Source organism: Streptomyces sp. NPDC005004 (assembly GCF_053600675.1).
Genome location: NZ_JBSGAH010000024.1, coordinates 1 through 53,345, shown reverse-complemented (window position 1 = coordinate 53,345; position 53,345 = coordinate 1). Strand labels below are relative to the sequence as shown.

Genomic DNA, 53,345 nt, shown 5'->3' with positions numbered 1-53,345 from the left:
GTCGGCGGAGGCCGTCGAGAAGTCGGCGGTGGAGGCGGAGGTCGCGGCGGAGGAGTCGGCGGAGACCGTCGAGGAGCCCGTGGCGGAGACGTCGGCGGAGGCCGTCGAGAAGTCGGCGGTGGAGGCGGAGGTCGCGGCGGAGGAGTCGGCGGAGACCGTCGAGGAGCCCGTGGCGGAGACGTCGGCCAAGACCGTCGAGAAGTCGGCGGTGGAGGCGGAGGCGTCGGCGGAGGCCGTCGAGGAGCCTGCGGCCACGGCGGAGTCCGAGGCGAAGTCCGTGCCCGAGAGCCCCGAGCAGACCGGGAAGTGATCCGCACCGACCGGTGACACCGAACGGCCGCCGCACTCGCGGCGGCCGTTCGCGTTTCCGGCCCTGGCCTGGCTTTGCAAGGCGCGCGCCCCGCGCCAGGTGAGAATGGCAGGGTGCAGATCCAGCAACTCTTCAGTCCCTCCGTACAGCACACCCTGGATGTCATCGGCATCTTCGTGTTCGCGATCTCCGGCGCCCTGCTGGCCGTACGGAAGAACTTCGACGTCTTCGGCATCGCCGTCCTCGCCGAGGTGACCGCGCTGGGCGGAGGGCTGATCCGTGATCTGATCATCGGTGCCGTGCCGCCCGCGGCCTTCACGGACCTCGGCTACTTCGTGACCCCGCTGCTCGCCGCCGTGGTGGTCTTCTTCCTGCATCCGCACGTCGAGCGCATCCAGTCGGCCGTGCTCGTCTTCGACGCGGCCGGACTCGGCCTCTTCTGCGTCACCGGCACGACCAAGGCGTACAGCTACGGCCTCGGTCTCACCGCCTCCGCGACCCTGGGCCTGGCCACCGCCGTCGGCGGCGGTGTGCTGCGCGACGTGCTCGCCAACGAGGTGCCCTCGCTGCTGCGCTGGGACCGTGACCTGTACGCGGTGCCGGCGATGGTGGGCGCCGCCCTGGTGGTGCTCTGTATTCGTTACGACGCGCTCACCCCGCTCACCAGCGGTGTCGCCGTCATCACCGCCTTCGTGCTGCGGCTGCTGGCGATGAAGTACCACTGGCGGGCGCCGCGCGCCTGGAACCGGCGCTCGACGGTCACGGAGGAGTAGCCGGGGCGTCAGGACCGCGGGGCCGGGGATCTCGTCATCTGCCCGCAACACCCAAAGCTACTGCTTAGTAATTTGTTGTTGTACGGTTCACCCATGCCAGACGCAGCTTCCGTACCCGCCGCAGCGGCCCTGATCGGCGACAGCGAGTTCGACCGCGACACCGCGGTCGTCCGGCGCGAGCCCGGTGTCTACGACATCGACCTCTCGGCGGGCTGGACCATCATCAACGCCGTCAACGGCGGCTATCTGCTGGCCGTCCTCGGCCGGGCCCTCGCGGACACCCTGCCGCACCCCGACCCGTTCACGATCTCCGCGCACTATCTGACGGCCTCCCAGCCGGGGCCCGCCGTGGTACGCACCGAGACCGTGCGCACGGGCCGCACGCTCTCCACCGGCCAGGCGTCGCTCTTCCAGTACGACGCCGCCGGCAACGAGGTGGAGCGCATCCGCGTCCTCGCCTCCTACGGCGACCTCGGCGCCCTCCCGGACGACGTGCGCACCACCGCCGTCCCGCCCCTGATCCCGCCGCTGGAGCGGTGCCTCGGCCCCGAGGACGGTCCGGCGCCGGTCGAGGGCGGCTCGGCGATCACCGACCGGCTCATGCTCAAGCTGGACCCCGCGACGCTCGGCTGGGCGCTCGGCGCGCCCTCCGGCAAGGGCGAGATGCGGGCCTGGTTCGGGCTCGCCGACGGCCGCGACGCCGACCCGCTCTCGCTGCTGCTCACGGTGGACGCCCTGCCGCCCACCGCGTTCGAGATCGGGCTGACCGGCTGGGTGCCCACCGTGGAGCTGACGGTCCACGTCCGCAGGCGCCCCGCCCCCGGCCCGTTGCGGGTGTCGATCACCACCCGCAACCTGGCCGGAGGCTTCCTGGAGGAGGACGCCGAGGTCTGGGACAGCGAGGACCGCCTCGTCGCCCAGTCCCGCCAGCTCGCCCGCGTCAGGCTCGGCTGACCGGCGTACGGCCCAGCCAGGCCGCGAGCCGACCGTAGGCGTCGGCGCCCTCGGGGGCGCTGCGCCGCTCACCGAACGGCAGTACCTCGCGCGGGCGCGAGTCCGGGAGCTGCCGTTCGGCCACGGCGAGCGCGAACGCGCCGACCTCCGGGTCGAGCACGAAGGGGTGGCCGAGCGCGTCGGACAGGTCCCAGGTGTGGGCCACGATCTCCATCACATAGCCCGCGAGGGCCGCGTGGCCGGAGACCTCGCCCCACGGCACCCGGACCGCCCGCGTCATGACGTCGTCGTCGTCCCACGCCTTCAGCAGGAGGGTGCGGACCTCGTCGTAGGCGGCGCCCCAGTCGTCGTCGGAGACCTCGCCGGCGGAGCGTCCGCCGGGTGCGGGGGCCGCGCCGCCGGGGATCGCCGCGATGCCCCGGGTGCCGTTGACGACGTGCTCCAGCAGTCCGCGCACGTCGAACTCGGTACACGCCGTGGGCAGTCCGAGCTGATCGGGCCGTACACCCGAGATCAGGCGGGCCGCCTGCTCGCTCGCGCGGTGGTAGACGGGGCGCGGGTCGGTGAAGTCGGTGGTGGTCATGGTGGTGCCTCTCCCTGAATCGGCCCCTGAATCGGCGGGGCTCGTGAGCCGGTGGAGCGAGCATCGGCAAAAAACCTGACAGATTCCGTCAACATTTGTGCGCGTCCCCCGGTCGGCGCAATCCTGAGCACGTGAAGTCCGACCGGCTGCTGTCGATCCTGCTGCTCCTCCAGACCCGGGGCCGGGTGCCCGCGCGGGAACTCGCCGCCCGTCTGGAGGTGTCGGTGCGCACGGTCTACCGGGACGTGGAGGCGCTGTCGGCCGCCGGGGTACCGGTGTACGCCGAGCGCGGGCGGCACGGCGGCATCGCGCTGCTCGCGGGTTTCCGCACCGACGTCACCGGGCTCACCGCCGACGAGTCCCGCGCGCTGTTCATCCTCGCCGCCGAGGGCGCGCACGCGGCGCTCGGTCTGGACGCCGCCCTCGGCTCGGCCCTGCGCAAGGTGATGGCCGCGCTGCCCGAACCGCACCGCCCCGCCGCCGAACTGGCCAGCCGGCGCGTCCTGGTCGACGCCACGCGCTGGCGCGGCGGTCCGCGGGCGGCCGTCGACCTGGAGGTGCTGCGGGAGGCGGTGTTCCGCGACCGGCGGCTGCGGCTGCGCTACCGGCACAGCGGACAGCCGGAGCCGCGCACCTACACGGTCGACCCCTACGGCCTGGTCGCCAAGGCGGGGGTCTGGTACCTGGTCGCGGACCGGCGGTCCACCCCGCGGCTCTTCCGCGCCGACCGGGTGGCCGCCGCCCGCCTCCTCGACGACCCCGTGCGGCGCCGGAGCGGCGTCGAACTGGCCGATGTCTGGGAGGTGTTGCGCCGTCAGGTGGAGGACCGCCCGGACGGCGCGATCGACGTGACCGTGCGGGTGCGCCGCGAACGCCTGGACCTCTTCCGGCGTATCGCGGGCCCCCAGCTCGCCGAACTCCCGCCGGACGCGGGGGAGGAGGAGTGGGTCACCGCCAGGCTGACCTATCCGGTGCTGCGCGCGGTGCGTCAACTCCTGGGCTTCTCCGACCAGGTGGAGATCCTGGACCCGCCCGAGGCGCGGGACGAACTCCTGCGGGGCGCGCGCTCCGTGCTGGAGCTGTACGGCGAACAGGCCTCCTCGTAGAGGGAGTCGAGCGCCCTCAGTCCAGCCAGTGCCTGCTGCCCCGCGAGATGAGCCGCAACTGCTGGGTGGCGAGCCGTGTCACGCGCTCCCGCTCGCCGGGCGGTCCGTCCTGGGACTCCAGGAACAGCGAGGCGGTGATGAGCATCTGGTCCACGTAGAGGTGGGCGAGCATCAGGACGTCGGCGTCGGCCCAGCCCTCGGTCTGCTCGTCGGCGGCCAGTTCGGTGCGCACCTCCTCGGCGAACCGGGCCAGTTCGGCCTGGATCGCCTCGCGCACCGCCTTCACCCCACCGTGCCGCTCGCGCGCGATGAAGCGGACGTGCGCGGGATGGGTGTCCACGTGGTGGGCGATCAACTCGACGGCGCGGCGGATGCGTTCCTCGCTGTCGTCCCCGGCGGCGACCGTCGGGCGCACCATGGGGTGCAGGCTGCCGAGCGCCTCGCCGACCAGTGCGACACCGAGGTCGGCGGTGGAGCGGAAGTGCCGGTAGAAGGCGGTCGGGGCCACGCCGACGGCGCGGGTCACCTCGCGCAGCCCCAGACTGCTCAGGCTCTGCTCCTCCAGCAGGGTGAGCGCAGCGTCCAGGAACGCCTGACGGGTCCTCTGCTTCTGGGCCTGCCGGGCGCCGAGCGTGTGACTCATGTCATCCAGTTAACAACTGTTCTCTCTATTTGAAAAGTCGCGCGGCGCGCTAGACTCGGCGTCAGTGAACAACTGTTACTACAACTGTTCACCCAGACTCGGAGGGGGGATCTGATCCCATGCTGTTCCTCGTCGCCGCGCTGATGCTGCTCGGTGTCGTCCTCGGCACCGTGGCCCACGCGCCGCTGCCCGTCACCGCGGCCGTCGCCGTCCTCATCGCCGCCTGGCTCGGCGTCTTCGCGCTCCGCGAGTACCACGGCCGCAGGCGCCATCACTCCGCCGACTGACCGTCCGTCACGACCTGTAGGAGCTGAGCACCATGCGACTCACCGCACCGGCCGTCCGCCCCGCCGAGGCCGCCCCGCGCACCCGGGACGCCGACGGCATGGCGGTGGCCTCCTTCGTCCTCGGCCTTCTCGGCCTGCTCGCCCTCAACCTCGTCCTCGGCCCGGTCTCCGTCGTGCTGGCCGCCGTGGCCCTGTGGCGCGGCACCTCCCGCCCGGGCCGCGCCTGGCTCGGCATGGCGCTGGGCGTGGCCGACCTGGTGGTCCTGGTCGTCGCCATGCAGATGTCCCACACGGTCTCCTGGAGCCTTTGACACTCGGTGTGAGCCTGTGACGCCCGGCATCAGGGAGCCGGTGGCACCGGTCCGGGAACCCCGGCCGGTGCCCCCGAGCCCACCGCTCGAAGGCCGGGGCGCCGACCGCCGTAGAATCGGCGTCACCATGGCTTACCTCGACCACGCCGCCACGACCCCGATGCTCCCCGAGGCCGCGGAGGCGCTGACCGCCCGGCTGGGCGTCACCGGCAACGCGTCCTCGCTGCACGCCTCCGGCCGCCGGGCCCGCCGCACGGTCGAGGAGTCCCGCGAAACCCTCGCCGAGGCGCTGGGCGCCCGCCCGAGCGAGATCGTCCTCACCTCCGGCGGCACCGAGGCCGACAACCTCGCGGTCAAGGGCCTGTACTGGTCCCGCCGCGCCGCCGACCCCGCCCGGGTCCGCGTCCTGTCCAGCCCCGTCGAGCACCACGCCGTCCTCGACGCCGTGCACTGGCTGGGCGAGCACGAGGGCGCCGTCGTGGAGTACCTCCCCGTGGACCGCTACGGCCGGGTGAGCCCCGAGGTGCTGCGCGAGGCCATCGCCCGCAACCCCGACGACGTGGCCCTGGCCACCGTGATGTGGGCCAACAACGAGATCGGCACGATCATGCCGGTCCGTGAACTGGCCGACGTGGCCGCCGAGTTCGGCGTCCCGCTGCACGCCGACGCGGTCCAGGCGTTCGGACAGGTCCCCGTCGACTTCGCCGCCTCCGGGCTCGCCGCGATGACCGTCTCCGGGCACAAGATCGGCGGCCCCTACGGCATCGGCGCGCTCGTCCTCGGCCGCGAGCACAGCCCCGTTCCCGTGCTGCACGGCGGCGGACAGGAGCGCCATGTCCGCTCCGGCACGCTCGACGTGCCCGCCGTCGCCTCCTTCGCGGTCGCCGGACGCGTCGCCGCCGAGCAGCGGGAGCGGTTCGCCCGCGAGATCGGCGCCCTGCGCGACCGGCTCGTGGACGCCGTCCTCGCCGCCGTCCCCGACGCGATCCTCGGCGGCGACCCCGCACCCGGCGGCCGGCTGCCCGCCAACGCCCACTTCACCTTCCCCGGCTGCGAGGGCGACTCCCTGCTCCTGCTGCTCGACGCGCAGGGCATCGAGTGCTCCACCGGCTCCGCCTGCACGGCGGGCGTCGCCCAGCCCAGCCACGTCCTCCTCGCCACCGGCACCGACCCCGACCTGGCGCGCGGCACCCTGCGCTTCTCGCTGGGCCACACCTCCACCGACGAGGACGTCGAAGCCGTCGCCAAGGCGATCGGACCGGCGGTGGAGCGGGCACGGGCGGCGGGGCTGACCTAGGGGCGCCTCCCGCTAGACCCGCGCCTGCCGCACCAGCTTCATGTACCGGTCCCAGTCCCAGTGCGGACCCGGGTCCGTGTGGTCCGTGCCCGGCACCTCCACGTGCCCGATCACGTGCTCCCGGTCGGGCTTCATGCCGTACCGTGCGCATATCCGGGCCGTCAGCCGGGCCGAGGACGCGTACATCGCGTCGGTGAAGGACGAGGGGTCGTTCACGAAGCCGACGTGCTCGATGCCCACACTGCGCTCGTTGTACGACCGGTTGCCCGCGTGGAAGGCCACGTCCAGCTCGCGGATCAGCTGGGTGATCCCGCCGTCCCCGCGCACGATGTAGTGCGCGGCCGCGCCGTGCGCCGGGTCCTGGAAGACCTTCACCGCCGACGCGTAGCCGCCCTGGGTGACATGGATGACGACCCGGTCCACCGTGTAGTCGTCGGGGCGGTCCGCGCGGCGGTAGTTCCCCGGCGAGGCCGCCACCCAGCGGGCGCCCCTGAAGTCCACCGCCCCGGCCACCCGGGGCCGCTCCACCCCCGGCAGCCGCCACCACAGATGCGCCAGCTCCTCGCGCGCCAGCGCCGCCGTGCCCACGGCCGCCGCCGCGCCGCCGATCAGCAGTGCCCGCCGGCCCAGCCGTCGGTCCCCGTCACCCATGCCGCCCCCGTCTCCCCGCCGTCCCGGTACCGCTGTGATCTTCAACGGACTCCCGGCGTCCGCGGTTCCCGCGCCCCGTACCCTGGAACCGTTATGACTGAGACCTCGCAGCGCCCCCTCCGCGTCCTCGCCGCCATGTCCGGCGGTGTCGACTCCGCCGTCGCCGCCGCGCGCGCCGCGGAAGCCGGGCACGACGTGACCGGCGTCCACCTCGCGCTCTCCGCGAACCCGCAATCCTTCCGCACCGGAGCGCGGGGCTGCTGCACCATCGAGGACTCCCGCGACGCCCGCCGCGCCGCCGACGTCATCGGCATCCCGTTCTACGTCTGGGACCTCGCCGACCGCTTCCGCGAGGACGTCGTCGAGGACTTCGTCGCGGAGTACGAGGCCGGACGCACCCCCAACCCCTGCCTGCGCTGCAACGAGAAGATCAAGTTCGCCGCGCTCCTCGACAAGGCGCTCGCGCTCGGCTTCGACGCGGTCTGCACCGGCCACTACGCCCAGGTGATCGTGCGCGAGGACGGCACCCGCGAGCTGCACCGCGCCTCCGACATGGCCAAGGACCAGTCGTACGTCCTCGGCGTCCTGGACGACCGCCAGCTCGCGCACGCCCTGTTCCCGCTCGGCGACACCGTCACCACCAAGGACGAGATCCGCGCCGAGGCCGAGCGGCGGGGCCTGGCCGTCGCCAAGAAGCCCGACTCGCACGACATCTGCTTCATCGCCGACGGCGACACCCAGGGCTTCCTCGCCCAGCGGCTCGGCAAGGCCGAGGGCGACATCGTGGACGAGGACGGCAACCGCCTGGGCACCCACGAGGGCGCCTACGGCTACACCATCGGCCAGCGCAAGGGCCTGCGCCTGGGCACCCCGGCCCCCGACGGCAAGCCGCGCTACGTCCTCGACATCTCCCCGGTGAACAACACGGTGACCGTGGGCCCGGCCGCCGCCCTGGACGTCACCGCGCTCACCGCGATCAAGCCCCGCTGGTGCGGCGCCGCCCCCGAGGGCCCCGGCACCTACACCGCCCAGCTGCGCGCCCACGGCGGCGAGACCGAGGTCGCCGCCGAGCTGGTGGACGGCGAGCTGCGCGTCACCTTCACCGAGCCCGTGCGCGGCGTCGCTCCCGGCCAGGCGATCGTGCTGTACGACGGCACGCGCGTGGTGGGCTCGGCGACCATCGCCGCCACGACGCGGGCGGCGGCGACGGTCTGACCCCTCACGGAGCGGGCCGCGGCGTTCCGTGCCGCGCCGTTCCGTGCCACGTCACCCGGCGAAGTCCGTGAAGAAGGCCGTCAGCGCCGGTGCCAGGGCAGCCGGTTCGATCATGTGGGTCTGGCCCGCCAGCTCCAGATACGTGCCGTCCGGCACCGCCTCCGCGACGGCCAGGGCCGCCTCCCGCATCCAGGCCGGGCTCATCCCACCCCCCACCGACAGCACCGGCACCGGGATCCCGGCCAGCCGGGCGAGGGGCAGCAGCCCGTCGCCCAGCACGGCGGCGTCATGGGCGAGGCTCGGCGCGACCGCCTCCATGCCGGGCCACATCGGGGACTGCCGGGCCCGCTGGATCATCTCCTCCGCGAGCCCGGTCAGCCGCAGGAACAGCTCCACCGCGTCCCCCAGGCGCCCCGCCTCCAGCAGGCGGGAGAGGTTGGCCGCGTAGACCGCCTGCTGCTCGGCGCCGCCCGCCAGGAAGTCCGCGAACGGCACCTCGTACACCGCCGCCCGGGACACCGGCAGCCCGCTCGCCGCCGCCTCCAGGACCAGCGCGCCGCCCGAGGACACCCCGAACAGCGCCGCCTCGCCGCCCACCGCCGCCAGCAGCGCCGCCAGGTCCTCCACCTCGCGCTCCACCGCGTACGGCGGGGTGTCACCGCTCGCGCCGCGTCCCCGGCGGTCGTACACGACGGTCCTGCACCGGTCCGAGAGGGACAGCGCCAAGGGCGCCAGCGTGCCCCCGGTGGACATCGCGCCGCTCACCAGGATCACCGTGGGCCCCTCGCCCGTCACCTGGAAGGCGAGCGAGGTGCCGTCGGCGGAAGTCGTCTTCTTGTCCATGCCCGTGGAGACTGCCGTACCGCGCCGTACTCATCCGTCACGACACGGCGGCGACACCCGAGGTCACGACACTTCGGGCGCGTAGAAGCAGTAGTGGTCCCGGATCTCCGCCACCTCCGGCTTCGGATCGGGATACGCCCACACCAGGTCGGGCGCGTCCGGCAGCGACCAGTAGGAGGCGGTGCCCTTGAACGGACAGACGGTGTGGGTCCCCGAGGGCCTCAGCAGGTCCAGGCGGACGTCCTCGGCGGGGAGGTAGTAGCGCGGCGGACAGCCCGTCTCGCGCAACACCAGCGGTCGGTCGGTCTCCGCGAGCACCTGGCCGTCGTGTACGACGCGCACATGCTGCTCGCCCTTTTCGATCGTGATCGTGTGTCCATCGGCCATACCGGAAGAGCACCGGCGGCGCCGCCTATGTTCCCGCGTACCGTTGGCGGCATGAATATCTGTGTCTTCCTCTCCGCCGCCGACCTCGACGAGCGCTACACCCGCCCCGCCCGGGAGTTCGGGAAGCTGATCGGAAAGGGCGGCCACACCCTCGTCTGGGGCGGCTCCGACTCCGGTCTGATGAAGGTCGTCGCGGACGGTGTGCAGGAGGCCGGAGGCAGGCTCGTGGGCGTCTCCGTGGAGTTCCTCTCGGCGGTGGCCCGGCCCGGTGCCGACGAGATGGTGGTCGCGAGCACCCTGGCCGAGCGCAAGAAGCTGCTCCTGGACAAGGCCGACGCCGTGGTCATCATGGTCGGCGGCACCGGCACCCTGGACGAGGCCACCGAGATCCTGGAGCTGAAGAAGCACGGCCACACCGACAAGCCGGTCGTCCTGCTCAACACGGCGGGCTTCTACGACGGCCTCCAGCAGCAGTTCCAGCGCATGGAGGAGGAGGGCTTCCTGCCCCGCCCGCTCTCCGAGCTGGTCCACTTCGCCGCCGAGCCCGCCGCCGCGCTGACCCACCTGGAGGAGTCCCTCACGGCCCGCTGATGCGAGCATGGCGGACATGGCTACTCATGTGATCACCGGCGCCGGTTCCGGCATCGGCGCCGCCGTCGCCCGCCGTCTGCACGCGCGCGGGGACGAGCTCGTCCTGCACGCGCGCGACGCGGGCCGCGCCAAGGAGCTCGCCGCCGAGTTCCCCGGCGCCCGCACCCTGGTCGGCGACCTCGCCGACCCCGACAAGCTGTCCTGGGCCTTCTCCCACCAGAGCCTGCCGGAGCGCGTCGACTCGCTGCTGCACATCGCCGGCGTAGTGGACCTCGGTGAGGTCGGGGACCTCACACCCAAGTCCTGGCGCCACCAGCTCAACGTCAACCTGATCGCCCCCGCCGAGCTGACCCGGCACTTCCTGCCCCAGCTGCGCGCCGCCCGCGGCCAGGTCCTCTTCGTCAACTCCGGCGCGGGCCTGAACGCCCACGCCAACTGGTCGGCGTACGCCGCCTCCAAGCACGGTCTGAAGGCCCTCGCGGACTCCCTGCGCCAGGAGGAGCACGGCAACGGCGTGCGGGTCACCTCCGTCTACCCCGGCCGCACCGCCAGCCCCATGCAGGCCAAGGTGCACCAGCAGGAGGGCAAGGAGTACGACCCGGGGAAGTTCATCGACCCCGAGTCGGTCGCCGACACCGTCCTGCTCGCCCTGGATCTGCCCAGGGACGCCGAGATCAACGACCTGACGGTCCGTCCCGGCCGCTGACCTGCGACGCCGGCGCCGTACGGCATACCCTGCCGGGGTGAGTGAGAGAGCTGAGTTCACCTTCCCGGCCGCCACCGGCGTCGGTTCGATGCCCGGCGGGGACGCGCGCGAGGCCGCCAAGACGGTCACCGGCAGCCTGGAGGACTTCCCGTACCTGGCCGAACTGCCCGCGCGCGGCCCCGGCGCCGACATGATCGGCCGCACCGCCGGGATGCTCGTCGAGCTGTACGCGCGCGTGGAGCCCAGCGGCTGGCGCCTGTCGGACCACCCCGGGCGCGACACCCGGCGCGCGCATGCCTGGCTGCGCGAGGACCTCGACGCCCTGGAGGAGTTCACCCAGGGCTACGAGGGCGACGTCAAGGTGCAGGCGGTCGGCCCCTGGACGCTGGCCGCCGCCCTGGAACTGCGCAACGGCGAGGCCGTGCTCTCCGACCCCGGCGCCTGCCGCGACCTCACCGCCTCCCTCACCGAGGGACTGCGCCTCCACCTCGCCGACGTGCGCCGCCGCATCCCGGGCGCCCGCGTCGTCCTCCAGCTCGACGAGCCCTCCCTGACGGCCGTGCTGCGCGGGCAGATCCGTACCGCCAGCGGCTACCGCACCCACCGCGCCGCCGACCGGCAGGTCGTGGAGTCCGCCCTGCGCGACGTGCTCGGCGCGAACGCGGGCGCCCCCACCCTCGTCCACTCCTGCGCCCCCGACGTGCCCTTCGCGCTGCTGCGCCGCGCGGGCGTGGACGCCGTCTCCTTCGACTTCGCCCTTCTCACCGAGCGTGACGACGACGCGATCGGCGAGGCCGTCGAGGCGGGCACCCGGCTGTTCGCCGGTGTCGTGCCCGGCACGGACGCCGCGTTGTCAGACCCTGCCGGTAGCGTCATGGGTGTCAGGACGCTGTGGCGCAGGCTGGGGCTGCGTCCGGGGCTGCTCGCGGAGGCGGTCACGGTCACGCCCACGTGCGGTCTGGCGGGTGCTTCCCCCGCCTATGCCCGCACCGCGCTCGCCCACTGCGTCCGGGCGGCGAGATCCCTCGCGGACAACCCTGAGTAACGGGAGGACAACACGGTGGCCGGCGACAAGCAAGCGGTGACGACAACGGTGCCCGCCGAGGCGCGCGAGCGGCACGGGCGGCTCGCGGAGCAGGTCGAGGAGCACCGCTTCCGGTACTACGTGAAGGACGCTCCCGTCGTCAGCGACGCGGAGTTCGACAAGCTCCTGAAGACCCTGGAGGCCCTGGAGGAGGAGTACCCGGAGCTGCGCACCCCGGACTCGCCCACCCAGAAGGTCGCCGGGTCCTACGAGACCGAGTTCACCGCGGTCGCCCACCGCGAGCGGATGCTCTCCCTCGACAACGCCTTCGACGACGAGGAGCTGGCCACCTGGGCCGACCGCGTCCGGCGCGAACTGGGCGACCAGGACTACCACTTCCTGTGCGAGCTGAAGGTCGACGGACTCGCCGTCAACCTCACCTACGAGCACGGCCGCCTCACCCGCGCCGCCACCCGGGGCGACGGCCGCACCGGCGAGGACATCACGCCCAACGTCCGCACCATCGCCGACATCCCCGACCGCCTGCACGGCGACAAGGTGCCCGACCTCGTGGAGATCCGCGGCGAGGTCTACTTCCCGATGAACCGCTTCCTGGAACTCAACGAACGTCTGGTCGCCGCCGGGGACAAGCCCTTCGCCAACCCGCGCAACGCGGCGGCCGGTTCGCTGCGCCAGAAGGACCCGCGCGTCACCGCCACCCGCCCGCTGCACATGGTCGTCCACGGCATCGGCGCCCTGGAGGGGTTCAGCGGACTGACCCGGCTGTCCGAGGCGTACGACCTGCTCAAGACCTGGGGCCTGCCCACCTCCTCGCACAACCGCGTGGTCGACGACCTCGACGGCGTACGGGAGTTCATCGCGTACTACGGCGAGAACCGCCACTCGGTGGAGCACGAGATCGACGGCGTCGTCGTCAAGCTCGACGAGATCCGCCTCCAGGGCCGCCTCGGCTCCACCGCGCGCGCCCCACGCTGGGCCATCGCGTACAAGTACGCGCCGGAGGAGGTCAACACCAAGCTGGTCGACATCAAGGTCGGCGTGGGCCGCACCGGACGCGTCACCCCCTACGCCCAGGTCGAGCCGGTCAAGGTCGCGGGCAGCGAGGTCGAGTTCGCCACCCTGCACAACCAGGAGGTCGTCAAGGCCAAGGGCGTGCTCATCGGCGACACCGTGGTGCTGCGCAAGGCCGGTGACGTCATCCCCGAGATCCTCGGCCCGGTGGTCGACCTGCGCGACGGCAGCGAACGGGAGTTCGTGATGCCGGCGAACTGCCCCGAGTGCGGCACCCCGCTGCGCGCCATGAAGGAGGGCGACATCGACCTCCGCTGCCCCAACGCGCGCACCTGCCCGGCCCAGTTGAGAGAGCGCGTGGCCTATCTCGCGGGGCGCGAGTGCCTGGACATCGAGCACTTCGGGGGCGTCGCCGCCGCAGCCCTCACCCGGCCTCTCGAGCCCGCCGAGCCGCCGCTGGTGGACGAGGGCGACCTGTTCGACCTGACGGTGGAGAAGCTGCTCCCCATCAAGGCGTACGTCCTCGACCCCGACAGCGGGCTGCCCAAGCGCGACCCGAAGACCGGCGAGGAGAAGGTCGTCACCGTCTTCGCCAACCAGAAGGGCGAGCCGAAGAAGAACACCCTCTCGCTCCTGGAGCACATCGAGGCGGCCAAGCAGCGTCCGCTCGCCCGCTTCATCAACGGCCTGTCGATCCGTCACGTCGGCCCCGTCGCCGCACAGGCGCTCGCCCGCGAGTTCCGTTCCATCGACCGCATCGAGGCGGCCACGGAGGAGGAGCTGGCCGCCACCGACGGCGTCGGCCCCATCATCGCCGCCGCGCTCAAGGAGTGGTTCGCCGAGGACTGGCACCGCGAGATCGTGCGCAAGTGGAAGGCGGCCGGAGTCCCGCTCGAAGAGGAGGCCGGCGGAGAGGAGGAGGGCCCGCGCCCGCTCGAAGGACTCACCGTCGTCGTCACCGGCACCCTGGAGAACTTCACCCGCGACGGCGCCAAGGAGGCCCTCCAGACCCGGGGCGCGAAGGTGACCGGATCGGTGTCCAAGAAGACCTCGTTCGTGGTCGTCGGCGACAACCCCGGCTCCAAGTACGACAAGGCGATGCAGCTCAAGGTGCCCGTCCTGGACGAGGACGGCTTCACCGTCCTGCTGGACAGCGGCCCCGACGCGGCGGCCGAAGTCGCCCTGGCGACCGAGGAGTAGCGGTTGAAGGCCACCCGATCGACGCATATCAGATGCATACGGGTGGCCCGGCCGCATTCGGGCAACCGTCCACGACCGCTGCCCGAGGAAGCCCTTGGCGGCCTACTGTTGAGGTGTGCGCCCGCCGTGCCCAGCCGCGGCCGGGGCATCTCCGAGGCCGTCGGCCGGCCCGGGGGAGGGCTGTACACCGCCGGGCCGCCGATGGCCGACGGCCATCGAGCCGCGTGGCGTGGGCACCGCCGGCTGTGAGAGGGACGGGAATGGAACCGACCGAGAGCGTTGCCCCGGACTCACGGCGGCCGCGCCGCCGTCCGGGCGCGTGGCGGGGGAACCGGTGGACGGGACAGAGCGGCGACCGCACCGGTCCCCGCACCCCGGCACCCCTCGCCGTCCAGACCCGAACTCCCGCACTCCCGGCGCCCCTCGGCACACCGGCCCCCTCCTGGCTGAGGCGACTGCGGTCGCTGCCCGCACTCGTGGTCGCCGCCGCCGCGCTGACGCTCACCGGCGGTCTCGCCGCCGCCTTCGCCGAGGGCCACGCCCTCTTCCCGAGCGGCACGGCAGGCTGGGCGCTCGCCCTGCTCACCGGCGTCATCGTCGGACACCTCGTCATGCTGGGCCGCGCCCGCTGGTGGGGCGGCACCGGCTCCGGCGCCGCCCTCACCCTCGCCGTCCTGCTGCTCTACGGCTGGATACCCGCGGCCCTGGTCAGCCTCACCGTCGTCGTCCTGGTCGGCGTCGCCCGGCGACAGCGACCGCGCCAGGGCCTGCTGCACGGCGCGGTGGACATCCTCGGCATCGGGGCGGGCGCCCTGGTGCTCGGCGCGTTCGGCCGGGTGCCCACCGTCGAACGCCCCTGGGGGATGGGCGGCTGGGGCATCGGCACCGTCCCCGAGACCGTCCTCGCGGCCGCCGCCTATCTCGTCGTCGGTCGCGGTCTGCTCTGGTACCTGCGCGCCCCGCGCGGGCGTGGGCTCCCGACCATCGCCCGCAGCGCCCTGGTCAGACAGGGGCTGGTCGCGGTGGCCCTGCTCGGCATCGCCCCGCTGGTGTGCGTGGTCGCGGACGCCCAGCCGGTGCTGCTGCCGCTGTTCGCCGTCCCGCTGATCGCGCTGGACTCCGCGCTGTGGATGGCCCGTGCGCGCGCCGAGGAGCAGTTGCGCGACCCGCTGACCGGACTGCCCAACCGGCAGTGGCTGCTGGAGCGCATCTGGACCGCGCTGGACGACGCCGAACGCATCGGGGCGCGCTCCGCGCTCCTCCTGATCGACCTCGACCGGTTCCGGTCCGTCAACGACACCCTCGGTCATCTCGCCGGGGACCGGTTACTGCTGCAGATCGCCGAACGGCTGCGGCACGCCCTGCCGCGCGGGGCGGAGGCCGCGCGGCTCGGCGGGGACGAGTTCGCCGTCCTGCTGCCCGTGGCCGACTCCACCACCTCGGCCACCCGGATCGCCCGCGGCCTGGTCACCACGCTCAGCTCCCCGCTCGACCTCGACGGCCTCACTCTCGTCCTGGAGGCCAGCGCGGGTGTCGCCCTCTTCCCCGACCACGCCCTGGACGCCGAGGGGATGCTGCGCCGCGCCGACGTGGCGATGTACCAGGCGAAGCGGGACCGCTCCGGCGTCGAGGCGTACGAGTCCAAGCGGGACTCCAACACCCCCGACCGGCTCGCCCTCCTCGGCGATCTGCGCCGCGCCCTGGACGCCCACGAAGTGCAGTTGCACTACCAGCCCAAGGTCCGCTTCGACGGACAGGTCGCCGGTCTGGAGGCACTGGTGCGCTGGGTGCACCCGGAGCGCGGAAAGGTTCCGCCGGACGAGTTCATCGCCATCGCCGAGACCTCCGGGCTGATGCCGCTGCTCACCGAGTACGTCCTGGAGACCGCGCTCGGCCAGGTCGCCCGCTGGCGCGAGCAGGGGCTGCGAGTGCCGGTCGCCGTCAACGTCTCGCCGCGCGACGTCCACTCGCCCGGGTTCGCCGGGTCGGTCGCCGCCCGGCTCGCCCGGCACGGCGTCCCCGCGGGAGCGCTCCAACTGGAGATCACCGAGCACGTGCTGCTGGAGGACCCGACCCGGGCCGCCGACACGCTCGCCGCGCTCACGGGCCACGGGGTGAAGATGTCGCTCGACGACTTCGGCACCGGGTACTCGTCGCTCGTCCATCTGCGACGGCTGCCCGTCAGCGAACTCAAGATCGACCGGTCCTTCGTGGCGCGGCTCGCGGTGGACGCCGAGGACGCGGAGATCGTGCGGTGCACGGTGGACCTGGCGCACTCGCTCGGGCTCGTGGTCGTCGCCGAGGGCGTGGAGGACGACGAGACCTGGGAGCGGTTGCGGGATCTGGGGTGCGACGCGGTGCAGGGGTGGCTGGTCGCGGCCGCCATGCCTCCGGAGGAAACCACCGCCTGGCTGCGGGCTCGGGGGTCTCGGGGGTGGCGGTCGCCTGCGGCGCTTCCGGCCGGGGAGTAGGGGGCGTTCTCGCCGTTGGCGGGTGCCGGTCCGTCGGGGCTGGTCGCGCTCACGCGACGGCAGCCGCATGTCGGCGCAGCCCCGCGCCCCTTGGGGAGTTGCCCTGCTCCCTGTTCAGTTCTTCGTGAAGTGGTTGATCAACAGGTTCAGCCGCGTTGCCTGTGCCTCCTCGGGCAGGCGGCCGCTGCGCATCAGCGTGACCAGGCCGTGCAGGGCTGCCCAGTAGGTCTCCGTGAGGAGGCCCCGGTCCTCGTTCTTCCCCGCCGTCGGTTCCACCGCCTGGAACAGTTCACCGAACGCCTCCTGGAGCGGCGCCGGGGCTTCCGGAGTGGCGAACGGCAGGTCCACCGGGTGGGTGAAGATCGCGTCGTAGAGGGCGGGCCTGCGGTGGGCGAAGTCGGTGTACGCCTGGCCCACGGCCGCCAGCGCATCCTTCGGGCCCGCCGCCTTCGTGCGGGCGGCTCGCAGCTCCGCCGCCAGTTCCACACAGCCCTCGACCGCGACCGCGGCCATGATCGCGTCCTTGCCCTTGAAGTGGCTGTAGAGGACCGGCTGGCTGTACTCGATCTCGGCGGCCAGGCGGCGGGTGGTGACCGCGTCCCAGCCCTCGGCCTCGGCCAGTTCCCGTGCGGCGGTGACGATCAGCCGCTCGCGCTCCGCTCGTTCGCGCTCCCGGCGCGTCTGGATCGACATGGTTCGGATTCTAGCAGCGCTAGTATTTCTGCTCCCGCTCTGTTAGCTTCGCTATTACTGCTAGCGTTGCTAGAAATCAGGGGGAGAAGACATGCTCGTCACCGCGTACACCCTGGCCGTCGTGCTCGACCTGTTCTGCGTGTTCCTCGGCTACCGCTTCCTGTTCCAGCCCGCCTCCGCCGCCGCCGGCTACGGCGTCCCCGCCCGGCCCGAGGGCGACGCGGGGGCCTATCTCTCGGTCAAAGGGCTGAGGGACGGCACCTTCGGCCTGGTCGGTCTCGCGCTGCTCTTCTTCGCCGGGGCGAGTGCCGAGGCCTGGTTCATGCTCTGCGTCGCCCTCGTCCCGCTCGGCGACACGCTGATCGTCCTGCGCAACGGGGGTACGAGGGCCGTCGCCTTCGGGATCCACTTCGCCACCGCCGTGGTCGTCCTGATCAGTGCCGCCCTGCTCTTCGCCGTCTGATCGTCACCATCGTCACAGGGGGAACCCATGTCGCTGTTCGTGCCGAAGTTCGACGACACCGTGCTCGTCCGGGACGCCGACGCCGAAGTGGTGGGCGGTGATCCCGCAGGGATCAGGCTGCTGGCCGACAGCAGCGCCAGCGGGGGCGCGCTGTCCACCGTGCGCGTCACCCTCGCGGAAGGGGCCGACGGAGCCCGTCCGCACGTTCACCACCGCTCCGCCGAGATGTTCTATCTGCTGGACGGCGTCGCCGAGGTCCTCTCCGGGGACGAGGTCGTGACCGCCGAGCGTGGTGATCTGATCATCGTCCCGCCGGACCGCCCCCATGCCTTCGCCGCCGTCCCCGGCTCCGGGGCCGATCTCCTGATCGTCATCACCCCCGGAGTGGAGCGCTTCGAGTACTTCCGTCACCTCCAGCGCGTCCGCCTCGGCGAGCTGACCCCGGAGAGCCTGCTGGAGGTGCAGGAGCGGTACGACAACCACTTCCTGCGGAGCGAGGTGTGGGAGGACCGGCGCCGCTGAGCGGGGGGTGTGTGGAGCCGTGGGGCGCGGCCCAGGGAAACCGTTTCACGGGTACCCGGGCCCGCCCCATAGGATTGGGCCAAAGCACACACACTCACCCCAGAGGATCGCTGAATGCCTGGCATCACGCGCGAGGAGGTCGCCCACCTCGCCCGGCTGGCGCGTCTGGAGCTGAAGCCCGAAGAGCTCGACCACTTCGCGGGCCAGCTCGACGACATCATCGGCGCGGTCGCCCGCGTCAGCGAGGTCGCCGACCAAGACGTACCGCCGACCTCGCACCCGCTCCCGCTGACGAACGTCATGCGCGCGGACGAGGTCCGTCCCTCGCTCACCCCCGAGCAGGCGCTCTCCGGCGCCCCCGCCCAGGAGCAGCAGCGTTTCAAGGTGCCGCAGATCCTGGGGGAGGACTAAGAAGTCATGACCGACATCATCAAGCTCACGGCCGCCGAGATCGCCGAGAAGATCGCCTCCGGCGAGATCACGGCCGTCGAGGTCACCGAGGCCCACCTGGCCCGCATCGACGCCGTCGACGAGAAGGTGCACGCCTTCCTGCACGTCGACCGCGAGGGCGCGCTCGCCCAGGCCCGCGCCGTGGACGAGAAGCGCGCCCGCGGCGAGAAGCTCGGCCCGCTGGCCGGCGTCCCGCTCGCGCTCAAGGACATCTTCACCACCGAGGGCGTGCCGACCACCGTCGGCTCCAAGATCCTCGAGGGCTGGATCCCGCCGTACGACGCGACGCTGACCAAGCGTCTCAAGGACGCCGACGTCGTCATCCTCGGCAAGACCAACATGGACGAGTTCGCCATGGGGTCCTCCACCGAGAACAGCGCCTACGGCCCGACCGGCAACCCCTGGGACCTCACCAAGATCCCCGGCGGCTCCGGCGGCGGCTCCTCCGCCGCGCTCGCCTCCTTCGAGGCCCCGCTCGCCATCGGCACCGACACCGGCGGCTCCATCCGCCAGCCGGCCGCCGTCACCGGCACCGTCGGCGTCAAGCCGACGTACGGCTCGGTCTCCCGCTACGGCATGGTGGCCTTCTCCTCCTCCCTCGACCAGGGCGGCCCCTGTGCCCGTACGGTCCTGGACGCGGCCCTGCTGCACGAGGTCATCGCCGGTCACGACCCGCTGGACTCCACCTCCGTCGACGCGCCGGTCCCGCCGGTCGTCGAGGCCGCGCGCAACGGCTCGGTCGCAGGGATGCGGGTCGGCGTCGTCAAGCAGTTCCGCGGCGAGGGCTACCAGGCCGGTGTCCTCCAGCGCTTCGACGAGTCCGTCGAGCTGCTCAAGGAGCTGGGCGCCGAGATCGTCGAGCTGGACTGCCCGTCCTTCGACCTCGCGCTGTCGGCGTACTACCTGATCGCGCCGTCCGAGTGCTCCTCCAACCTCGCCCGCTTCGACGGCCTGCGCTACGGCCGCCGCGTCGGCGACGACGGCACCCACTCCGCCGAGGAGGTCACCTCCCTCACCCGTGAGGCGGGCTTCGGCGACGAGGTCAAGCGCCGCATCATGCTCGGCACGTACGCCCTCTCCAGCGGCTACTACGACGCCTACTACGGCTCCGCGCAGAAGGTCCGCACCCTCATCACGCGGGACTTCGAGAAGGCCTTCGAGCAGGTCGACGTGATCGTCTCCCCGACGACCCCGACCACCGCCTTCGCGATCGGCGAGCGCGCCGACGACCCGATGGCGATGTACCTCGCGGACCTGTGCACCATCCCGACGAACCTCGCGGGCAACGCGGCCATGTCGCTGCCCTGCGGTCTCGCCCCGGAGGACAACCTCCCGGTGGGCCTGCAGATCATCGCCCCGGCGATGAAGGACGACAGGCTGTACAAGGTCGGCGCCGCCGTCGAGGCCGCCTTCGTGGAAAGGTGGGGGCACCCGCTCATCGAGGAGGCACCGTCGCTGTGAGTGCACTGAACAAGGCCAAGGGCTTCAAGCAGTCGAGGTCCGGCACGTACCTGTCCATGGCGGGGACCGCGTTCAGCGCGGTCGGTGTCGCCAAGCAGATCAGGAAGGCCCGCGCCGAGCAGGACACGCTGCGCCTGATCGACGCCGCCGTGTCCGCCGTCGCCATCGTCACCGGACTCGCCATCCTCTACCGCGAGCTGAAGCGGCTGGGCGACGACGACGTCCTGCTGGGCTGAGAGGGAAGTTTTCACCGTGACCACCACGACCGACCTGGTGTCGTACGAGGACGCTCTGGCGTCGTACGACCCCGTCATGGGCCTTGAGGTCCATGTCGAACTCGGCACCAACACCAAGATGTTCTGCGGGTGTTCGACCGAGCTGGGGGCCGACCCCAACTCGCAGACGTGCCCCGTGTGCCTCGGCCTGCCCGGCGCGCTCCCGGTCGTCAACGCGACCGGCGTCGAGTCCGCCATCAAGATCGGCCTCGCGCTGAACTGCTCGATCGCCGAGTGGTGCCGCTTCGCCCGGAAGAACTACTTCTATCCGGACATGCCGAAGAACTTCCAGACCTCCCAGTACGACGAGCCGATCGCCTTCGACGGTTACCTCGACGTGCAGTTGGAGGACGGCGAGACCTTCCGCGTGGAGATCGAGCGCGCCCACATGGAGGAGGACACCGGCAAGTCGACGCACGTCGGCGGCGCCACCGGCCGTATCCACGGCGCGTCCCACTCCCTGCTCGACTACAACCGCGCGGGCATCCCGCTCATCGAGATCGTCACCAAGCCCATCGTGGGCGCGGGCGAGCGGGCCCCCGAGGTCGCGCGCGCCTACGTCCGCGAGCTGCGTGAGGTCATCCGTGCCCTCGGCGTGTCCGAGGCCCGCATGGAGATGGGCCAGATGCGCTGCGACGTCAACCTGTCGCTGATGCCCAAGGGCGCCGACAAGTTCGGCACGCGCTCCGAGACGAAGAACGTCAACTCGCTGCGCTCGGTCGAGCGTGCGGCCCGGTTCGAGATCATGCGCCACGCGGCCGTGCTCAACGCCGGTGGCACGATCGTCCAGGAGACCCGCCACTTCCACGAGGACACGGGGTCCACGACCTCGGGCCGCGTGAAGGAGGAGGCCGAGGACTACCGGTACTTCCCGGAGCCCGACCTCGTCCCGGTGGCGCCCTCGCGCGAGTGGGTCGAGGAGATCCGCGCCGCGCTGCCCGAGCTGCCGCTGGCGCGCCGCACCCGCCTGCTTGCGGAGTGGGGCATCTCGGCCACCGACATGCAGTCGATCACCAACGCCGGTGCGCTGGACCTGATCGTCGCCACCATCGACGCCGGTGCCGACGCGGCCTCCGCGCGCAAGTGGTGGATGGGCGAGCTGGCGCGCAGCGCCAACGAGTCGGGCACGTCCCTGGACGAGCTGGCGATCACCCCGGAGCAGGTCGCGCGGGTGACCGCGCTGGTCAACGCCGGTGATCTGAACGACAAGCTGGCCCGCCAGGTCATCGAGGGCGTCCTCGCGGGCGAGGGCACCCCGGACGAGGTCGTCGACAAGCGCGGTCTGAAGGTCGTCTCCGACGACTCCGCGCTCGGTACGGCCGTGGACGAGGCCATCGCCGGGAACCCGGGCATCGCGGACAAGATCCGCGGTGGCAAGGTGGCGGCGGCCGGCGCGCTGGTCGGCGCGGTCATGAAGGCCACCCGTGGCCAGGCCGACGCGGCCCGCGTCAAGGAGCTGATCCTGGAGAGGCTGGGCGTGAGCGAGGGCTGAGCCCCGCACACAACCGGTCGTGGCCCCGCAGGACTTCGTGTCCCGCGGGGCCACGCTCTTGTGTACCCGGGGGGCGCTTCCACATGCGCCGCCCCATGATCCGGCGAAGCCCGGCAGCTCGTCCTCGTCGGCGCTGAGCAGATCCACGCCGTCGCGCGAGGCACCGGTGCGGGTCCAGTTCCGGCGCCACGAAGCGGGGGAGGGGAAGCCCCAGTACCCGGACTCCCCGTGGGCGGCGGCGAGTGACGGGGCGGCTCGGTGTCCTTCAGCTCCGCGCAGGGACGGGACGACGACGCCGATCCGGCGGCCCGGTCTCGACAAGGGCAGCTCGTGCGCCTCGGCGTGCACGGGCGGAACCCGGCTGGGGACGCCCGCCTCCGCGACGGGCGAGTTCGTCGGAGCTCTGTGGATTTCCGGTCACGAACGACCAGCGACAGCACCCTTACGGGCAGCCCCGCACCCGGATTGATCCGGGCGAGGCGCTACGCTCGCGCGGCATGAGTGGACGTACCGATTCCGGCACCGCACCCGTCACCGCCGAACGGGACGACCTCGCGCAGGGCACGGGGGACGGAGACGAGGAGACGGCGGGTGCGGACGCCGCGGGCTTCGAGGGGGACGGCGCGGGTGACGCGGCCGGTGCGGACGACGCCGACGACGCCGACCGGGATGGCGACGGCCCGGACGACGAGTACGACGACGCCCGGCGCGCCCGCTGGGCCTCCGTCCTCACCGGTGCCGTGCTCTGCGCCGCCGGTGTCGGGGCCGCGCTGTTCCGGCTGAGCGGGGGCGAGCCCGCGCTGGTGCCCGCCGCCTACGGCCTCGGTGCCGCCGTGTGCGCCCTCGCGGGCTTCCTCGGCTCCCGGGGCCGTACCCGCCGCGCGCTGTGGCTCCTGGTGGCCGGGACGATGATCATGGCGCTCGGCGACCAGTTCGACTGAGGCGTCCGGTTCGGCAGGGGACGGGCCGGTTCGGCGGGGGTGTGAACGGGCGGTGTGAAAAGCTCGTCGCGGCCCGGGCCGGAGGAACGCCGGGGACTGCGGAAGGAAGCGGAGCAGATGTACGCGACATCCCTCGGTGACGACGGCGCCGAACTGAGGCCCATGGAGGTCTGGCACGCGGAGGCCATGTTCGCCGCCATCGACGGCGCGCGGGACTTCATCGGTCGGTACGTCGGCCTGCCGGACGCGGTTCCCGACCTGGACGGCGCCCGCGCCTATCTGAAGCGGTACGCCGACAAGCGCGCCACCGACAGCGGCAGCCTGCACGGCATATGGCTGGACGGCAAGCTGGTCGGCGGCCTGCTCTTCCGCATCTGGGACACGGAGACGGGCACCTGCGAGGCCGGTTGCTGGCTGGTGCCGCAGGCGGCCGGGCGCGGGCTCGTCACGCGCGGGATGCGGGTGCTCCTCGACTGGGCGTTCGACGAGCGCGGGATGCACCGCGTCGAGTGGCAGGTCGCACCCGCGAACCAGCCGAGCGTCAACGTGGCCCGGCGCCTGGGCATGACCCGCGAGGGCGTGCTGCGCGAGAACTTCCCCCATCGGGGTGTCCGGCAGGACACCGAGATCTGGGCGGTGCTCGCCCCGGAGTGGCGTGCGGCACGCGCGAGCGCGGCGCACAGCGATCGTTAAGACGACTCTCAGACTCCGTCCGTACGGTGCCGGGCATGGCTACGAAGACAGACGTCACCAAGACCGACGACGAGCGGGCACCGCAGGAGGTACCGGTGGCCGAGGCCCCCGAGAAGGAGGCCCCCGAGGCCGGCACCGGGCGGACCGAGCCGTCGGCCGAGGAGCACGAGGAGCGCGAGGAGACCTTCGCCGAGGACGACGACTCCGCGCCCCGTGAGAAGTCCGGCGTCGGGCAGGGCGCCGCCGCCGTGGTCTCCGCCGCCCTCGGCCTGGTCTCGCTCAACGGCGGCTGGATCGGCACGCTGGCCTCGGCCCGCGCGCAGCTCATCGGCCAGCTCAAGACCTCGTCCACCGCGGGCGTCTCCCAGCAGATCAAGGCGGTCTACGGCGACGCCTGGCACGCCACCGCGCTGTGGGCCGGTCTGTTCGCGATCGCCGCGCTGGTCACCGGCGTGGTCGTCCTGGTCCGGCCCGCCTTCGGAGCGCCCGGCCGGCCGCAGGCCCCCTGGATCAAGTCGGTGGCCTGGGCGGGTGTCTCGCTCGGCGTCATCGGCCTGCTGCTCGCGGTGCTGAAGTACTCCGACGCCCTGCTCGGCCTGCCCTCGGCGAGCTGACCCGGCTCATCCTCAGGGGGCCTCAGAGAGTCCCCGGAGTGTCCTCAGGGCCTCCGGCGAGTCTCTGAGGCCCCCTTATGCGTGCCCGGGGCGGGGTCGGCCCCGCCAAGATGCGGAAGTCGCCCGATGCCGGGCCGCCCCCTGGGAGCGGAGGGTGGAGTCCTCGCGAGAAGCGAGCGACCCGAACCGCAATCCCAGGAGGACATGCCATGTTCGCTTACGACGACTACCACCGGCTGCGCTCGGCCGAGCTGCGCCGCACGGCCGAACGGGACCGGCTGGTCCGCGAGGCGGTGCGCACGGCCCGTGAGACGCGGCGAGCCGGGGGGCGCGGCGCGGGCGCCCGCCAGGACGGTACGGAGGCCGAGTCGCATACCGGCGGTCCCGGGCGCTCGGGTGGTCCGGGGTGCTCGGGAGGTCCGGAGCGGCGCCGGTTCACGCGCGCGGCGTGAGGAACGCGTCGGTGAGCTCCGTCTCGGCGTCGAAGACGGGTGGTGGTACGACGATCACACCAGCCCTGTGGAAAACTCCCGCCGTCACCTCCCCGCCCCGTGCGATGCTCGGGCACGTGGAAACCAGGTCCGTCAGTCCCGTGTTCGTCGGCCGCGCCGACGAGTTGGACACCTTGAGAGACGCGCTCGCCCGCGCCGCCCAGGGAGAGCCGCAGGCGCTGCTGCTCGGCGGTGAGGCGGGGGTCGGCAAGACCCGTCTCACCGAGGAGTTCGGCGCCCTCGCGGCCGCCCGGGGGGCGGTCGTCGCGCGGGGCGGCTGCGTGGAGATCGGCGCGGACGGGCTGCCGTTCGCCCCCTTCTCCGGCGCGCTGCGCACCCTGCGCGCGGCGCTGCCCGACCCCTTCGCCGACGCGGCGAACGGGCAGGAGGCGGAACTGGCCCGACTGCTGCCGGAGTTGGGCGAGAGCGCGGCGGCACACCGGCCCGACGAACGGGGCACGGCCCGGCTGTTCGAGCTGACCGCCCGGCTCCTGGAGCGGGTCTCCGCCGAGCGCACCGTGGTGCTGGTCCTGGAGGACCTGCACTGGGCCGACACCGCCACCCGCCATCTCCTCGCCTACCTCTTCCGCACCCTGCGCACCGGCCGTGTCCTGCTCCTGGCCACCTACCGCTCCGACGACATCCACCGCCGCCACCCCATGCGCCCCCTGCTGGCCGAGCTGGACCGGCTGCGCACCGTCCGCCGCCTCGAACTCGCCCGCCTCACCCGCGAGGAGGTCGGCCGCCAGATCGCCGGCATCCTCGCCGCCGAACCCGACCCACGCCAGGTCGACGCCATCTTCGAACGCTCCGACGGCAACGCCTTCTTCGTGGAGGAGCTGGCCGTCGCGGGCTGCGAGGGCTGCGGCACCGGACTCACCGACTCCCTGCGCGATCTCCTCCTGGTCCGCGTCGAGGCGCTGCCCGAGAGCGCGCAGCGGGTCGTCCGGATCGTCGCCGAGGGCGGCTCCACGGTGGAGCACCGGCTCATCGCCGCCGTCGCCCGGCTCGCCGAGGACGATCTCATCGAGGCTCTGCGCGCCGCTGTCGGCGCCCACATCCTCATCCCCGACCCGGACGGCGACGGCTACCGCTTCCGCCACTCCCTGGTCCGCGAGGCCGTCGCCGACGACCTGCTGCCCGGCGAACGCTCCCGGCTCAACCGCCGCTACGCGGAAGCCCTGGAGGCCGATCCCGGACTCGTCCCGGCCGACGCCCGCCTGCTGCGCCTGGCGGGGTACTGGTACCACGCCCACGACCCGGCCAAGGCGCTGCCCGCCGTCCTCGACGCCGCCGTCGTCGCCCGCCGCAGGCACGCCTACACCGAGCAACTGCGCCTCCTGGAACGGGCGACGGCCCTGTGGGACACCGCCCCCGACGAGATCCGCGCCGCCCTGCGCCCCCTCGACTGCGTGGACGTCTACCCGGCCCCCGCGCTCCCGCCCGGGGAACCCGGCCGTCCGGCCGCCCCGCTGCGCTACGTCGACCTGCTCGCGGAGGCCGTGGTGGCGGGGAACTTCGGCGGTGAGCGCGAACGCGCGCTGAAGATCTGCAAACGCGCCCTGCGGCTCCTGGAGGACGAACCCGATCCCCTGCGCGCCGCCTGGTTCTGGGTGCAGCGCTCGCGACTGGTCCAGGCGCTGGCCCGGGGCGACGGCCGGCGCGAACTGGCCACCGCCCAGGACCTGGTGCGCGGTCTGCCGCCCTCCGAGATGCACGCCGAGGTGCTGACTCTCGTCGCCGGCTGGTCCATGCTGCACGACCCGGGCCCGGACGCCTTCGCCGCCGCCAAGCGGGCCGTGGAGTACGCCCGCATGGTCGGCGCCCGCGAGATCGAGCTGCACGCCCGGCTCACCCTGGGCAGCCTCATGATCGACGCGGGCGGCATCGAAGCCGGGCTCGCCGAGCTGCGCCAGGTCAGCGCGGACGCGCTCGCGGAGGGCGTGACCGAGGTGGCCCGCCGCGCCTACATCAACCTGCCCGCCGTCCTGCTGAACCTCGGGCGCCAGCGGGAGGCAGAACCCCTGCTGCGCGAGGGACTCGAGTTCGCCCGCCGCTCCGGACCGCGCGATCCGCAGGCGTGGATGTGGGGCAACCTCGCCGACACGCTGTACGCCCTCGGCCACTGGACCGAGGCGGCCGAAGCGGCAGGGCGTGCCCTGCGCACCGGCACCAGTGCCCGGCCCCAGGGCGGCGGCGCGCTGAGCCTCGCCCGGTTCGCGCTGTCCCGGGGCGACAGCGCGGCGGCGTCCCGGCACCTGGCCGTCGCCCGCGAGCGCTACGGCACGCAGGACCCGATGCCCCAGCAATGGCTGCCCGTCGCCCGGGTCGCCCTCGGGGTCGCCGCCGCGGAGGGCCGGTTCGAGGACGCCCGCGCCGAACTGCGTACGGCACTGGAGCGCGGGGTGCCCACCGGCGCCCACCGGGACGCCTGGCCGCTGCTGCGGGCCGCCGCCACGACCGAGGCCGACCTGCGCACCCTGCCCGCAGCCGAGCCCGGCCGCGCCGCGCACCTGGCCCTGCTCCGTGAGACCGTGCGCACCATGCCGACCGGCATCCCGCTCTGGCGGGCGTACGAGGAGTGGACCCGCGCCGAGCTGCTGCGCGCCGAGGACCGGGCGACGGCCGCCGTCTGGTCGCCGGTGGCCGGCGCCTTCGAGTGCCTGGACCGGCCCTACGACCTCGCCCGGGTCCGGTACCGGCTGGCCGAGGCGCTGCTCGCGGAGGGCGGCGAGGACGAGCGGGACCGGGCGGTGGAGCTGCTGCGGCTGTGCGCGGCGGTCGCCGGCCATCTGGGTGCCCGTCCGCTGGCCGAAGCGGTCGCCCGGCTCGTCCGCCGCGCCCGGCTCACCCTGGCCCGCGTTCCGAAGCAGGCCCTCGCCGTCGCGGACCCGGCCGCCGCCCTCGGCCTCACCGAACGGGAGCGGGACGTGCTCCGCCTGGTCTCGGCCGGGCGCACCAACCGGCAGATAGCCGAGGAGCTGTTCATCTCCCCGAAGACGGCGAGCGTGCACGTCTCCAACATCCTCGCGAAGCTGGGGGTGTCGAGCCGGGGCGAGGCGGCGGCGCTGGCCCACCGGCTGGAGCTGTTCCCGCCGGGCGAGGAGCGGCTGGTGGCGGGGTGAGGGGCGGCTCACGGACAGATCCGCTGTCGCCCTGCCGAGTGGCCGTCAGCTCACACGCAGCTCCAGGAGCCGGTCGTCGCCCTTCTTCGGGTCCCCGCGTCCGTCGGTGTTGCTGGTGAGCAGCCAGAGGCGGTCGCCGCCGGCCGGGACCACCGTGCGCAGGCGGCCGTACGTGCCGTCGAGGAACGCCTGGGGCGGCGCCGAGGCGGCGGTGCCGCGCAGCGGGACACGCCACAGGCGCTCGCCCCTGAGCCCGGCCATCCAGATCACGCCGTTCACATAGGCGATGCCGCTGGGGGACGCCTGGTCGGTGTGCCACTGGGCGAGCGGGCTGGTGAACCGCTTGTCGTCGGACCTGCCCTCGGCGTCGGGCCAGCCGTAGTTCCCGCCCGGGGCGATCGCGTTCAGCTCGTCCCAGGTGTCCTGGCCGAACTCCGAGGCGAAGAGCCGCTGCCGGGAGTCCCACGCGAGACCCTGCACATTGCGGTGGCCGTAGGAGTACACGGGCGAGTGCGGGAAGGGGTTGCCGGGTGCCGGATCGCCCTCCGGGGAGAGACGGAGGATCTTGCCGCCGAGTGAGGCGCGGTCCTGGGCGAGGCCGCCGCTGCCGCTCTCGCCGGTGCCCGCGTACAGCATCCCGTCCGGTCCGAAGGCGATGCGGCCGCCGTTGTGGATGCGGCCCTTGGGGATGCCCTTGAACACCGTGTCCGGGGCGCCCAGTTGCTCGCCGGACGGCTTGTTCTCGTCGTAGCGCACGCGGACGATGCGGTTGTCGGAGGCCGAGGTGAAGTAGGCGTACACCATGTGGTCCGAGGCGAAGTCCGGGGACAGGGCGATGCCCAGCAGACCGCCCTCCCCGTCGGGGGAGACCCCGGAGATCCGGCCCAGTTCGGTCTTCATGCCGGTCTTCGGGTCGATCCGGGTGAGCGTGGCGTCGTCCCGGGAGGACACCAGCAGATCTCCGCCGGGCAGCGGCGCGAGTCCCCACGGGGTGTGCAGCCCGTCGGCCACCGTCCGCAGCACCTTCACCGATCCCTTGGCGGCGGGAGCTGCCGGGGACGCGGTGTCCGTGGCCACCCCGCCGGGCGTGGTGCTCCGCCCGCCGTCGACCGCCCCGCCACCGTCGCCGGAACAGCCCGCCACAAGCAACAGTGTCGTCGTCGCCAGCACCGCCGGCAGGATTCGGCTTCGCACGATCAAGGTCCTCTCGGAGCGCCGGCCGTGGAACAGCTACCCGTCCGAGACGGAAACGTACCGGGTAGCCCCACCCGTTCCCGAAGCCCACCGTCCGGAGTACGGGATTCCCTCCTGGACCTGCCCCAGGCCCCCGCGGGTCAGTCCCACACCCCCCGCACGCCGGGCGCACCCGAAAGCTCCGCCACATCCTCCGCCGTCAGCCGCAGCTCCGCCGCCCCCGCGTTCTCCTCCGCCCAGTGGGCGTGTTTCGTGCCGGGCAGGGCGATCACATGGCGCCCCCGCGACAGGACCCAGGCCAGGGCCACCTGGGCCGGGGTGACGTCGGGGCCGTGGCGGCGGGCCACCCGGCGCAGGTCGGCCACGACGGGCTGGTGGGCGGCCATCATGTCGGCGGTGAAGCGGGGATGGCGGGCGCGGGCGTCGTCCGGTTCGAAGCCCTGGCCCGGGGTCAGGGTGCCGGTCAGGAAGCCGCTGCCCAGCGGCATCGCGGCGAGGAAGGCCACGCCCCGTGCCTCGCACCACGGCAGCAGGGAACGCAGCGCCTGCGGCGACCACACCGACAGCTCCGCCTGCACCGAGGCCACCGGGAACACCTGCTGCACGCGCCGGAGTTGGTCCAGCGTGGAGTCGTAGCGCCCGGCCCCGGAGCGTCGGGTGGCGCGCGGGCCCACCGCGCAGAGACCGAGCGCCCGCACCTTGCCGGCCCGTACCAGCTCGGACATCGCGCCCCAGGTCTCCTCGACGGGGACCTCGGGATCGGCGCGGTGCAACTGGTAGAGGTCGATCACGTCGGTCTGAAGGCGCCGCAGCGAGGCGTCACAGGCGCGTTTCACGTAGCCGGGGCGGCCGTTGGCCACGATGTGCCGGTCGCCGCCCACCAGCAGCCCCGCCTTGGTCGCCACGAAGGCGTCCGCGCGCCGCTCCTTCAGCACCCGCCCGAGCAGCAGCTCGTTGGTGAACGGGCCGTACATGTCCGCGGTGTCCAGGAAGTCCACGCCCAGGTCCAGCGCCCGGTGCACGGTGCGGAGCGACTCCTCGCCCCGCCGCCGCGAAGCGGTGTAGGCCCAGCTCATCGGCATGCATCCGAGCCCGACGGCCCCCGCGGCGAGGATCCCCGCGCCGATCGTCCTGCGCTCCACCTGCCCGCGAACCTCCCTTGCCCTCGCGCCCCAACCTAACCTCTGCCGCCCGCCCCGCAGGAATCGCCCTCCCGCCCACGACCACCCGAAACGCCCCGCGTCACGGCGAGGTGAATTAGCCTCCCGCACATGACCGACGACGTCTGGCTGCCCATTCCGCCCGAGAAGATCCGGGGACTCCCCGAGGGGTTCCGTTATCTCTTCTGGGACGGGGGCGAGAACGGCGAGCAGGAGTTCCCCGGCGATCCGGCCGACTGCGCGGTGTACGTCGTGCCGTATCTGCGCAGCGCGGCCGTCAAGCACCGCCCGCTGAAGGAGATGACCCGGCTGCGCCTGATCCAGACCCTCACCGCCGGGGTGGACGACATGATCCCGGCGCTCTCGGAGACCGGCCCCGGTGTTCACCTCTGCAACGCGCGCGGGGTGCACGAGACCAGCACCGCCGAGCTGACGCTCACCCTCACGCTGGCCGCGCTGCGCGGTGTCCCCGGCTTCGTCCGGGCCCAGGACGAGGAGCGCTGGCGGCCCGAGCCGAGGCCGTCGCTGGCCGACCGGACCGTGCTCGTCGTCGGGTACGGCGCCATCGGGGAAGCGATCGAGGACCGGCTCGTACCGTTCGAACCGGCGCGCGTGCTGCGCGTCGCGCGCTCCCAGCGCACCACCGAGCGCGGCCTCGTGCACCCGCTCACCGAACTGCCCGCGCTGCTCCCCGAGGCCGACGTGGTGATCCTCTCCACGCCGCTGACCGAGGAGACCCGGCACCTGGCCGACGCCGACTTCCTCGCCCGGATGAAGGACGGCGCCCTGCTGGTCAACGTCGCGCGCGGGCCCGTCGTCGACACCGACGCCCTGCTCACCGAGCTGGAGCGCGGACGGCTCACCGCCGCGCTCGACGTGACCGATCCCGAACCGCTGCCGCCGGGGCACCCGTTGTGGCGGGCACCTGGTGTGCTGATCAGTCCGCACGTGGGCGGAATGAGCTCCGCGTTCCCGCCGCGTGCCGAGCGACTGCTCGTGGACCAATTGAGCCGGTTCGTGAACCACGAGCCGCTGCGCAACGTGATCCTCACCACCGGCCCCGGTACCACCGGCGGTTGACCGGTCCGGGCACCCTCCGCGACCCTTCGGGCGCGGTCCGTGCCCGCATCGCCGCTGGTCGTCACGGAGAGTAGAGAAGCTATGTCCCTGAGTGACGATACTGGTGTATCGTCCCGACAGGGGCAGCGCCGCCGACCGTTCGGCGCCGGGGATGGACACTTCGGAATGGTGAGGGGGGCGACGGGCGATGCACGGCCTATGGACGAACGATCCGACGCGGCGAAGCCGCCGACGGCGACCCTGGCGCACGACCGCGCGCGGTCGCGGCCATCACACGAGCCATCACAGGCACCACGGCTCGCACCACGGCGCGAGGCCCGGCCCGCACCACAGGCCGGGCGCCCGCCGGAGGACCGTCCACCGTCCCCCCGCCGACCGGGGACCGGCAGCACGGAGCGGGAGGCCCCGGTGAACGCGCTTCCCTCGCTCACACCGACCGCGCTCGACGGGGCGCTGCGCGCGCCGGAGCCGCCCCAGGCCCCGAAGCCGGGCCCGCGGCCCGCCGCCGAGAGCTCCCGTCTGGCCCAGCAGCTCGTCCTCGCCCTGATCTGCGGCGCGTACGGCATCGGAGCCGCGCTGGACTGGGGCAGCAAGCAAGTCGCGCTGTTCATGGGCGACTTCGGCCTCGCCGCCGCCGCGGGCACCGCCGCGGTCTCCTGCTTCCTCTACGCCCGCAGCCCCGGGGTGCGCTTCCGCCCCGCCTGGCTGCTCTTCGCGCTCTCCTCCGCGATGGCCGCCCTCGGCAACGCGGTCTGGGGATGGTACGAGGTCGTTCTCGGCCGCGACGTGCCCAGTCCCAGCTACGCGGACCTGTTCTTCCTCTGCTTCGCGCCGCCCGCCATCGTGGGCCTGCTCGTCCTCGCCAAGCGCCCGCTCAACCGGGCGGGGTGGATCTGCCTCACCCTGGACGCCTGGCTGATCGGCGGCTCGCTGCTCACCCTGTCGTGGAGCCTCGCCCTCGCCCAGGCCGCCCGCTTCGACGGCCCGAGCGTCGCGCACACCGCGCTCTCGCTGGCGTACCCGCTGCTCGACATCGCGCTGGTCAGCATGGTGCTCGCGCTGCACTTCCGGCGCAGCCCCGGCAACCGCACGGCGGTGAACACGGCGATCGGCGCCCTCGCCCTCACGGTGATGTGCGACGCGCTGTTCACCTCGCCGCTGCTGCACAGCCACTACCGCTCGGGGCAGCTGCTCGACGCGGGCTGGTTCGCCGGCTCGCTGCTGCTCGCGTACGCCCCCTGGGCCGCCCCGAAGCAGCACGCGCACGACGTGCCGCCCCGCGCGGCCCGCGAGCGCGTGCCCGGGCCGCGCACCGGAGGCTCCGGCTGCCCGCCCGCACCGGACACCGAACAGGTCAGGTCTCCGGCGGGCCGCCCGATCGCCGGCTCCCTCGCCGCGCTGACGCCGTACCTCGCCGCCGCCGTGTGCACGCTCGGCATCCTGTACAACGTGCTCAACGGCCGCAGGCCCGACCACGTCGTGCTGATCACGGCCGGTGCCGTGGTCCTCGCCCTCGTCGTCCGCCAGGGCATCATGCTGCTCGACAACATCACCCTGGCCCAGGAACTGGCCCACAAGGAGAACCACTTCCGCTCCCTGGTGCAGGGCTCCAGCGACGTCATCATGATCGCCGCGCCGAGCGGCATCCTGCGGTACGTCTCCCCGGCCGCCGCCGGGGTCTACGGCCGCCCCGCCGAGGAACTCGTCGGCACCGAACTGGCCAAGCTCATCCACCCCGAGGACCTGGGCTGCGTCCTGCACGAGGTGCGCCGCTTCCTCGCCGCCAGCCCCGCGGACGAACCCACCACCCGCATCGAGTGCCGCTTCCGCTCCGGCGCCGGAGGATGGCTCAACGTGGAGTCGACGGTCAACCGGCACCACGGCGGCCTGATCTTCAACAGCCGCGACGTGACCGAACGCGTCCGGCTCCAGGCCCAGTTGCAGCACAACGCCGAGCACGATCCGCTCACCGACCTGCCCAACCGGGCCCTGTTCACCAGGCGCGTCCAGCAGGCCCTGTCCGGGCGCCGGGCCAGCGACCGGGGCGCCGCCCTGCGCGGCACCGCCGTGCTCTTCATCGACCTGGACGGCTTCAAGGCCGTCAACGACACCATCGGGCACCAGGCCGGGGACCAGCTCCTCGTCCAGGCCGCCCGCAGGCTGCACGAGGCGGTGCGCCAGTCGGACACCGCCTCCCGGCTCGGCGGCGACGAGTTCGCCGCCCTGATCACCGGCGACGGCACCCGCGACCGCGCCGCCCGGGAGCGGAACATCCTGGAGCTCGCCGACCGCCTCAGGACGACCCTCTCCCAGCCCTATCCCATCGACGGCAACGATGTCCGGGTCAACGCCTCCATCGGCGTCGCCTTCGCCGAGCCCGGCCTCGGCGCGGGCGAGCTGCTGCGCAACGCGGACCTCGCGATGTACCGCGCCAAGGCGGGCGGCAAGGGCCGCGTCGAGCTGTACCGGCCGCAGATGCAGCAGGACGTGGTCCGCAAGGCCGAGCTGGCCGGACGGCTGCGGGCCGCGCTGCACGACGGCGAGTTCGCGCTGCTGCACCAGCCGGTGGTGTGCCTGGAGAACGGCCGGATCGCCTCGGTCTCCACGCACGCGCGCTGGCGCTCCTCGCAGGGCGTGCTGTTCACCCCGGCCGAGTTCCTGCGGGTCGCGGACGACGGCGACAAGACGGCCGAGCTGGAGCGCTGGATACTCCGCGAGGCCGTGGAGCAGGCCGCCGAACGGGCCGCCGGGGGACTGGTCGTCCCGGTCGCGGTCCGGATGAGCGCCCGGCGGCTCCTGGACCGCTCGCTGCCGCCGCTCGGCACCATCGAGGCGCTGCTGACCCGGCACGGGCTCCCGCCCGGGGCGCTCGTGATCGAACTGTCCGACACCGATCCGCGGCTCTCCCTGGACGAGCTGGAGCGGCGGCTGACCGCCCTCAGCCGGCTCGGGGTGCGGATCGCGCTGGACGGCTTCGGCGGCGGCTGCGCGGCCTTCACCGCGCTGCGCAGGCTCCCGGTGGACATCCTCAAGCTCGACCGCGGGCTGGTCGAGGGCGTCGTGGAGTCCGCTCGGCTGCACAAGATCACCAGCGGGCTGCTGCGGATCGCGGGCGACCTCGGGCTCCAGTCCGTGGCCGAGGGCGTCGACCTGCCCGAACAGGTCGTCGCCCTGCGCGCGATGGGCTGCACGCACGGGCAGGGCATGGCGTTCGCGGGGCCGGTGGACGAGTACCGGCTGCGCCGCGCGCTGGCCGCCGGGCGCTACCCGGTGCCGCACGCCCCGGGCGAGCCGGTGCTGGCGGGCAAGGGCGTGGGCGCTAGTGCGAGCACGGCTGCCGGGGTGTACTCCGGAGGCATGTCCACGGTGATCGGCGGTACCACCACCCTCCGCCCACATAATGAGACGGCCGTCCCACCCACTTGACAGGCGGTGCGCGCCGGAGGGAGGGTCAATGCCATGCGCACCCGAATTCTCGTACTTGGACAGCGCGTCGGCTGAGCTGGGACGACCGGAGGACGATCCGGAAACCCCAGCGCCCCTCACCGACGCGCTCCCCTCGCTTGCCATCCCGGCACGAGGGGTTTTTTGTTGCACGAGTGCCCCTCGTGCGGCGCTCCAGCTCCGCTCAAACCTCGCAAAAACCCTCAGCATCGAGAAGAGAATGCCGATGACCGAGCAGGCCACCGGGGCCCACCATCCGCAGCCGCGGCCCCGATCCGGAGGGCAGCCCGTCGCCCCTGTCGAGCACGTCACGGGCGCCCAGTCGCTCGTGCGCTCGCTCGAGGAGGTCGGGGTCGACACCGTGTTCGGCATTCCCGGGGGCACTATCCTCCCCGCGTACGACCCGCTGATGGACTCCAAGCGGGTGCGCCATGTGCTGGTCCGCCACGAGCAGGGTGCGGGGCACGCGGCCACCGGCTACGCGCAGGCCACCGGCAAGGTCGGCGTCTGCATGGCTACTTCGGGGCCCGGCGCCACCAACCTGGTCACCCCGATCGCTGACGCGAACATGGACTCGGTGCCGCTGGTGGCGATCACCGGCCAGGTCGTCTCCAAGGCGATCGGCACGGACGCCTTCCAGGAGGCGGACATCGTCGGCATCACCATGCCGATCACCAAGCACAGCTTCCTGGTCACCAAGGCCGAGGACATCCCCCGGGTCATCGCGGAGGCGTTCCACATCGCCTCGACCGGCCGCCCGGGCCCGGTGCTCGTGGACATCCCGAAGGACGTGCTGCAGACGCGGACGACCTTCTCCTGGCCGCCGGTCACGGACCTGCCCGGCTACCGTCCGGTGACCAAGCCGCACGCCAAGCAGATCCGCGAGGCCGCCAAGCTGATCACCACCGCCAAGCGGCCCGTCCTCTACGTCGGCGGCGGCGTCCTCAAGGCGCGGGCCACCGCGGAGCTGAAGGTCCTCGCCGAGCTGACCGGCGCGCCCGTCACCACCACCCTGATGGCGCTCGGCGCGTTCCCCGACAGCCACCCGCTGCACGTGGGTATGCCGGGTATGCACGGTTCGGTCACCGCCGTCACCGCGCTGCAGAAGGCCGACCTGATCGTCGCCCTCGGCGCCCGCTTCGACGACCGCGTCACCGGCAAGCTCGACGGCTTCGCGCCGTACGCCAAGATCGTGCACGCCGACATCGACCCGGCCGAGATCGGCAAGAACCGCGAGGCCGACGTGCCGATCGTGGGCGACGCCCGCGAGGTCCTGGCCGACCTGGTGCAGGCCGTGCAGAAGGAGCACAGCGAGGGCAACCAGGGCGACTACACCGCCTGGTGGCGCGATCTGACCCGCTGGCGCGAGACCTACCCGCTGGGCTACGAGCGCCCCGAGGACGGCTCGCTCTCCCCGCAGGCCGTCATCGAGCGCATCGGTCAACTGGCTCCCGAAGACACGATCTTCGCGGCGGGTGTCGGCCAGCACCAGATGTGGGCCGCCCACTTCATCCAGTACGACAAGCCCGCGACCTGGCTCAACTCCGGCGGCGCCGGGACGATGGGCTACGCGGTCCCCGCCGCCATGGGCGCCAAGGCCGGACAGCCCGGCCGCACGGTCTGGGCCATCGACGGCGACGGCTGCTTCCAGATGACCAACCAGGAACTGACCACCTGCGCGCTGAACAACATCCCGATCAAGGTCGCCATCATCAACAACGGCGCCCTCGGCATGGTCCGCCAGTGGCAGACCCTGTTCTACAACCAGCGCTACTCCAACACCGTCCTGCACTCCGGCCCCGAGGACGTCAACCCCGAGGCCCGGGGCACCCGCGTGCCGGACTTCGTGAAGCTGTCCGAGGCCATGGGCTGCGTGGGCCTGCGCTGCGAGCGCCCCGAGGACCTGGACAAGGTCATCGAGGAGGCCAACGCCATCACCGACCGCCCCGTGGTCGTGGACTTCATCGTCCACGAGGACGCCATGGTGTGGCCGATGGTCGCCGCAGGCACCACCAACGACGAGATCATGGCCGCCCGTGACGTCCGCCCCGACTTCGGCGACGGCGCGGACGACTGAGCGAGAGAGACGTAAACGACCATGTCCAAGCACACGCTCTCCGTCCTGGTGGAGAACACCCCGGGCATCCTCGCCCGCATCGCCGCTCTCTTCTCCCGCCGCGGCTTCAACATCGACTCGCTCGCGGTGGGCGTCACCGAGCACCCCGACATCTCCCGCATCACCATCGTGGTCGGCGTCGAGGACCTGCCCCTCGAACAGGTGACCAAGCAGCTCAACAAGCTCGTCAACGTGCTGAAGATCGTCGAGCTGGAGCCCGGCCAGGCCGTCCAGCGCGAACTCGTCCTGGTGAAGGTCCGCGCCGACAACGAGACCCGCTCCCAGATCGTGGAGATCGTCCAGCTCTTCCGCGCCAAGACCGTCGACGTCTCCCCGGAGGCCGTCACCATCGAGGCCACCGGCTCGGGCGAGAAGCTGTCCGCCATGCTCAAGATGCTGGAGCCCTTCGGCATCAAGGAACTGGTCCAGTCCGGCACGATCGCCATCGGACGCGGCGCCCGTTCCATCACCGACCGCTCGCTGCGCGCCCTCGACCGCTCGGCGTGACCCCGGCCCGGTCGCCGCCGAAGAGGCGCGGCGACCGGATGCCGAGACCCCCAGACCTTCCGTCACCCCGCCGCAATACGGTGGGACGCACATCCGCACATCAAGGAGAGTTCCAGTGGCCGAGCTGTTCTACGACGACGACGCAGACCTGTCCATCATCCAGGGCCGCAAGGTCGCGGTCATCGGCTACGGCAGCCAGGGCCACGCCCACGCCCTGTCGCTGCGGGACTCGGGCGTCGACGTCCGCGTCGGCCTGCCCGAGACCTCCAAGTCCCGCGCCAAGGCCGAGGAGCAGGGCCTGCGCGTGGTCACCCCGGCCCAGGCCGCCGAAGAGGCCGACGTCATCATGATCCTGGTCCCGGACCCGATCCAGGCCCAGGTCTACGAGGAGTCCATCGCCCCGCACCTGAAGGACGGCGACGCGCTGTTCTTCGGCCACGGCTTCAACATCCGCTTCGGCTTCATCAAGCCCCCGGCGGGCGTCGACGTCTGCATGGTCGCCCCCAAGGGCCCGGGCCACCTGGTGCGCCGTCAGTACGAGGAGGGCCGCGGCGTCCCGTGCATCGTCGCGGTCGAGCAGGACGCCTCCGGCGACGGCTTCGCGCTGGCCCTGTCGTACGCCAAGGCCATCGGCGGCACCCGCGCCGGCGTCATCAAGACGACCTTCACCGAGGAGACCGAGACCGACCTCTTCGGCGAGCAGGCCGTGCTGTGCGGCGGCACCGCCGCGCTGGTCAAGGCGGGCTTCGAGACCCTGACCGAGGCGGGCTACCAGCCGGAGATCGCCTACTTCGAGTGCCTGCACGAGCTGAAGCTGATCGTCGACCTCATGTACGAGGGCGGCCTGGAGAAGATGCGCTGGTCCATCTCCGAGACCGCCGAGTGGGGCGACTACGTCACCGGCCCGCGCATCATCACGGACGCCACCAAGGCCGAGATGAAGCAGGTCCTCGCCGAGATCCAGGACGGCACCTTCGCCAAGAACTGGATGGACGAGTACCACGGCGGCCTGAAGAAGTACGACGAGTACAAGAAGCAGGACTCCGAGCACCTGCTGGAGACCACGGGCAAGCAGCTCCGCAAGCTGATGTCCTGGGTCGACGAAGAGGCGTGACGGACGGGCCCCGCGGCCGCGCTCCCCGCTCACCCGGGGCGCGCGGCCGCGGGGCCTCGCGCGGGGCCCCGCACCGAGCCGCGCGGGCGTCCCGTACAAAGCGGCGCTTCCCGTCCGGGTGATCCTTCCAACGAGGCAGACTCCGGCGCCGGTCGCGCTACTACACTGCAGCACTACATACGCGTCAGGCCCACAGTGTCGTGCGTCTTCCACGCGGCTTAGCGACACCGAGAAATTACCGGCACACCCCCGCGCCGCCCGGCACGCACTCCCGCCGCGCCGGCCAAAGGCACTGGTAGCCCCGCTACGAGGACCTTCGTCCGGCACACCGAGAGCACGCACCGAACGACGCGTGAGCGCACCGGGAATTTCCCGGCGCCGCTCCCCTCCGCCAGCGGCCGTCGGGACGGCCGTCCGCATTGGACTTGTGAGGACTCACGTGAGCTCGAAACCCGTCGTACTCATCGCTGAAGAGCTGTCGCCCGCGACCGTCGACGCACTCGGACCGGACTTCGAGATCCGGCACTGCAACGGAGCCGACCGGGCCGAACTGCTCCCCGCCATCGCCGACGTGGACGCGATCCTGATCCGTTCCGCCACGAAGGTCGACGCCGAGGCGATCGCCGCCGCCAGGAAGCTGAAGGTCGTCGCACGAGCCGGCGTCGGCCTGGACAACGTCGACGTCTCCGCCGCCACCAAGGCCGGCGTGATGGTGGTCAACGCCCCCACCTCCAACATCGTCACCGCCGCCGAGCTGGCCTGCGGTCTCCTCCTCGCCAGCGCGCGCAACATCCCGCAGGCCAACACCGCGCTGAAGAACGGCGAGTGGAAGCGCAGCAAGTACACCGGCGTCGAGCTGGCCGAGAAGACCCTCGGCGTCGTCGGCCTGGGCCGCATCGGCGCCCTGGTCGCGCAGCGCATGTCCGCCTTCGGCATGAAGGTCGTCGCCTACGACCCCTACGTGCAGCCCGCGCGGGCCGCGCAGATGGGCGTCAAGGTGCTGTCGCTGGACGAGCTGCTGGAGGTCTCCGACTTCATCACCGTCCACCTGCCCAAGACCCCCGAGACCCTCGGCCTGATCGGCGACGAGGCGCTGCGCAAGGTCAAGCCGAGCGTGCGGATCGTCAACGCCGCGCGCGGCGGCATCGTGGACGAGGCCGCGCTGTACGCGGCGCTCAAGGAGGGCCGCGTCGCGGGCGCCGGTCTCGACGTGTACACTAAGGAGCCGTGCACCGACTCCCCGCTCTTCGAGCTGGACCAGGTCGTCTGCACCCCGCACCTCGGCGCCTCCACCGACGAGGCCCAGGAGAAGGCGGGCATCGCGGTGGCCCGCTCGGTGCGCCTCGCGCTCGCCGGTGAGCTGGTCCCGGACGCGGTCAACGTCCAGGGCGGTGTCATCGCCGAGGACGTCAAGCCCGGACTGCCGCTGGCCGAGCGCCTCGGCCGCATCTTCACCGCCCTCGCGGGCGAGGTCGCGGTCCGCCTCGACGTCGAGGTCTACGGAGAGATCACCCAGCACGACGTGAAGGTGCTCGAGCTGTCCGCGCTCAAGGGCGTCTTCGAGGACGTGGTGGACGAGACGGTCTCCTACGTCAACGCGCCGCTGTTCGCGCAGGAACGCGGCGTCGAGGTCCGCCTCACCACCAGCTCCGAGTCGGCCGACCACCGCAACGTGGTCACCGTGCGCGGCACCCTCGCGGGCGGCGAGGAGGTCTCGGTCTCCGGCACCCTGGCCGGTCCCAAGCACGTCCAGAAGATCGTGGCCGTCGGGGAGTACGACGTCGACCTCGCGCTCGCCGAGCACATGGTCGTCCTGCGCTACGAGGACCGTCCCGGTGTCGTCGGCACCGTCGGCCGCGTCCTGGGCGAGGCGGGCATCAACATCGCCGGTATGCAGGTCGCCCGCGCGGCGGCGGGCGGCGAGGCGCTGGCCGTGCTGACCGTGGACGACACGGTCTCGCCGGCCACGCTGACCGAGCTGGCCGAGGAGATCGGGGCGACGTCCGCCCGGTCGGTGAACCTGGTCTGAGTACGTATGTGAAGACATGACGGAGCGCCGGGCGGACCGATCATCGGTTCCGCCCGGCGCTCCGCCGTTTCCCGCTACCGGGGGTCGAGCCGCCCCGCACCGGGCCGCTCCGCCTCGGTCTGCGAGTCGGGCCGCTCGGTGTCGGACTGCTCGATACCGGCCCGCTCCGTGTCGAGCCCGCGCAGCGTCACCGCCGCCCCCACCGCCGCGAGCGCCAGCACCGCCGCCCCGGTGACCGCCGCCGCGCACATCCCGTGCGTGAACGCCCCCCGCGCCGAGGCGAGCAGCGCCTCGCCGGTACGGCCGGGCAGCCGGGCGGCCGTGGCCAGGGCGCCGCCCAGGGTCTCGCGGGCCGGACCCGGCGCGTCCGAGGGCATCCCGTGCCGGTAGACGGCGGCGCCGACCGAGCCCAGGAACGCCATCCCGAGCGCCCCGCCCAGTTCCGTGGCCGTCTCCAGCAGCGAGGACGCGGTGCCCGCCCGCTCCGCCGGTGCGGCGCCCATCGCCATGTCCGTGAGCTGCGACATCACCATCACCGCGCCGGAGGCCAGGACCCCGGCGCCGACCAGGACCAGCCACAGCGAGTCGGTGCCGGTGAGCGCCAGCAGGACGTATCCGGCGGCGGAGACCGCGAACCCGGCGGCCACCACCCGGCCCCGGTCCGCGCCCCGGGCGACGAGCGCGGCGGTCACCGGCCCCGCCACTCCGATGAGCACCGAGGGCAGCAGGCTCCACAGCGCCGCCGAGAGCGGGCTCTTGCCGAGCACCGACTGGATGTACTGCGTGGTGTAGATGGCCGAGCCCAGCATCCCGAACGCGGACACCAGCGTCAGCACCACCGCCGGGGCGAAGCCGCGCCGCCGCAGCAGGGCGAGCGGTACCAGCGGCGCGGCGGCCGTGCGCTGGCGGTGGACGAAGAGCGCGGCGAAGAGCAGACCGACCGTCACCGAGACGACGTACAGCGGGTGCAGGCCCTCGGAGGGGATCTCCTTCAGGCCGTAGACCACGGGCAGGACGGCGGCCAGGGACAGTGGCACGCTCGGCCGGTCGAAGCGGCCCGCGGCCGTCTTCCGCGACTCGGGGAGCAGGACCGGGCCGAGCGCCAGCAGGAGAAGCATCGCGGGCAGGTTGACCAGGAAGACCGAGCCCCACCAGAAGTGCTCCACCAGGACCCCGCTCATCACCGAGCCCAGCGCGATGCCGCCGGTCATCACCCCGGACCACAGCCCGATCGCCTTCGTCCGCTCGGCGGGGTCGGTGAACATCGTGCGCAGCAGCGCCATGGTCGACGGCATCAGGGTCGCGCCGCCGACGCCGAGCACCGCGCGGGCCGCGATCAGGGTCGACGCGCTGTCGGCGTAGGCGGCGAGGACGGAGGCGGCGCCGAAGGCGGCGGCGCCCGTGAGCAGCAGCCGGCGGCTGCCGAAGCGGTCGCCGAGCGCGCCCATCGTCATCAGCAGCCCGGCCAGGACGAAGCCGTAGATGTCGAAGATCCAGAGCTGCTGGGTGCCGCTCGGACGGAGGTCGGCGCTGATCGCGGGGGTCGCGAAGTACAGCACAGAGACGTCCATCGAGACCAGGAGCAGCGGCAGCATCAGCACGCCCAGCGCGGTCCATTCGCGGCGTCCGGCGCGAACGGGCCTGTCCTGGGCGGGGGTTGGGGTGGTGCTCGTCGGATTCACCATGCCGGGAAATGTACGCACGTATTAAACGCTTGTCTAGAACGTTCGTATAATTCACGCGTCTAGGACGCTTGTATGGCTCCGGGTACGCTGGCCGGCATGGGACACCGTGAGGATCTGCTCGAAGGCGCCAAGCGCTGCCTGCTGGCGAAGGGCTTCGCCCGGACCACGGCGCGCGACATCGTGAAGGAGTCCGGCACCAACCTGGCCTCCATCGGCTACCACTACGGCTCCAAGGACGCCCTGCTGGCCCGGGCGTACGTGGCGCTCGTGGACGACGCCGGGGACACCTTCGGCGGAGCCGAGCCCGAGGGCGCCCCCGGCTCACTGGAGCGCTTCCGGTGGGTGTGGTCGAACATCGTCACCACCATGCGCGAGCCCGGATCGGTCTTCCGGCTCGGCATGGAGGTCATGACCATCGAACTGCCCGAAGTGCGCGAGTACCTGGCACGCGAACAGCGCGAGGGCGGCCGCGGTCTGATCGCCCTGCTCATGGGTGTCCCGGAGGAGGAGATCGGCGACGAGACCGCCGACACTCTCGGCCGCTTCTATCTGACCCTGATGACCGGCCTCATCGCCCAGTGGGCCTTCGACCCGCAGACCGCCCCGGACGGGAACGCGCTCACCGAGGGGCTCCGCCAGGTCGTCGAGGCCGCCGGAAAGGGCTGACCTCAGCCCAGCCGCGCCCGCTTCAGCGCCATGTGCAGCAGCAGCCGGTCCTCGCCGTCGTCCAGGTCGAGCCCGGTCAGCCGCTCCACCCGGGAGAGCCGGTAGTAGAGCGTCTGCCGGTGGATGCCCAGCTCGGCCGCCGCCCGCCCCGCCTGGCCCGCGCAGTCGAGGTACACCTCGGCGGTGCGGGCCAGTTCGTGCTGGGCGGGGGAGAGGAGCGGCAGCACCACCGGGTCCTGCACCACGCTCGGCGGCAGCGCGGTCAGCAGCCGGTACGGCCCGATCCCGCGCCACTGCGCGACCGGCCCGAATCTCGGCTCGGCCAGCGCCGCCCGCGCCGCGGCCGTCGCCTCCCGCCAGACGGCCCCCAGCTCCGCGATCCCGCTCCGGGGCTCACCGACGCCCACACCGACCCCGGTCCCGGATGCGCCCGCGCGGCCCCCGCCCTTCGCGCCCTCCGCCTCCTGCACCAGCCGCGCCGCCGCCGTCAGCGCCGGAGCCGTCACGTCCGTACTGCGCAGCCGCACCAGCACCGCGAGGCTCTGCCCGGTGGCGCCCCACGGCACCGTGCACAGCGCGGTCGCGTGCGGGACCGTACGCACCGAGGGGGCGTCGTCGGGGTCGGCCGAGGGCCAGGGGGCCAGGCAGACCACGGTGTGCGGGCCGTCCGCGCGCGGACCGAGCGCCGTCCGCAGCTCGGTCACCGCCATGTCCCGCTGCCAGCCCTCCTCGGCGGTCAGCACCGCCCGCAGCTCCCGGCCGAGCCCCGCCCCGGCCCGCGCCTCGTCCGCGAGCAGCGCGCCGATCCGGCCCGTCACCTGCATGGCGGCGGCGAGCTGCGCGTCGGTCGGACCGGGATCGTCGTCCAGCAGCCAGACATAGCCGAGGACGACACCCCGATGGCGTACCGGAAGGCAGATCCTTCCCCGGTACACGCCCGCCTCCGGAGTGGGCGGGATGCGCACCGGCGCCGTCGCCCGGGTGATGCCGAAGCCCTCGAACCACGCCCGCACCGCCGCCGTCGAGCGCCGGGTCAGGATCGAGCGGGCGCGCACCGGGTCCAGGGCCGTGGGATCGAGGTCGCCCTCGCTGTCGTACGCCCCGAAGGCGATCAGCTCGAAGTCCCGGCTCTCCAGGGTCGCCGGGGCGTCCAGCAGCTCCGAGATCTCGTCCACCAGCTCCTGGTAGTCGCCTCGGTGAAACGATCCGGTATCCGCCGCCACCCGGGCATTCTGCCGCATATCCGAGAGCCCTTCATACATCTGTCTGAGATCGGGGGAACGGATGCGTGACAGGTGTCGATGGTCGACCATCGAAGAGATCCTTAGGTTTCACGGTGGTTCTCCGCGCCGTTGCCGCATCGTCGGCCGACGGCCGGCTTGGTGCTTGTGCTGTTGGAGGTGCCCCGTGCTGGGTCCTGTGATTCTCGCCGCGTCGCGCAGCGACCGGATGCGCCGTCTCGTCACGGCGGCGCCCGTGACCAAGCAGGTCGTGGACCGCTTCATCCCCGGCGAGGGCGTGGACGACATCGTCCCGATCATCGAGGACCTGACCGCCCGGGGCCTCCAGCTCACGATGGACGTCGTGGGCGAGGACATCACCACCCCCGAGCAGGCGTACGCCGCCCGCGACGCCTACCTCGCGCTGATCGACCGCCTCGCGCTCCTGGAGCTGGGCGAGAAGGTCGAGATGTCGGTCAAGCTCTCCATGTTCGGCCAAGCGCTGGACGGCGGTCACGAGCTGGCCCTCGCCAACGTCCGCCCCGTCGTCGAGGCGGCCGCCGCCATCGGCACGACGGTGACGCTGGACGCCGAGGACCACACCACCCTCGACTCGATGTTCGCCATCCACGAGGAGCTGCGGAAGGACTTCCCGCAGACCGGCTGTGTCATCCAGGCCTACCTCTTCCGCACCGAGGCCGACGCCCGCCGCCTCGCCGCCGCGGGCAGCCGGGTGCGCCTGGTCAAGGGCGCCTACAAGGAGCCCGCCGAGGTCGCCTACCAGCAGAAGCACGAGATCGACAAGGCGTACGTGCGCGTCCTGCGGATCCTCATGGAGGGCGAGGGCTACCCGATGATCGGGTCGCACGACCCGCGCCTCATCGCCATCGCCCAGGAACTCGCCCACCGAGCCGGCCGTAAGCTCGACGAGTACGAGTTCCAGATGCTCTACGGCATCCGGAGCGAGGAGCACCTGCGGCTCGCCGCCGAGGGCCACCGGATGCGTGTCTACACCGCCTACGGCACCGACTGGTACGGCTACTTCATGCGCCGTCTCGCGGAGAAGCCGGCGAACCTGCGCTTCTTCCTGCGCTCGATGGTCAGCAAGGGCTGAACCCCCCCCACCCCGCTCGGCCGAGCCCCCCACCACCCGCTCACATCAAGGAGTTACGGATCACATGGACGCTGTGACCCAGGTCCCCGCCCCCGTCAACGAGCCGGTGCACGGCTACGCCCCCGGCTCGCCCGAGCGCGCCCGCCTGGAGGCCAAGCTCAAGGAGCTGGCCGAGAACCCGGTGGACCTGCCGATGACCATCGGCGGCGAGAAGCGGATGGGCGGCGGCGAGCCGTTCCAGGTCGTCCAGCCGCACAACCACAAGGCCGTCCTCGGCACCCTGCGCAACGCCACCCGCGAGGACGCCCAGGACGCGATCGACGCCGCCCTGGCCGCCGCCCCGGCCTGGCGCGCGATGTCCTTCGACGACCGCGCCGCGATCATCCTGCGCGCCGCCGAGCTGCTCTCCGGCCCCTGGCGCGAGACCATCGCCGCCTCCACCATGCTGGGCCAGTCCAAGACCGCCCAGCAGGCCGAGATCGACAGCCCCTGCGAGCTGGTCGACTTCTGGCGCTTCAACGTGCACTACGCCCGCCAGATCCTGGCCGAGCAGCCCCCGGCCAACTCCCCGGGCGTGTGGAACCGCATGGACCACCGCCCGCTGGAGGGCTTCGTCTACGCGATCACGCCGTTCAACTTCTCGGCCATCGCCGCCAACCTGCCCACCGCGCCCGCCCTCATGGGCAACGTGGTGGTCTGGAAGCCGTCCCCGACGCAGACCCACGCCGCCGTGCTGCTGATGCGCCTGCTGGAGGAGGCCGGGCTGCCCAAGGGCGTCATCAACCTGGTCACCGGTGACGGCATCGCCGTCTCCGAGGTCGCCCTGGCCCACCGCGACCTCGCCGGCATCCACTTCACCGGCTCGACCAAGACCTTCCAGTACCTGTGGAAGACGGTCGGCAACAACATCGAGAAGTACCGCGCCTACCCGCGCCTGGTCGGCGAGACCGGCGGCAAGGACTTCGTGGTCGCGCACCCCTCCGCCGACCGCGCGGTGCTCAAGACCGCGCTGACCCGAGGTGCCTTCGAGTACCAGGGCCAGAAGTGCTCGGCGACCTCCCGCGCCTACATCCCGGCCTCCATCTGGAACTCCGGCTTCAAGGAGGAGTTCGCGGCCGAGGTCGACGGCATCACCATGGGTGACGTCACCGACCTGTCGAACTTCATCGGCGCGGTCATCGACGAGCGCTCCTTCGCCAAGAACAAGGCCGCCATCGACCGCGCCGCCGAGGACCCCACCTGCACGATCGTGGCGGGCGGCTCCTACGACGACTCGGTGGGCTACTTCGTCCGCCCGACCGTCATCGAGTGCACCGACCCGGAGAACGAGGTCTTCCGCACCGAGTACTTCGGCCCGATCCTCGGCGTGTACGTCTACGACGACGAGAAGTACGACGAGATGCTGACCCAGATGGAGTCGGTCTCGGACTACGCCCTCACCGGCTCGGTCATCGCCAACGACCGCGCGGCTGCGGCGTACACGATGGAGAAGCTCCGCTACGCGGCGGGCAACTTCTACATCAACGACAAGTCCACCGGCGCCGTCGTCGGCCAGCAGCCCTTCGGCGGCGGCCGCGCCTCCGGCACGGACGACAAGGCCGGCGCCCCGCAGAACCTGATGCGCTGGACCCTGACCCGCGCCATCAAGGAGACCCTGGTGCCGCCGACCGAGTACGGCTACCCGCACATGGGCTGACGCTCCCCGCGGAACGGCCCGGGAGTCCTCGACCACGAGTCGGGATCTCCCGGGCCGTTCCCGTACCCGGTTCCCCCACACTGGCTCCATGACGGTGAGGACCGACGACGGCATACGGCTCTGGGCCGTCCGGACCGCCGGCCCCGGTGACCCGCTGGTGCTGTGCCACGGCGGGCCGGGCCTGTGGGACATGTTCGGCGACGTCGCCGAACTCCTGGCCGGGGCGCTCCCCGTGATCCGCTGGGACCAGCGCGGCTGCGGGCGGTCCGAGCCGTGCGACGGCCCGTGGACCACCGCGCGCTTCGTCGCCGACCTGGACGCTGTACGACGGCACTTCGGGCTGGAGCGCATGGCGTTGCTCGGCCACTCCTGGGGCGCCCAGCTCGCGCTGAGCTACGCGCTGGCGCACCCGGAGCGGGTGAGCACCCTGATCTACGTCTCGGGCACCGGCATCGGACCTGACCGCGACTGGCACCCGGCCTACCGAGCGGCGTTCCTGGCGCGCCTCGGCGACCACCCCGAACGCGACGCCCGCTGGCGGGAGTTGTCCGGCGCGGTCGAGCGCACCGCTGAGGAGGACCGGGAGCTGGCCGTGCTGCGCTGGTCGGCCGAGTTCGAGGACCGCGAGCGCGCGCTGGAGCTCGCCGGACGCATGGCCGAGCCCTGGTTCGGTGTCAACACCCGCTGCAACAAGGCCCTCGACCACGAGCGCACGCATGGCTGGGGCACCCCCGCGCTGTACGCCGCGTGCCGCCGCCTCGACGTGCGCGCCCTGATCGTCGACGGCGCCCGGGACATCCGTCCCCGCTCCGCGGTCGACTCCCTTGCCGCCGCGCTGCCCGGGTCCGTCCGGGTGACGCTGCCCGGTGCGGGCCACCAGCCCTGGACCGAGGACCCCGGAGGTTTCCGGGACGCCGTACTCGACGCGCTCCGGCCCGACCACGGTGGCGGGGAGATATGAGCAGGTCAGGGCCGGTCGAGGCGACGCGCCGTCTCAGATAGTAGGAAGTCCGAGTAATTGGGCAGACAGGCGCGGGCCGGTCCCTTAGCTTGGGATGAGCCGAACGACTCGCTCCATCAGCGAACGGCGGTCGTGAGCCGCGCCCCGTGCAGGCAATCCCTGCGGCGCCCGCTCTCCGCCCCTTCCGGCGTCTCACCGTTCATGCCGCCGTGCTCCCAGCCTGCCGAAGGAGTCGATTTCCCATGGCCGAGACGACCGTCCGCCGCCGAGTCCGCCACACCTCCCGTACGAACGAGACCGACCGCGCCCAGGCCGCCGCCGCGCTCCAGCGCGCCCTCGACCGCCGGGACAACGGCGGAGAGACCGGCCACTGAGCCGTACGAAGTGCCAGCCTGTCCGTATCGCGGACAGTCCGTGTCATCACCTGGGACGCCGGAGTAGGGTGCCGACATGTCTCGCAGCATCGATCTCGCAGTGATCCCGGGTGACGGCATCGGCCAGGAGGTCGTGGCCGAAGGTCTCAAGGTCCTCTCCGCCGTCCTCCCGGAGGACGTGAAGCTGGAGACGACGGAGTACGACTTCGGCGCCCGGCGCTACCACGCCACCGGGGAGACCCTCACCGACGCCGACCTCGACTCCCTCAAGGGTCACGACGCCATCCTGCTCGGCGCGATCGGCGACCCCAGCGTCCCGTCCGGCGTCCTGGAGCGCGGCTTCCTGCTCAGGCTCCGGTTCGCCTTCGACCACCACGTGAACCTGCGCCCCTCCAAGCTGCTCCCCGGCGTCGAAACCCCGCTCGCCGGACAGCCGGAGATCGACTTCGTGGTGGTCCGCGAGGGCACCGAGGGCCCCTACACGGGCAACGGCGGCACCATCCGCACCGGCACCCCGCACGAGGTCGCCACCGAGGTCTCCGTGAACACCGCCTACGGCGTCGAGCGCGTCGTCCGCGACGCCTTCGCCCGCGCCCAGGCCCGCCCGCGCAAGAAGCTCACCCTGGTCCACAAGAACAACGTGCTGACCTTCGCCGGGCACCTGTGGACCAACATCTTCAACCAGGTGGCCGAGGAGTACCCCGAGGTCACCACCGAGTACGTCCACGTCGACGCGGCCACCATCTACCTGGTCACCCAGCCCGAGCGCTTCGACGTGATCGTCACCGACAACCTGTTCGGCGACATCATCACCGACCTCGCCGCGGCCGTGTCGGGCGGCATCGGCGTCGCGGCCTCCGGCAACATCAACCCGAGCCGGCAGTTCCCGTCGATGTTCGAGCCAGTCCACGGCTCGGCCCCGGACATCGCCGGACAGGGCAAGGCGGACCCCACCGCCACGGTCCTCTCCGTGGCCCTCCTGCTGCGCCACCTCGGCTACGAGGCCGAGGCCGACCGTCTCGACGCGGCCGTCGCCGCCGACCTCACCGCCCGTGTGGGCGGTCCCGCCCGCTCCACCGCCGAGATCGGCGACGCGCTCGTAGCGGGCGTAACCGGCTGACCCGCCGGGCCCCGCGAGGGCCGCCGGGTCGCGTCCAGCGCCCGGCGGCCCTTTGCCGTGCGCCGCCACGGTGCCACCATCAACCCCTGGGCCGCATTCACCCCGATTCCTTCCGGCTCCGCCTCCGCGCGATAATCGAACGCGGAGCCGCGGTATGAGGGAATGCTCGGACGTCCTCACACCGGCCCCCGGCCGGTGCGGGCGGCGTGAGCGCGGCCCGCCACGACCGGTGCTGCGTTTCCGCCGGGGGCGACCCCGGTCCGGCCGAAAGGCCGCAAGCCGCCCCGACCCGCCAGGAAGAGAAGGATTCCCGCTCATGACGACGCCCACGATCGAGCTCAAGCCCTCCGCCCACCCGCTCGCCGCCGCCGAGCGCGAGGCGATCCTGGCCAACCCCGGTTTCGGCCGCCACTTCACCGACCACATGGTGACCATCCGGTGGACCGAGGGCCGCGGCTGGCACGACGGCCAGCTCGTCCCGTACGCCGCCATCCCGCTCGACCCGGCGACCAACGTCCTGCACTACGCGCAGGAGATCTTCGAGGGACTGAAGGCGTACCGCCGCCCCGACGGTTCGGTCGCCACCTTCCGTCCCGAGCAGAACGCCCGTCGCTTCCAGCGCTCCGCGCACCGTCTCGGTATGCCCGAGCTGCCCGTCGAGACCTTCGTCGAGGCCTGTGACGCGCTGGTCTCGCAGGACAAGGAGTGGGTGCCCGCGCACGGCGGCGAGGAGTCCCTCTACCTGCGCCCCTTCATGATCGGCACCGAGGTCGGCCTGGGCGTGAAGCCGTCCAACGAGTACCTGTTCATCGTGATCGCCTCCCCGGCCGGCGCCTACTTCAAGGGCGGCGTGAAGCCCGTCTCCATCTGGGCCTCCGAGGACCGCGTCCGCGCCGTCCCCGGCGGCATGGGCGACGCCAAGACCGGCGGCAACTACGCCGCCTCCCTGCTCGCGCAGGCCGAGGCCGCCGCCAAGGGCTGCGACCAGGTCTGCTACCTCGACGCCGTCGAGCACAAGTGGGTCGAGGAACTGGGCGGCATGAACCTGTTCTTCGTCTACGGAAACAAGATCGTCACCCCCGCCCTGACCGGCTCCATCCTGGAGGGCGTCACCCGCGACTCCCTGCTGACCGTCGCCCGGGATCTCGGATACGAGGCCGAGGAGGGCCGCATCTCCGTCGACCAGTGGCAGCGCGACACGGAGAACGGCACCCTCACCGAGGTCTTCGCCTGCGGCACCGCCGCCGTGATCACCCCGGTCGGCACGGTCAAGCGCGAAGGCGCCGAGTGGAAGCAGGGCGACGGCGAGCCCGGCGAGGTCACCCTCCGCCTGCGCGAGGCGCTCCTCGACCTCCAGCGCGGCATCACCGAGGACAGGCACGGCTGGATGCACGAGCTGGCCAAGTAGGAGCGAGCCGTACCAGCCCGGCCACCGCCGACAGGAAAGCGCCCCGGACCTCCGCAGGTCCGGGGCGCTTCCGCACGCACCGTTGTGGACGCACCCGCCCGCATACTGAGACGGCCAGTGGACGGTGGACGTTCTGTGCCAGACTGCCCCCGTGTTCTCGCTCTCCATGATTATGGGCAGCAGGCGCGCCGGTCCGCAGTGACCACCTCGTACGACCACGTGCGGGTGGCACCGTCGTCCTCGACCCGCGCGCAGACCTCTCGCACCCGCGAGAGGTTTTTTCGTTTTCGGCCCACCCACGGCCGGTGACGGAGCGCGAGGGAAACTGGGGGGAACGGTGGAGCCGGTCATTCCGGTAAGACCGACATCACAACAGGAGCCTTGAGACCATGACCGCAACCAGCGAGCTCGACGATTCCTTCCACGTCTTCGACACCACGCTGCGCGACGGCGCGCAGCGCGAGGGCATCAACCTCACCGTCGCGGACAAGCTGGCCATCGCACGGCACCTGGACGACTTCGGCGTGGGCTTCATCGAGGGCGGCTGGCCCGGCGCCAACCCGCGCGACACCGAGTTCTTCGCCCGCGCCGCCAAAGAGCTGGACCTGAGAAACGCACGGCTCGTCGCCTTCGGCGCCACCCGCCGCGCCGGCGCCAAGGCCGCCGACGACCCGCAGGTCAGGGCCCTGCTGGAGTCGGGCGCCCCGGTCGTCACGCTGGTCGCCAAGGCCCACGACCGGCACGTCGAACTCGCCCTGCGCACCACGCTCGACGAGAACCTGGAGATGGTCCGTGACACCGTCGCCCACCTCCGCGCCGAGGGCCGCCGGGTCTTCGTGGACTGTGAGCACTTCTTCGACGGCTACCGCGCCAACCCCGAGTACGCCAAGGCCGTCGTACGGACCGCCGCCGAGGCCGGCGCCGACGTGGTCGTCCTGTGCGACACCAACGGCGGGATGCTCCCGGCGCAGATCGGCGCCGTCGTCTCCACCGTGCTCGCCGACACCGGCGCCCGGCTCGGCATCCACGCCCAGGACGACACCGGCTGCGCGGTCGCCAACACCCTCGCCGCCGTCGACGCGGGCGCGACCCACGTCCAGTGCACGGCGAACGGCTACGGCGAGCGGGTCGGCAACGCCAACCTCTTCCCGGTCGTGGCCGCGCTGGAGCTGAAGTACGGCAAGAAGGTGCTGCCCGACGGGGCGCTGCGCGAGACGACCCGTATCTCGCACGCCATCGCCGAGGTCGTCAACCTCACCCCCTCCACCCACCAGCCCTACGTCGGCGTCTCCGCCTTCGCCCACAAGGCCGGGCTGCACGCCTCCGCCATCAAGGTCGACCCCGACCTCTACCAGCACATCGACCCCGAGCAGGTCGGCAACACCATGCGGATGCTGGTCTCCGACATGGCGGGCCGCGCCTCCATCGAGCTGAAGGGCCGCGAACTCGGCGTCGACCTCGGCGGCAATCGCGAACTGGTCGGCCGGGTGGTCGAGCGGGTCAAGGAACGCGAACTGGCGGGCTACACCTACGAGGCCGCCGACGCCTCCTTCGAACTGCTGCTGCGCGCCGAGGCCCAGGGCGGCCCGCTGAAGTACTTCGACGTGGAGTCCTGGCGGGCCATCGTGGAGGACCGCCCCGACGGCACCCACGCCAACGAGGCCACCGTGAAGCTGTGGGCCAAGGGCGAGCGCATCGTCGCCACCGCCGAGGGCAACGGCCCGGTCAACGCCCTCGACCGGGCGCTGCGCGTGGCCCTGGAGAAGATCTACCCGCAGCTCGCCAAGCTGGAGCTGGTGGACTACAAGGTCCGCATCCTGGAGGGCAAGCACGGCACCTCCTCCACGACCCGCGTGCTGATCTCCACGGGCGACGGCGCGGGGGAGTGGTCCACGGTCGGCGTCGCGGAGAACGTCATCGCCGCCTCCTGGCAGGCGCTGGAGGACGCCTACACCTACGGCCTGCTGCGCGCGGGCGTGGAACCGGCCGAGTAGAGCACGAGCGGAGCCGGGCGAGGCCCGGTCACCGGGTGCGGCGGCGGTCAGGGGGCGCGCCAGACGTTGTCGAACGCGTCCTCCTCGATCCGCCGCCGCTGCCGTACCGCCTCCAGCTCGGTGAGCGCCTCGCCGACGGTGGCCAGCACGAGCGCCACCCGGTCGTCCTCCGGGTTCTCCTCCGTGCCGCCCTTCACGCCGGGCTCCCCGATGCCCAGCTCCGCCGCGAGCCCGGTCAGCACGGGCTCCCGTACGGCCCAGCGCTCGGCCGCCCGGCGCCGCTCGGCGGAGTCCGCCGGCTCGGGCCGCCGGAACAGATGCCGCAGCCCGGACCCGCTCGGCTCCAGCGCGTTGGTGTAGATGGCGGCGAGTCCGTCGCCCCGCCGCCACAGCCAGTCCTGCACCGACTCGTACGGCTCCTCGCGCACCAGCGCCCCGGCCGCCTCGTCCAGCAGCCGGTCCCCGGTCAGGTGCCCGGAGACCGGCACGATCCGGTCCTCCCGCAGCTCGGCCACTCCCGCCCCGAGCAGATCCAGCAGCTCGGCTCCCGCCAGCGCCAGCGACAGGTCCCCGCGCTCCACGGGTCGGTCGGCGCGGACGTCGAGCACGACGAACAGCAGATCCTGCGGTGTGGTCATCTCGGGCTCCCGGTCAGGAGGGGTGATACGGGCCGCGTACCACCGCCATCCTGCCGGGAAACCCGCCGCACGGCCGTGCGGACCAGCCGTACGCCCCAGTGCCTGTCTGACACTTCTCGTCCGCCGCGCGGCGCCATGCACGCACTCTCGCCGCGCCGGCCCCAGGCCCCGGTACGTCCAGTACGGGGGCCTGGGGCCGACACGCCGAGAGCACGCACCTG

The 53,345-nt window shown here is 72.4% G+C and carries 48 protein-coding genes and 1 pseudogene; 38 read left to right on the top strand and 11 right to left on the bottom strand.

Features of this window, described 5'->3' with window-relative positions:
- The 3 genes and pseudogenes from ACWEEU_RS27100 to ACWEEU_RS27090 form a co-directional block, all read left to right on the top strand.
- Positions 1–310 (top strand): annotated as a pseudogene (locus ACWEEU_RS27100) (VWA domain-containing protein); the annotation flags it as partial.
- A 113-nt stretch (positions 311–423) separates the two neighbouring features.
- Entirely contained in the window at positions 424–1,083 is a 660-nt protein-coding gene (locus tag ACWEEU_RS27095; protein ID WP_451735599.1) for a trimeric intracellular cation channel family protein, read from the top strand.
- 93 nt (positions 1,084–1,176) lie between these two features.
- Complete coding sequence (locus ACWEEU_RS27090; protein ID WP_385744450.1) at positions 1,177–2,037, top strand: thioesterase family protein; 861 nt, start codon at positions 1,177–1,179, stop codon at positions 2,035–2,037.
- Here the strand turns inward: ACWEEU_RS27090 and ACWEEU_RS27085 are convergent.
- Positions 2,024–2,620, bottom strand: a complete 597-nt coding sequence (locus ACWEEU_RS27085) for a TIGR03086 family metal-binding protein (RefSeq protein ID WP_451735595.1) — start codon at positions 2,618–2,620, stop codon at positions 2,024–2,026. The genes ACWEEU_RS27090 and ACWEEU_RS27085 overlap by 14 nt on opposite strands.
- 131 nt (positions 2,621–2,751) lie before the next feature.
- Here ACWEEU_RS27085 and ACWEEU_RS27080 point away from each other — a divergent pair, with 131 nt between their 5' ends.
- Positions 2,752–3,726 carry a helix-turn-helix transcriptional regulator gene (locus ACWEEU_RS27080; RefSeq protein ID WP_451735593.1) on the top strand — a complete coding sequence of 325 codons (975 nt, stop codon included), beginning with the start codon at positions 2,752–2,754 and terminating at the stop codon, positions 3,724–3,726.
- Positions 3,727–3,742: 16 nt separating this feature from the next.
- Here ACWEEU_RS27080 and ACWEEU_RS27075 read toward each other — a convergent pair whose 3' ends face one another.
- Complete coding sequence (locus ACWEEU_RS27075) at positions 3,743–4,369, bottom strand: TetR family transcriptional regulator (protein ID WP_385744456.1); 627 nt, start codon at positions 4,367–4,369, stop codon at positions 3,743–3,745.
- A 119-nt stretch (positions 4,370–4,488) separates the two neighbouring features.
- Between ACWEEU_RS27075 and ACWEEU_RS27070 the strand changes: the two genes are divergently transcribed.
- From ACWEEU_RS27070 to ACWEEU_RS27060, 3 genes are all read left to right on the top strand, one after another.
- A complete protein-coding gene (locus tag ACWEEU_RS27070; protein ID WP_199585428.1) occupies positions 4,489–4,656 on the top strand; it encodes a hypothetical protein in 168 nt (55 codons plus the stop codon).
- A 32-nt stretch (positions 4,657–4,688) separates the two neighbouring features.
- Positions 4,689–4,967 (top strand): DUF4190 domain-containing protein, encoded by a 279-nt coding sequence (locus ACWEEU_RS27065; RefSeq protein WP_199585427.1) that lies wholly within the window; start codon positions 4,689–4,691, stop codon positions 4,965–4,967.
- A gap of 127 nt (positions 4,968–5,094) precedes the next feature.
- Positions 5,095–6,264, top strand: a complete 1,170-nt coding sequence (locus ACWEEU_RS27060) for a cysteine desulfurase family protein (protein WP_385744460.1) — start codon at positions 5,095–5,097, stop codon at positions 6,262–6,264.
- A 12-nt stretch (positions 6,265–6,276) separates the two neighbouring features.
- On the opposite strand, the gene ACWEEU_RS27055 is transcribed toward ACWEEU_RS27060, so the two are convergent.
- Positions 6,277–6,915, bottom strand: a complete 639-nt coding sequence (locus ACWEEU_RS27055; RefSeq protein WP_451735588.1) for an N-acetylmuramoyl-L-alanine amidase — start codon at positions 6,913–6,915, stop codon at positions 6,277–6,279.
- Positions 6,916–7,008: 93 nt separating this feature from the next.
- Here ACWEEU_RS27055 and mnmA point away from each other — a divergent pair, with 93 nt between their 5' ends.
- Positions 7,009–8,130, top strand: coding sequence for a tRNA 2-thiouridine(34) synthase MnmA (gene mnmA, locus ACWEEU_RS27050; protein ID WP_451735585.1), 1,122 nt, complete (start codon positions 7,009–7,011; stop codon positions 8,128–8,130).
- 51 nt (positions 8,131–8,181) lie between these two features.
- Here the strand turns inward: mnmA and ACWEEU_RS27045 are convergent, their stop codons facing one another.
- Complete coding sequence (locus tag ACWEEU_RS27045) at positions 8,182–8,973, bottom strand: alpha/beta fold hydrolase (RefSeq protein WP_385744466.1); 792 nt, start codon at positions 8,971–8,973, stop codon at positions 8,182–8,184.
- Between the two features lie 63 nt (positions 8,974–9,036).
- Positions 9,037–9,360, bottom strand: a complete 324-nt coding sequence (locus ACWEEU_RS27040; RefSeq protein ID WP_451735582.1) for a DUF427 domain-containing protein — start codon at positions 9,358–9,360, stop codon at positions 9,037–9,039.
- Between the two features lie 51 nt (positions 9,361–9,411).
- On the opposite strand from ACWEEU_RS27040, the gene ACWEEU_RS27035 reads away from it, so the two are divergent.
- From ACWEEU_RS27035 to ACWEEU_RS27015, 5 genes are all read left to right on the top strand, one after another.
- On the top strand, positions 9,412–9,951 hold the full coding sequence (locus ACWEEU_RS27035; RefSeq protein ID WP_385744470.1) for an LOG family protein: 540 nt from the start codon (positions 9,412–9,414) through the stop codon (positions 9,949–9,951).
- Between the two features lie 7 nt (positions 9,952–9,958).
- Complete coding sequence (locus ACWEEU_RS27030; protein ID WP_451735579.1) at positions 9,959–10,657, top strand: SDR family oxidoreductase; 699 nt, start codon at positions 9,959–9,961, stop codon at positions 10,655–10,657.
- A gap of 37 nt (positions 10,658–10,694) precedes the next feature.
- The gene (locus ACWEEU_RS27025; RefSeq protein ID WP_385744474.1) at positions 10,695–11,702 is read left to right on the top strand and encodes a methionine synthase; all 1,008 of its coding nucleotides are present in this window, start codon (positions 10,695–10,697) and stop codon (positions 11,700–11,702) included.
- Positions 11,703–11,717: 15 nt separating this feature from the next.
- Positions 11,718–13,913, top strand: coding sequence for an NAD-dependent DNA ligase LigA (gene ligA, locus ACWEEU_RS27020; protein ID WP_451735576.1), 2,196 nt, complete (start codon positions 11,718–11,720; stop codon positions 13,911–13,913).
- A 260-nt stretch (positions 13,914–14,173) separates the two neighbouring features.
- Positions 14,174–16,384: a putative bifunctional diguanylate cyclase/phosphodiesterase gene (locus ACWEEU_RS27015; RefSeq protein WP_451735573.1), complete on the top strand. Its 2,211-nt coding sequence runs from the start codon at positions 14,174–14,176 to the stop codon at positions 16,382–16,384.
- A gap of 114 nt (positions 16,385–16,498) precedes the next feature.
- Here the strand turns inward: ACWEEU_RS27015 and ACWEEU_RS27010 are convergent, their stop codons facing one another.
- On the bottom strand, positions 16,499–17,077 hold the full coding sequence (locus tag ACWEEU_RS27010) for a TetR/AcrR family transcriptional regulator (RefSeq protein WP_385744479.1): 579 nt from the start codon (positions 17,075–17,077) through the stop codon (positions 16,499–16,501).
- Positions 17,078–17,168: 91 nt separating this feature from the next.
- Here ACWEEU_RS27010 and ACWEEU_RS27005 point away from each other — a divergent pair, with 91 nt between their 5' ends.
- The 11 genes from ACWEEU_RS27005 to ACWEEU_RS26955 all read left to right on the top strand — a co-directional run bounded on the left by ACWEEU_RS27005 (position 17,169) and on the right by ACWEEU_RS26955 (position 27,604).
- Positions 17,169–17,540, top strand: coding sequence for a DUF4267 domain-containing protein (locus tag ACWEEU_RS27005; RefSeq protein WP_385744481.1), 372 nt, complete (start codon positions 17,169–17,171; stop codon positions 17,538–17,540).
- 27 nt (positions 17,541–17,567) lie between these two features.
- On the top strand, positions 17,568–18,062 hold the full coding sequence (locus ACWEEU_RS27000) for a cupin domain-containing protein (protein ID WP_451735569.1): 495 nt from the start codon (positions 17,568–17,570) through the stop codon (positions 18,060–18,062).
- 114 nt (positions 18,063–18,176) lie between these two features.
- Entirely contained in the window at positions 18,177–18,473 is a 297-nt protein-coding gene (gatC, locus tag ACWEEU_RS26995) for an Asp-tRNA(Asn)/Glu-tRNA(Gln) amidotransferase subunit GatC (RefSeq protein WP_018531282.1), read from the top strand.
- Positions 18,474–18,479: 6 nt separating this feature from the next.
- Positions 18,480–19,973 carry an Asp-tRNA(Asn)/Glu-tRNA(Gln) amidotransferase subunit GatA gene (gatA, locus tag ACWEEU_RS26990; protein ID WP_385744485.1) on the top strand — a complete coding sequence of 498 codons (1,494 nt, stop codon included), beginning with the start codon at positions 18,480–18,482 and terminating at the stop codon, positions 19,971–19,973.
- Positions 19,970–20,209, top strand: coding sequence for a hypothetical protein (locus ACWEEU_RS26985; protein ID WP_385744487.1), 240 nt, complete (start codon positions 19,970–19,972; stop codon positions 20,207–20,209). The genes gatA and ACWEEU_RS26985 overlap by 4 nt, the downstream gene beginning before the upstream one ends.
- A gap of 16 nt (positions 20,210–20,225) precedes the next feature.
- Positions 20,226–21,740 (top strand): Asp-tRNA(Asn)/Glu-tRNA(Gln) amidotransferase subunit GatB, encoded by a 1,515-nt coding sequence (gene gatB / locus ACWEEU_RS26980; protein WP_385744489.1) that lies wholly within the window; start codon positions 20,226–20,228, stop codon positions 21,738–21,740.
- 497 nt (positions 21,741–22,237) lie between these two features.
- Positions 22,238–22,681, top strand: a complete 444-nt coding sequence (locus ACWEEU_RS26975; protein WP_451735565.1) for a hypothetical protein — start codon at positions 22,238–22,240, stop codon at positions 22,679–22,681.
- A gap of 117 nt (positions 22,682–22,798) precedes the next feature.
- Entirely contained in the window at positions 22,799–23,374 is a 576-nt protein-coding gene (locus ACWEEU_RS26970) for a GNAT family N-acetyltransferase (RefSeq protein WP_451735562.1), read from the top strand.
- A 35-nt stretch (positions 23,375–23,409) separates the two neighbouring features.
- Positions 23,410–23,988, top strand: coding sequence for a hypothetical protein (locus tag ACWEEU_RS26965; protein ID WP_385744494.1), 579 nt, complete (start codon positions 23,410–23,412; stop codon positions 23,986–23,988).
- A gap of 209 nt (positions 23,989–24,197) precedes the next feature.
- Positions 24,198–24,440: a hypothetical protein gene (locus tag ACWEEU_RS26960; RefSeq protein ID WP_451735559.1), complete on the top strand. Its 243-nt coding sequence runs from the start codon at positions 24,198–24,200 to the stop codon at positions 24,438–24,440.
- Between the two features lie 104 nt (positions 24,441–24,544).
- Positions 24,545–27,604 carry a helix-turn-helix transcriptional regulator gene (locus tag ACWEEU_RS26955; protein WP_451735651.1) on the top strand — a complete coding sequence of 1,020 codons (3,060 nt, stop codon included), beginning with the start codon at positions 24,545–24,547 and terminating at the stop codon, positions 27,602–27,604.
- Positions 27,605–27,649: 45 nt separating this feature from the next.
- Here the strand turns inward: ACWEEU_RS26955 and ACWEEU_RS26950 are convergent, their stop codons facing one another.
- Entirely contained in the window at positions 27,650–28,783 is a 1,134-nt protein-coding gene (locus ACWEEU_RS26950; RefSeq protein ID WP_451735648.1) for a PQQ-dependent sugar dehydrogenase, read from the bottom strand.
- 155 nt (positions 28,784–28,938) lie between these two features.
- Positions 28,939–29,940, bottom strand: a complete 1,002-nt coding sequence (locus tag ACWEEU_RS26945) for an aldo/keto reductase (RefSeq protein WP_385744498.1) — start codon at positions 29,938–29,940, stop codon at positions 28,939–28,941.
- Between the two features lie 129 nt (positions 29,941–30,069).
- Between ACWEEU_RS26945 and ACWEEU_RS26940 the strand changes: the two genes are divergently transcribed.
- From ACWEEU_RS26940 to serA, 6 genes are all read left to right on the top strand, one after another.
- Positions 30,070–31,038 carry a 2-hydroxyacid dehydrogenase gene (locus ACWEEU_RS26940; protein WP_451735556.1) on the top strand — a complete coding sequence of 323 codons (969 nt, stop codon included), beginning with the start codon at positions 30,070–30,072 and terminating at the stop codon, positions 31,036–31,038.
- A 408-nt stretch (positions 31,039–31,446) separates the two neighbouring features.
- Entirely contained in the window at positions 31,447–34,464 is a 3,018-nt protein-coding gene (locus tag ACWEEU_RS26935; RefSeq protein WP_451735554.1) for a putative bifunctional diguanylate cyclase/phosphodiesterase, read from the top strand.
- A 244-nt stretch (positions 34,465–34,708) separates the two neighbouring features.
- Entirely contained in the window at positions 34,709–36,559 is a 1,851-nt protein-coding gene (locus tag ACWEEU_RS26930) for an acetolactate synthase large subunit (RefSeq protein WP_385744503.1), read from the top strand.
- 21 nt (positions 36,560–36,580) lie between these two features.
- A complete protein-coding gene (ilvN, locus tag ACWEEU_RS26925; protein ID WP_018544678.1) occupies positions 36,581–37,105 on the top strand; it encodes an acetolactate synthase small subunit in 525 nt (174 codons plus the stop codon).
- A 115-nt stretch (positions 37,106–37,220) separates the two neighbouring features.
- On the top strand, positions 37,221–38,219 hold the full coding sequence (gene ilvC / locus ACWEEU_RS26920) for a ketol-acid reductoisomerase (RefSeq protein ID WP_385744505.1): 999 nt from the start codon (positions 37,221–37,223) through the stop codon (positions 38,217–38,219).
- Positions 38,220–38,658: 439 nt separating this feature from the next.
- The gene (serA, locus tag ACWEEU_RS26915; protein ID WP_451735550.1) at positions 38,659–40,248 is read left to right on the top strand and encodes a phosphoglycerate dehydrogenase; all 1,590 of its coding nucleotides are present in this window, start codon (positions 38,659–38,661) and stop codon (positions 40,246–40,248) included.
- A gap of 74 nt (positions 40,249–40,322) precedes the next feature.
- On the opposite strand, the gene ACWEEU_RS26910 is transcribed toward serA, so the two are convergent.
- The gene (locus ACWEEU_RS26910) at positions 40,323–41,933 is read right to left on the bottom strand and encodes an MFS transporter (RefSeq protein ID WP_451735547.1); all 1,611 of its coding nucleotides are present in this window, start codon (positions 41,931–41,933) and stop codon (positions 40,323–40,325) included.
- 96 nt (positions 41,934–42,029) lie between these two features.
- Between ACWEEU_RS26910 and ACWEEU_RS26905 the strand changes: the two genes are divergently transcribed.
- Entirely contained in the window at positions 42,030–42,599 is a 570-nt protein-coding gene (locus ACWEEU_RS26905) for a TetR/AcrR family transcriptional regulator (RefSeq protein WP_451735544.1), read from the top strand.
- A gap of 2 nt (positions 42,600–42,601) precedes the next feature.
- Here the strand turns inward: ACWEEU_RS26905 and ACWEEU_RS26900 are convergent, their stop codons facing one another.
- Positions 42,602–43,840, bottom strand: a complete 1,239-nt coding sequence (locus ACWEEU_RS26900; protein ID WP_385746866.1) for a PucR family transcriptional regulator — start codon at positions 43,838–43,840, stop codon at positions 42,602–42,604.
- Between the two features lie 166 nt (positions 43,841–44,006).
- Between ACWEEU_RS26900 and ACWEEU_RS26895 the strand changes: the two genes are divergently transcribed.
- The 7 genes from ACWEEU_RS26895 to cimA all read left to right on the top strand — a co-directional run bounded on the left by ACWEEU_RS26895 (position 44,007) and on the right by cimA (position 52,486).
- Positions 44,007–44,933, top strand: a complete 927-nt coding sequence (locus ACWEEU_RS26895; RefSeq protein ID WP_199585398.1) for a proline dehydrogenase family protein — start codon at positions 44,007–44,009, stop codon at positions 44,931–44,933.
- A gap of 64 nt (positions 44,934–44,997) precedes the next feature.
- The gene (pruA, locus tag ACWEEU_RS26890) at positions 44,998–46,629 is read left to right on the top strand and encodes an L-glutamate gamma-semialdehyde dehydrogenase (RefSeq protein ID WP_451735537.1); all 1,632 of its coding nucleotides are present in this window, start codon (positions 44,998–45,000) and stop codon (positions 46,627–46,629) included.
- 88 nt (positions 46,630–46,717) lie between these two features.
- Positions 46,718–47,590, top strand: coding sequence for an alpha/beta fold hydrolase (locus ACWEEU_RS26885; protein ID WP_451735535.1), 873 nt, complete (start codon positions 46,718–46,720; stop codon positions 47,588–47,590).
- A gap of 242 nt (positions 47,591–47,832) precedes the next feature.
- A complete protein-coding gene (locus ACWEEU_RS26880; RefSeq protein ID WP_018544689.1) occupies positions 47,833–47,964 on the top strand; it encodes a hypothetical protein in 132 nt (43 codons plus the stop codon).
- Positions 47,965–48,040: 76 nt separating this feature from the next.
- Positions 48,041–49,084: a 3-isopropylmalate dehydrogenase gene (locus tag ACWEEU_RS26875; RefSeq protein WP_451735532.1), complete on the top strand. Its 1,044-nt coding sequence runs from the start codon at positions 48,041–48,043 to the stop codon at positions 49,082–49,084.
- 316 nt (positions 49,085–49,400) lie between these two features.
- Entirely contained in the window at positions 49,401–50,492 is a 1,092-nt protein-coding gene (locus ACWEEU_RS26870; RefSeq protein ID WP_451735529.1) for a branched-chain amino acid aminotransferase, read from the top strand.
- 389 nt (positions 50,493–50,881) lie between these two features.
- Positions 50,882–52,486, top strand: coding sequence for a citramalate synthase (gene cimA / locus ACWEEU_RS26865; protein WP_385746854.1), 1,605 nt, complete (start codon positions 50,882–50,884; stop codon positions 52,484–52,486).
- Positions 52,487–52,533: 47 nt separating this feature from the next.
- Here cimA and ACWEEU_RS26860 read toward each other — a convergent pair whose 3' ends face one another.
- A complete protein-coding gene (locus ACWEEU_RS26860; RefSeq protein ID WP_451735526.1) occupies positions 52,534–53,124 on the bottom strand; it encodes a GOLPH3/VPS74 family protein in 591 nt (196 codons plus the stop codon).
- Positions 53,125–53,345: the final 221 nt, after the last annotated feature.

Bases quoted from the DNA above. Each gene is read 5' to 3' on its own strand.
- ACWEEU_RS26975 (WP_451735565.1), top strand. From the start codon at position 22,238: ATGAGTGGACGTACCGATTCCGGCACCGCACCCGTCACCGCCGAACGG.
- ACWEEU_RS27030 (WP_451735579.1), top strand. From the start codon at position 9,959: ATGGCGGACATGGCTACTCATGTGATCACCGGCGCCGGTTCCGGCATC.
- ACWEEU_RS27055 (WP_451735588.1), bottom strand. From the start codon at position 6,915: ATGGGTGACGGGGACCGACGGCTGGGCCGGCGGGCACTGCTGATCGGC.
- ACWEEU_RS27010 (WP_385744479.1), bottom strand. From the start codon at position 17,077: ATGTCGATCCAGACGCGCCGGGAGCGCGAACGAGCGGAGCGCGAGCGG.
- pruA (WP_451735537.1), top strand. From the start codon at position 44,998: ATGGACGCTGTGACCCAGGTCCCCGCCCCCGTCAACGAGCCGGTGCAC.
- ACWEEU_RS27005 (WP_385744481.1), top strand. From the start codon at position 17,169: ATGCTCGTCACCGCGTACACCCTGGCCGTCGTGCTCGACCTGTTCTGC.
- ACWEEU_RS26970 (WP_451735562.1), top strand. From the start codon at position 22,799: ATGTACGCGACATCCCTCGGTGACGACGGCGCCGAACTGAGGCCCATG.
- mnmA (WP_451735585.1), top strand. From the start codon at position 7,009: ATGACTGAGACCTCGCAGCGCCCCCTCCGCGTCCTCGCCGCCATGTCC.
- ACWEEU_RS27065 (WP_199585427.1), top strand. From the start codon at position 4,689: ATGCGACTCACCGCACCGGCCGTCCGCCCCGCCGAGGCCGCCCCGCGC.
- ACWEEU_RS27060 (WP_385744460.1), top strand. From the start codon at position 5,095: ATGGCTTACCTCGACCACGCCGCCACGACCCCGATGCTCCCCGAGGCC.
- gatA (WP_385744485.1), top strand. From the start codon at position 18,480: ATGACCGACATCATCAAGCTCACGGCCGCCGAGATCGCCGAGAAGATC.
- ACWEEU_RS26905 (WP_451735544.1), top strand. From the start codon at position 42,030: ATGGGACACCGTGAGGATCTGCTCGAAGGCGCCAAGCGCTGCCTGCTG.
- ACWEEU_RS27075 (WP_385744456.1), bottom strand. From the start codon at position 4,369: ATGAGTCACACGCTCGGCGCCCGGCAGGCCCAGAAGCAGAGGACCCGT.
- ACWEEU_RS26870 (WP_451735529.1), top strand. From the start codon at position 49,401: ATGACGACGCCCACGATCGAGCTCAAGCCCTCCGCCCACCCGCTCGCC.
- ACWEEU_RS27000 (WP_451735569.1), top strand. From the start codon at position 17,568: ATGTCGCTGTTCGTGCCGAAGTTCGACGACACCGTGCTCGTCCGGGAC.
- ACWEEU_RS26930 (WP_385744503.1), top strand. From the start codon at position 34,709: ATGACCGAGCAGGCCACCGGGGCCCACCATCCGCAGCCGCGGCCCCGA.
- ACWEEU_RS26960 (WP_451735559.1), top strand. From the start codon at position 24,198: ATGTTCGCTTACGACGACTACCACCGGCTGCGCTCGGCCGAGCTGCGC.
- ACWEEU_RS26860 (WP_451735526.1), bottom strand. From the start codon at position 53,124: ATGACCACACCGCAGGATCTGCTGTTCGTCGTGCTCGACGTCCGCGCC.
- gatC (WP_018531282.1), top strand. From the start codon at position 18,177: ATGCCTGGCATCACGCGCGAGGAGGTCGCCCACCTCGCCCGGCTGGCG.
- ACWEEU_RS27090 (WP_385744450.1), top strand. From the start codon at position 1,177: ATGCCAGACGCAGCTTCCGTACCCGCCGCAGCGGCCCTGATCGGCGAC.
- ilvN (WP_018544678.1), top strand. From the start codon at position 36,581: ATGTCCAAGCACACGCTCTCCGTCCTGGTGGAGAACACCCCGGGCATC.
- ACWEEU_RS26900 (WP_385746866.1), bottom strand. From the start codon at position 43,840: ATGCGGCAGAATGCCCGGGTGGCGGCGGATACCGGATCGTTTCACCGA.
- ACWEEU_RS27035 (WP_385744470.1), top strand. From the start codon at position 9,412: ATGAATATCTGTGTCTTCCTCTCCGCCGCCGACCTCGACGAGCGCTAC.
- ACWEEU_RS26880 (WP_018544689.1), top strand. From the start codon at position 47,833: ATGGCCGAGACGACCGTCCGCCGCCGAGTCCGCCACACCTCCCGTACG.
- cimA (WP_385746854.1), top strand. From the start codon at position 50,882: ATGACCGCAACCAGCGAGCTCGACGATTCCTTCCACGTCTTCGACACC.
- ACWEEU_RS27085 (WP_451735595.1), bottom strand. From the start codon at position 2,620: ATGACCACCACCGACTTCACCGACCCGCGCCCCGTCTACCACCGCGCG.
- ACWEEU_RS27070 (WP_199585428.1), top strand. From the start codon at position 4,489: ATGCTGTTCCTCGTCGCCGCGCTGATGCTGCTCGGTGTCGTCCTCGGC.
- ACWEEU_RS26910 (WP_451735547.1), bottom strand. From the start codon at position 41,933: ATGGTGAATCCGACGAGCACCACCCCAACCCCCGCCCAGGACAGGCCC.
- ACWEEU_RS27015 (WP_451735573.1), top strand. From the start codon at position 14,174: ATGGAACCGACCGAGAGCGTTGCCCCGGACTCACGGCGGCCGCGCCGC.
- ACWEEU_RS26885 (WP_451735535.1), top strand. From the start codon at position 46,718: ATGACGGTGAGGACCGACGACGGCATACGGCTCTGGGCCGTCCGGACC.
- ACWEEU_RS26875 (WP_451735532.1), top strand. From the start codon at position 48,041: ATGTCTCGCAGCATCGATCTCGCAGTGATCCCGGGTGACGGCATCGGC.
- ACWEEU_RS27040 (WP_451735582.1), bottom strand. From the start codon at position 9,360: ATGGCCGATGGACACACGATCACGATCGAAAAGGGCGAGCAGCATGTG.
- ACWEEU_RS26940 (WP_451735556.1), top strand. From the start codon at position 30,070: ATGACCGACGACGTCTGGCTGCCCATTCCGCCCGAGAAGATCCGGGGA.
- ACWEEU_RS26965 (WP_385744494.1), top strand. From the start codon at position 23,410: ATGGCTACGAAGACAGACGTCACCAAGACCGACGACGAGCGGGCACCG.
- ACWEEU_RS27045 (WP_385744466.1), bottom strand. From the start codon at position 8,973: ATGGACAAGAAGACGACTTCCGCCGACGGCACCTCGCTCGCCTTCCAG.
- ACWEEU_RS26955 (WP_451735651.1), top strand. From the start codon at position 24,545: ATGCTCGGGCACGTGGAAACCAGGTCCGTCAGTCCCGTGTTCGTCGGC.